Source organism: Klebsiella sp. C349492, from assembly GCF_042055345.1.
Lineage (GTDB): Bacteria > Pseudomonadota > Gammaproteobacteria > Enterobacterales > Enterobacteriaceae > Klebsiella > Klebsiella scottii.
Genome location: NZ_JANQCE010000003.1, coordinates 402,125 through 458,057, shown reverse-complemented (window position 1 = coordinate 458,057; position 55,933 = coordinate 402,125). Strand labels below are relative to the sequence as shown.

General features: G+C 55.4%; 52 protein-coding genes, 6 tRNA genes, 1 other RNA gene and 3 pseudogenes (2 of these 62 cut by a window edge). 33 read left to right on the top strand and 29 right to left on the bottom strand.

The genetic code is table 11. From position 1 onward, the window contains the following. On the top strand, positions 1–361 hold the end of the coding sequence (maeB, locus tag NWP14_RS14775) for an NADP-dependent oxaloacetate-decarboxylating malate dehydrogenase (protein ID WP_375215569.1). The gene continues 1,919 nt to the left of window position 1, outside the view; the window shows 361 of its 2,280 coding nt (coding positions 1,920–2,280); its start codon lies beyond the left edge, outside the window; it ends in the stop codon at positions 359–361. 31 nt (positions 362–392) lie between these two features. Here the strand turns inward: maeB and hemF are convergent, their stop codons facing one another. Beyond that, positions 393–1,292, bottom strand: coding sequence for an oxygen-dependent coproporphyrinogen oxidase (gene hemF / locus NWP14_RS14770; protein ID WP_375215568.1), 900 nt, complete (start codon positions 1,290–1,292; stop codon positions 393–395). Beyond that, positions 1,289–2,164 (bottom strand): N-acetylmuramoyl-L-alanine amidase AmiA, encoded by an 876-nt coding sequence (gene amiA, locus NWP14_RS14765; RefSeq protein ID WP_095100396.1) that lies wholly within the window; start codon positions 2,162–2,164, stop codon positions 1,289–1,291. Before amiA ends, hemF begins: the two co-directional genes overlap by 4 nt. Before the next feature lie 211 nt (positions 2,165–2,375). Between amiA and NWP14_RS14760 the strand changes: the two genes are divergently transcribed. From NWP14_RS14760 to cysM, 9 genes are all read left to right on the top strand, one after another. Next, entirely contained in the window at positions 2,376–2,801 is a 426-nt protein-coding gene (locus tag NWP14_RS14760) for a GNAT family acetyltransferase (protein ID WP_041146662.1), read from the top strand. Next, a complete protein-coding gene (locus NWP14_RS14755) occupies positions 2,788–3,237 on the top strand; it encodes a DUF2919 domain-containing protein (RefSeq protein WP_375215567.1) in 450 nt (149 codons plus the stop codon). The genes NWP14_RS14760 and NWP14_RS14755 overlap by 14 nt, the downstream gene beginning before the upstream one ends. A gap of 61 nt (positions 3,238–3,298) precedes the next feature. Then, positions 3,299–3,874: an RpoE-regulated lipoprotein gene (locus tag NWP14_RS14750; RefSeq protein WP_095100400.1), complete on the top strand. Its 576-nt coding sequence runs from the start codon at positions 3,299–3,301 to the stop codon at positions 3,872–3,874. A 95-nt stretch (positions 3,875–3,969) separates the two neighbouring features. Then, positions 3,970–4,869 carry a Dyp-type peroxidase gene (locus NWP14_RS14745; RefSeq protein WP_375215566.1) on the top strand — a complete coding sequence of 300 codons (900 nt, stop codon included), beginning with the start codon at positions 3,970–3,972 and terminating at the stop codon, positions 4,867–4,869. Positions 4,870–5,078: 209 nt separating this feature from the next. Then, the gene (locus NWP14_RS14740) at positions 5,079–6,095 is read left to right on the top strand and encodes a sulfate ABC transporter substrate-binding protein (protein ID WP_095100404.1); all 1,017 of its coding nucleotides are present in this window, start codon (positions 5,079–5,081) and stop codon (positions 6,093–6,095) included. Continuing rightward, positions 6,095–6,928: a sulfate/thiosulfate ABC transporter permease CysT gene (cysT, locus tag NWP14_RS14735; protein ID WP_095100406.1), complete on the top strand. Its 834-nt coding sequence runs from the start codon at positions 6,095–6,097 to the stop codon at positions 6,926–6,928. The genes NWP14_RS14740 and cysT overlap by 1 nt, the downstream gene beginning before the upstream one ends. Beyond that, a complete protein-coding gene (cysW, locus tag NWP14_RS14730) occupies positions 6,928–7,803 on the top strand; it encodes a sulfate/thiosulfate ABC transporter permease CysW (RefSeq protein WP_095100408.1) in 876 nt (291 codons plus the stop codon). The genes cysT and cysW overlap by 1 nt, the downstream gene beginning before the upstream one ends. After that, on the top strand, positions 7,793–8,887 hold the full coding sequence (gene cysA, locus NWP14_RS14725; RefSeq protein WP_095100410.1) for a sulfate/thiosulfate ABC transporter ATP-binding protein CysA: 1,095 nt from the start codon (positions 7,793–7,795) through the stop codon (positions 8,885–8,887). The genes cysW and cysA overlap by 11 nt, the downstream gene beginning before the upstream one ends. Positions 8,888–9,014: 127 nt before the next feature. Beyond that, positions 9,015–9,926 (top strand): cysteine synthase CysM, encoded by a 912-nt coding sequence (gene cysM / locus NWP14_RS14720; RefSeq protein ID WP_076947704.1) that lies wholly within the window; start codon positions 9,015–9,017, stop codon positions 9,924–9,926. On the opposite strand, the gene NWP14_RS14715 is transcribed toward cysM, so the two are convergent. Both NWP14_RS14715 and ptsJ read right to left on the bottom strand, forming a co-directional pair. Next, the gene (locus NWP14_RS14715) at positions 9,923–10,324 is read right to left on the bottom strand and encodes an SgcJ/EcaC family oxidoreductase (protein WP_346430938.1); all 402 of its coding nucleotides are present in this window, start codon (positions 10,322–10,324) and stop codon (positions 9,923–9,925) included. The genes cysM and NWP14_RS14715 overlap by 4 nt on opposite strands. Before the next feature lie 5 nt (positions 10,325–10,329). Then, positions 10,330–11,637, bottom strand: coding sequence for a transcriptional regulator PtsJ (gene ptsJ / locus NWP14_RS14710; RefSeq protein ID WP_375215565.1), 1,308 nt, complete (start codon positions 11,635–11,637; stop codon positions 10,330–10,332). A gap of 82 nt (positions 11,638–11,719) precedes the next feature. On the opposite strand from ptsJ, the gene pdxK reads away from it, so the two are divergent. Next, the gene (gene pdxK / locus NWP14_RS14705; protein ID WP_095100416.1) at positions 11,720–12,583 is read left to right on the top strand and encodes a pyridoxine/pyridoxal/pyridoxamine kinase; all 864 of its coding nucleotides are present in this window, start codon (positions 11,720–11,722) and stop codon (positions 12,581–12,583) included. A gap of 66 nt (positions 12,584–12,649) precedes the next feature. Here the strand turns inward: pdxK and crr are convergent, their stop codons facing one another. The 5 genes from crr to cysZ form a co-directional block, all read right to left on the bottom strand. After that, entirely contained in the window at positions 12,650–13,159 is a 510-nt protein-coding gene (crr, locus tag NWP14_RS14700; RefSeq protein WP_041146650.1) for a PTS glucose transporter subunit IIA, read from the bottom strand. 42 nt (positions 13,160–13,201) lie between these two features. Beyond that, the gene (ptsI, locus tag NWP14_RS14695; RefSeq protein ID WP_095100418.1) at positions 13,202–14,929 is read right to left on the bottom strand and encodes a phosphoenolpyruvate-protein phosphotransferase PtsI; all 1,728 of its coding nucleotides are present in this window, start codon (positions 14,927–14,929) and stop codon (positions 13,202–13,204) included. Between the two features lie 44 nt (positions 14,930–14,973). Continuing rightward, the gene (ptsH, locus tag NWP14_RS14690) at positions 14,974–15,231 is read right to left on the bottom strand and encodes a phosphocarrier protein Hpr (protein ID WP_000487600.1); all 258 of its coding nucleotides are present in this window, start codon (positions 15,229–15,231) and stop codon (positions 14,974–14,976) included. A 381-nt stretch (positions 15,232–15,612) separates the two neighbouring features. Beyond that, a complete protein-coding gene (gene cysK / locus NWP14_RS14685; protein WP_095100420.1) occupies positions 15,613–16,584 on the bottom strand; it encodes a cysteine synthase A in 972 nt (323 codons plus the stop codon). 223 nt (positions 16,585–16,807) lie between these two features. Beyond that, positions 16,808–17,569, bottom strand: coding sequence for a sulfate transporter CysZ (cysZ, locus tag NWP14_RS14680; RefSeq protein WP_095100422.1), 762 nt, complete (start codon positions 17,567–17,569; stop codon positions 16,808–16,810). A gap of 230 nt (positions 17,570–17,799) precedes the next feature. On the opposite strand from cysZ, the gene zipA reads away from it, so the two are divergent. The 3 genes from zipA (at position 17,800) to NWP14_RS14665 (ending at position 21,129) form a co-directional block, all read left to right on the top strand. Then, positions 17,800–18,819 carry a cell division protein ZipA gene (zipA, locus tag NWP14_RS14675; RefSeq protein ID WP_375215564.1) on the top strand — a complete coding sequence of 340 codons (1,020 nt, stop codon included), beginning with the start codon at positions 17,800–17,802 and terminating at the stop codon, positions 18,817–18,819. 74 nt (positions 18,820–18,893) lie between these two features. Next, positions 18,894–20,909: an NAD-dependent DNA ligase LigA gene (ligA, locus tag NWP14_RS14670; protein ID WP_375215563.1), complete on the top strand. Its 2,016-nt coding sequence runs from the start codon at positions 18,894–18,896 to the stop codon at positions 20,907–20,909. Position 20,910: 1 nt separating this feature from the next. Then, the gene (locus NWP14_RS14665) at positions 20,911–21,129 is read left to right on the top strand and encodes a putative quorum-sensing-regulated virulence factor (RefSeq protein WP_346430944.1); all 219 of its coding nucleotides are present in this window, start codon (positions 20,911–20,913) and stop codon (positions 21,127–21,129) included. Here NWP14_RS14665 and NWP14_RS14660 read toward each other — a convergent pair. Continuing rightward, positions 21,126–22,124: a bile acid:sodium symporter family protein gene (locus NWP14_RS14660; protein ID WP_095100426.1), complete on the bottom strand. Its 999-nt coding sequence runs from the start codon at positions 22,122–22,124 to the stop codon at positions 21,126–21,128. The genes NWP14_RS14665 and NWP14_RS14660 overlap by 4 nt on opposite strands. 89 nt (positions 22,125–22,213) lie before the next feature. On the opposite strand from NWP14_RS14660, the gene NWP14_RS14655 reads away from it, so the two are divergent. Further along, complete coding sequence (locus NWP14_RS14655) at positions 22,214–23,140, top strand: LysR family transcriptional regulator (protein ID WP_095100428.1); 927 nt, start codon at positions 22,214–22,216, stop codon at positions 23,138–23,140. A gap of 64 nt (positions 23,141–23,204) precedes the next feature. Here NWP14_RS14655 and NWP14_RS14650 read toward each other — a convergent pair. From NWP14_RS14650 to NWP14_RS14630, 5 genes are all read right to left on the bottom strand, one after another. Beyond that, positions 23,205–23,341: non-coding RNA, RtT sRNA (locus NWP14_RS14650), on the bottom strand. A gap of 43 nt (positions 23,342–23,384) precedes the next feature. Continuing rightward, a tRNA-Lys gene (locus tag NWP14_RS14645) sits at positions 23,385–23,460 on the bottom strand. A gap of 4 nt (positions 23,461–23,464) precedes the next feature. After that, positions 23,465–23,540, bottom strand: a tRNA-Val gene (locus NWP14_RS14640). Between the two features lie 47 nt (positions 23,541–23,587). Beyond that, a tRNA-Val gene (locus tag NWP14_RS14635) sits at positions 23,588–23,663 on the bottom strand. A gap of 44 nt (positions 23,664–23,707) precedes the next feature. Further along, a tRNA-Val gene (locus tag NWP14_RS14630) sits at positions 23,708–23,783 on the bottom strand. Positions 23,784–24,042: 259 nt separating this feature from the next. Between NWP14_RS14630 and gltX the strand changes: the two genes are divergently transcribed. After that, entirely contained in the window at positions 24,043–25,461 is a 1,419-nt protein-coding gene (gene gltX / locus NWP14_RS14625) for a glutamate--tRNA ligase (RefSeq protein ID WP_375215562.1), read from the top strand. Between the two features lie 45 nt (positions 25,462–25,506). Here the strand turns inward: gltX and NWP14_RS14620 are convergent, their stop codons facing one another. Next, positions 25,507–25,908 (bottom strand): YfeC-like transcriptional regulator, encoded by a 402-nt coding sequence (locus NWP14_RS14620; protein ID WP_095101331.1) that lies wholly within the window; start codon positions 25,906–25,908, stop codon positions 25,507–25,509. A gap of 4 nt (positions 25,909–25,912) precedes the next feature. Continuing rightward, a complete protein-coding gene (locus NWP14_RS14615) occupies positions 25,913–26,266 on the bottom strand; it encodes a YfeC-like transcriptional regulator (protein WP_346430946.1) in 354 nt (117 codons plus the stop codon). 219 nt (positions 26,267–26,485) lie between these two features. Between NWP14_RS14615 and NWP14_RS14610 the strand changes: the two genes are divergently transcribed. The 3 genes from NWP14_RS14610 (at position 26,486) to NWP14_RS14600 (ending at position 29,066) form a co-directional block, all read left to right on the top strand. After that, positions 26,486–26,561, top strand: a tRNA-Ala gene (locus NWP14_RS14610). Positions 26,562–26,601: 40 nt separating this feature from the next. Then, positions 26,602–26,677: transfer RNA gene (locus NWP14_RS14605), tRNA-Ala, on the top strand. A gap of 208 nt (positions 26,678–26,885) precedes the next feature. Beyond that, positions 26,886–29,066 carry an EAL domain-containing protein gene (locus NWP14_RS14600; protein ID WP_375215561.1) on the top strand — a complete coding sequence of 727 codons (2,181 nt, stop codon included), beginning with the start codon at positions 26,886–26,888 and terminating at the stop codon, positions 29,064–29,066. A 41-nt stretch (positions 29,067–29,107) separates the two neighbouring features. On the opposite strand, the gene nupC is transcribed toward NWP14_RS14600, so the two are convergent. Further along, entirely contained in the window at positions 29,108–30,310 is a 1,203-nt protein-coding gene (nupC, locus tag NWP14_RS14595; protein WP_095100436.1) for a nucleoside permease NupC, read from the bottom strand. A gap of 345 nt (positions 30,311–30,655) precedes the next feature. Here nupC and NWP14_RS14590 point away from each other — a divergent pair, with 345 nt between their 5' ends. Then, positions 30,656–31,894 carry an Nramp family divalent metal transporter gene (locus NWP14_RS14590; RefSeq protein WP_331834781.1) on the top strand — a complete coding sequence of 413 codons (1,239 nt, stop codon included), beginning with the start codon at positions 30,656–30,658 and terminating at the stop codon, positions 31,892–31,894. 61 nt (positions 31,895–31,955) lie between these two features. On the opposite strand, the gene NWP14_RS14585 is transcribed toward NWP14_RS14590, so the two are convergent. Next, complete coding sequence (locus NWP14_RS14585) at positions 31,956–32,303, bottom strand: DUF2502 domain-containing protein (RefSeq protein ID WP_095100440.1); 348 nt, start codon at positions 32,301–32,303, stop codon at positions 31,956–31,958. Between the two features lie 127 nt (positions 32,304–32,430). Beyond that, on the bottom strand, positions 32,431–33,423 hold the full coding sequence (gene mgrA / locus NWP14_RS14580; protein ID WP_375215560.1) for an L-glyceraldehyde 3-phosphate reductase: 993 nt from the start codon (positions 33,421–33,423) through the stop codon (positions 32,431–32,433). A 176-nt stretch (positions 33,424–33,599) separates the two neighbouring features. Here mgrA and NWP14_RS14575 point away from each other — a divergent pair, with 176 nt between their 5' ends. Next, on the top strand, positions 33,600–35,261 hold the full coding sequence (locus tag NWP14_RS14575; protein ID WP_375215559.1) for an alpha-keto acid decarboxylase family protein: 1,662 nt from the start codon (positions 33,600–33,602) through the stop codon (positions 35,259–35,261). On the opposite strand, the gene NWP14_RS14570 is transcribed toward NWP14_RS14575, so the two are convergent. Then, complete coding sequence (locus NWP14_RS14570; RefSeq protein ID WP_331834778.1) at positions 35,258–36,493, bottom strand: ion channel protein; 1,236 nt, start codon at positions 36,491–36,493, stop codon at positions 35,258–35,260. The genes NWP14_RS14575 and NWP14_RS14570 overlap by 4 nt on opposite strands. Before the next feature lie 263 nt (positions 36,494–36,756). Between NWP14_RS14570 and glk the strand changes: the two genes are divergently transcribed. Further along, a complete protein-coding gene (glk, locus tag NWP14_RS14565; protein WP_095100448.1) occupies positions 36,757–37,722 on the top strand; it encodes a glucokinase in 966 nt (321 codons plus the stop codon). Positions 37,723–37,762: 40 nt separating this feature from the next. Here glk and NWP14_RS14560 read toward each other — a convergent pair whose 3' ends face one another. Both NWP14_RS14560 and NWP14_RS14555 read right to left on the bottom strand, forming a co-directional pair. After that, positions 37,763–38,503 carry a LytR/AlgR family response regulator transcription factor gene (locus NWP14_RS14560; protein WP_375215558.1) on the bottom strand — a complete coding sequence of 247 codons (741 nt, stop codon included), beginning with the start codon at positions 38,501–38,503 and terminating at the stop codon, positions 37,763–37,765. An 11-nt stretch (positions 38,504–38,514) separates the two neighbouring features. Then, entirely contained in the window at positions 38,515–40,194 is a 1,680-nt protein-coding gene (locus NWP14_RS14555) for a sensor histidine kinase (RefSeq protein ID WP_331834796.1), read from the bottom strand. A 399-nt stretch (positions 40,195–40,593) separates the two neighbouring features. On the opposite strand from NWP14_RS14555, the gene alaC reads away from it, so the two are divergent. Beyond that, a complete protein-coding gene (alaC, locus tag NWP14_RS14550) occupies positions 40,594–41,832 on the top strand; it encodes an alanine transaminase (protein ID WP_095100452.1) in 1,239 nt (412 codons plus the stop codon). A gap of 44 nt (positions 41,833–41,876) precedes the next feature. Here the strand turns inward: alaC and ypdK are convergent, their stop codons facing one another. Further along, entirely contained in the window at positions 41,877–41,948 is a 72-nt protein-coding gene (ypdK, locus tag NWP14_RS14545) for a membrane protein YpdK (RefSeq protein ID WP_115193904.1), read from the bottom strand. Positions 41,949–42,332: 384 nt separating this feature from the next. Continuing rightward, the gene (locus NWP14_RS14540) at positions 42,333–43,514 is read right to left on the bottom strand and encodes a cyanate transporter (RefSeq protein WP_375215557.1); all 1,182 of its coding nucleotides are present in this window, start codon (positions 43,512–43,514) and stop codon (positions 42,333–42,335) included. Between the two features lie 230 nt (positions 43,515–43,744). Between NWP14_RS14540 and cynR the strand changes: the two genes are divergently transcribed. Further along, positions 43,745–44,647, top strand: coding sequence for a transcriptional regulator CynR (gene cynR / locus NWP14_RS14535; RefSeq protein ID WP_375215556.1), 903 nt, complete (start codon positions 43,745–43,747; stop codon positions 44,645–44,647). An 83-nt stretch (positions 44,648–44,730) separates the two neighbouring features. Here the strand turns inward: cynR and NWP14_RS14530 are convergent, their stop codons facing one another. Both NWP14_RS14530 and NWP14_RS14525 read right to left on the bottom strand, forming a co-directional pair. Beyond that, positions 44,731–45,207 (bottom strand): WbuC family cupin fold metalloprotein, encoded by a 477-nt coding sequence (locus NWP14_RS14530; protein ID WP_375215555.1) that lies wholly within the window; start codon positions 45,205–45,207, stop codon positions 44,731–44,733. Between the two features lie 164 nt (positions 45,208–45,371). Beyond that, the gene (locus NWP14_RS14525; RefSeq protein WP_375215554.1) at positions 45,372–46,019 is read right to left on the bottom strand and encodes a TetR family transcriptional regulator; all 648 of its coding nucleotides are present in this window, start codon (positions 46,017–46,019) and stop codon (positions 45,372–45,374) included. Between the two features lie 127 nt (positions 46,020–46,146). Here NWP14_RS14525 and NWP14_RS14520 point away from each other — a divergent pair, with 127 nt between their 5' ends. Further along, a complete protein-coding gene (locus tag NWP14_RS14520; RefSeq protein ID WP_375215553.1) occupies positions 46,147–46,806 on the top strand; it encodes an O-methyltransferase in 660 nt (219 codons plus the stop codon). Positions 46,807–46,884: 78 nt separating this feature from the next. After that, the gene (locus NWP14_RS14515; protein WP_375215552.1) at positions 46,885–48,108 is read left to right on the top strand and encodes an arabinose transporter; all 1,224 of its coding nucleotides are present in this window, start codon (positions 46,885–46,887) and stop codon (positions 48,106–48,108) included. Positions 48,109–48,118: 10 nt separating this feature from the next. On the opposite strand, the gene NWP14_RS14510 is transcribed toward NWP14_RS14515, so the two are convergent. Then, positions 48,119–48,244, bottom strand: coding sequence for a hypothetical protein (locus NWP14_RS14510; RefSeq protein WP_375215609.1), 126 nt, complete (start codon positions 48,242–48,244; stop codon positions 48,119–48,121). Further along, a pseudogene (locus NWP14_RS14505) lies at positions 48,227–48,507 on the bottom strand (xylose isomerase); the annotation flags it as partial. The gene NWP14_RS14510 and the pseudogene NWP14_RS14505, both read right to left, overlap by 18 nt. Positions 48,508–48,932: 425 nt before the next feature. Between NWP14_RS14505 and NWP14_RS14500 the strand changes: the two are divergent. From NWP14_RS14500 to NWP14_RS14470, 7 genes and pseudogenes are all read left to right on the top strand, one after another. Further along, a complete protein-coding gene (locus NWP14_RS14500) occupies positions 48,933–50,372 on the top strand; it encodes an MFS transporter (RefSeq protein WP_189339875.1) in 1,440 nt (479 codons plus the stop codon). 60 nt (positions 50,373–50,432) lie between these two features. Then, entirely contained in the window at positions 50,433–52,112 is a 1,680-nt protein-coding gene (locus NWP14_RS14495) for a glycoside hydrolase family 43 protein (protein ID WP_375215551.1), read from the top strand. A 428-nt stretch (positions 52,113–52,540) separates the two neighbouring features. Further along, complete coding sequence (locus NWP14_RS14490; protein WP_331834771.1) at positions 52,541–53,929, top strand: carbohydrate porin; 1,389 nt, start codon at positions 52,541–52,543, stop codon at positions 53,927–53,929. A 638-nt stretch (positions 53,930–54,567) separates the two neighbouring features. Continuing rightward, the gene (locus tag NWP14_RS14485) at positions 54,568–54,945 is read left to right on the top strand and encodes a type VI secretion system contractile sheath small subunit (RefSeq protein WP_375215550.1); all 378 of its coding nucleotides are present in this window, start codon (positions 54,568–54,570) and stop codon (positions 54,943–54,945) included. Next, positions 54,942–55,280: pseudogene (gene tssK / locus NWP14_RS14480) on the top strand (type VI secretion system baseplate subunit TssK); the annotation flags it as partial. The gene NWP14_RS14485 and the pseudogene tssK, both read left to right, overlap by 4 nt. Further along, a pseudogene (locus NWP14_RS14475) lies at positions 55,271–55,357 on the top strand (type VI secretion system baseplate subunit TssE); the annotation flags it as partial. The pseudogenes tssK and NWP14_RS14475, both read left to right, overlap by 10 nt. 219 nt (positions 55,358–55,576) lie before the next feature. Further along, positions 55,577–55,933, top strand: partial view of a hypothetical protein gene (locus NWP14_RS14470; RefSeq protein WP_375215549.1) — the start only. Its footprint extends 891 nt past the window's final position; only the first 357 of its 1,248 coding nucleotides appear in the window; the start codon lies at positions 55,577–55,579; its stop codon lies off the right edge, out of view.

Here is a 55,933-nt window from a genome sequence, read left to right as displayed (position 1 = left end):
CAACTGCCCGTCAGCGAGCAAAATGCGTAAAACGCTGGAGCTGGTGAAGGCGAGCGCGCCGGATCTGATGGTCGATGGCGAAATGCACGGCGATGCCGCGCTGGTCGAAAGTATTCGTCACGATCGGATGCCGGACAGCCCGCTGAAAGGGGCGGCCAACATTCTGGTGATGCCGAATATGGAAGCCGCGCGTATTAGCTACAACCTGCTGCGGGTTTCGAGCTCCGAAGGGGTAACCGTTGGGCCGGTGCTGATGGGGGTGGCAAAACCGGTGCATATTCTGACGCCGATTGCCTCCGTTCGCCGCATTGTCAATATGGTGGCGCTGGCGGTAGTGGAAGCACAAACTCAGCCGCTGTAATGAGCGCAGCCCCGGATGGCCGGGGCTGCGTTTAAATCCACTCTTTGACTTTGATGAAGTCACTCAGGGCAGCCTCCGGGCTGCCTTCTTGCGGCTGGTAGTCATACTCCCAGCGCACCAGCGGCGGCATCGACATCAGAATCGACTCCGTGCGCCCGCCGGTCTGCAGGCCAAACAGCGTCCCGCGATCCCACACCAGGTTGAACTCCACGTAGCGCCCGCGGCGATAGAGCTGAAACTGACGCTCCCGCTCGCCGTACGGCATCGCTTTACGCCGCTCAACGATCGGCAGATACGCATCGGTGTAGCCATTGCCAACGGCCTGCATAAAGCTGAAGCAGTGGTCAAAGTCCGGGGTATTTAAATCGTCAAAGAACAGGCCGCCAATGCCGCGCTGCTCGTTGCGGTGCCTGAGGAAGAAGTAGTCATCGCACCACTTTTTATAGCGCGGGTAGACCGCTTCGCCAAACGGCTGGCACAGGTCGCGCGCGGTGCGGTGCCAGTGGCGAGCGTCCTCTTCGAAACCGTAGTAGGGCGTCAGATCGAAACCGCCGCCAAACCACCATACCGGGTCCGCGCCGGGCTTTTCGGCGATGAAAAAGCGCACGTTGGCATGGCTGGTCGGCACGTACGGACTGCGCGGATGAACCACCAGCGAAACGCCCAGCGCTTCAAAGCTGCGGCCGGCCAGCTCCGGGCGATGAGCCGTGGCTGATGCCGGCATGGCGTCGCCGTGAACGTGAGAAAAGTTGACTCCGGCCTGCTCAAAGATAGCGCCTTCCCGCAGCACCCGGCTACGCCCGCCGCCGCCGCCTTCGCGCTGCCAGCTATCTTCGATAAACGGCTGGCCGTCGAGGGCGCTGAGCTGCCGGCAGATAGCGTCCTGCAGCTGGAGGAGATAGCGTTTAACCTGTTGCACGTCGGGCTTCATTTACGTCTCTTTGAGTGGGCTTTTTGGTTATCGAACCAGTGGAAGTAGCTGATGATGCCTGAGGCAATGGCGCTGGCGATTTTCTGCCGAAACGCGGTGGTACCTAACAGCTTTTCCTCGCCCGGATTGGTAATAAATGAGGTCTCGACCAGCACCGACGGAATCGACGGCGACTTCAGCACGACGAAGGCCGCCTGTTCGGTGTTGCGGCTGTGCAGCTTATGCACCGGCTTAATATTTTTCAGGATATGTGAGCCCAGCGTCAGGCTATTTTTGATGGTATCCGTCTGGACCAGATCGAACAGCACCTGCTGTAACAGATGGTCTTTCGCCGTTGCCTTTTTCCCCGCGACCTCATCGGCGCGGTTTTCGCGATCGGAGAGGTATTTCGCCATCGCGCTACTGGCGCCGCGGTTGGAGAGGGCAAAAACGGACGCCCCGGCGGCGCTTGGGTTAGTGAAGCCGTCGGCGTGAATAGACATAAACAGATCGGCGCCGTGCTGGTGGGCAATTTCCACGCGGTCGTACAGCGGAATAAAGGTATCGCCAGTGCGCGTCAGGCGCGCGTCGATACCGTTGCTGCGCAGAATGCTGCGTACGGTTTTGGCAATCGCCAGCACGACGTGTTTCTCTTTGGAGCCGTTATGGCCGATAGCGCCGGTATCAATACCGCCGTGTCCCGGATCGAGCATGACGACGCGCTTCGCGCCCGCTTTTTTCTTCGCCGGTTTACTGTGCCCGTTGGACGTCGTCAACGGCTGTTCTTTTGCGCTGGCCTGCGATGAAATCCCGCTAAGGGTGACGGCAGCCAGTCCTGCTTTCAGCACCTGGCGGCGCGAAGCAAGTATTTTTAATGGTTTAAAAGTGCTCATTCGGCCTGAATTACAAACAAGTGGTACCCAATGTTATATCGTATCGTGTTTTTCGTTACGACCTTTCGTAATAAGAATTGTTTTACTTTTCATTTCAATACGTGACAAGGTCATATTATGTCATTTTTTGAGGTTAATTTCGCCTGATATTGGCTATCGGGCGTAATCACGCCATAATCACTTTTTTTATGCCTAAAAGATGGGGAATACCATGGAGATACGCGTTTTTCGCCAGCAGGATTTTGAAGAGGTGATAACTCTCTGGGAGCGCTGCGAGCTTCTGCGCCCGTGGAATGACCCGGAAATGGACATCGAACGTAAAGTTAATCACGATGTCAGCTTATTTCTGGTTGCCGAGGTCAACGGTGAAGTCGTCGGCACGGTGATGGGCGGCTACGATGGCCATCGCGGTTCGGCTTACTATCTCGGCGTTCATCCGGAGTATCGCGGTCGCGGAATTGCCAATGCGCTGCTTAACCGGCTGGAAAAAAAGCTCACCGCCCGCGGCTGCCCGAAAATTAATATCATGATCCGCGAAGACAACGAGGTCGTACAGGGCATGTATGAACGGCTTGGTTACGAATATGCGGACGTGCTCAGCCTGGGTAAGCGTTTGATTGAAGATGAAGAATACTGAGCTAATCCCCGCCGATTTTGATGCGCACGGCCGGCTAAGGCTGCCGTTCCTCTTCTGGTGCGTCCTGCTGCTACAGGCGCGGACCTGGGTGCTGTTTATTATGGCCGGGGCTTCGCGGCAGCAGGGCGACGTCCTGCTGAATCTGTTCTACCCCGATCACGACAATTTTTGGCTTGGGCTGCTGCCCGGAATACCGGCGGTTCTGGCGTTTATCGTCAGCGGCCAGCGGCAGCGCTTTCCCCGCTTCTGGCCGCTTATACGCTGGCTGCTGGCGCTCTCTCAGGCGCTGCTGCTTATCTGGCAGCCGCTGCTGTGGCTGGGCGGCGAGTCGCCTTCGACGCTGACCATCGGCCTGCTGGTGGCGGATATTTATGCGCTGTGGTGGCTGCTGAGCAGCCGTCGGCTGAGGGCCTGTTTCCAGGAAGAGCAGGTTTAACGGCACTTTTTGCCGATCCCGCACTCAAACAGGCGTCAAATTAACAGGAAAGGACGATCTCATGAAATCGCTACGTTTACTTCTTTGCGCGCTACCGCTGGCGTTAACCGGCTGCTCCACGATGAGCGCGGTCAACTGGTCCGGGGCCTTGCCGTGGAACTGGTTCGGCTCCTCGACGGAGGTGACCGAGCAGGGAGTCGGTAAGCTGACGGCCGCCACGCCGCTGAATGAACAGGCCATCAGCGACGCGCTCGGCGGCGGCTACCGCCTGCGCAGCGGTATGAAAAGCGCCAACGGCAATATCGTGCGCTACTTTGAGGCGCTGAAGGACGACAAGGTGGTGATGACGATTAACGGCGAGAATGGCACCATCAGCCGCATCGACGTGCGCGACAGCGAGATTAAAACCGAGAGCGGCGTGCAGGTAGGCACTCCGTTCAGCGAGCTGTACAGCAAAGCGTTCGGCAACTGTCAGAAGGCCAGCAGCGACAACGGCGCCGTGGTCGAATGTCAGGCGCAGGGGAGCCAGCATATTAGCTATGCCTTCACCGGCCACTGGAGCGGCCCGGAAGAGCTGATGCCTTCAGACGACACGCTGAAAAACTGGAAAATAGCGAAAATCACCTGGCGCCGCTAATTTGATCTGGAGAGACACGACGGTGGTAAAAAACGCGTACAATAGGCGCGTTTAAAGCGCCACAGCGTTGTGGTTGTCTCATTTCAGGAGGAGCGATGTCTCAGGTTCAGAGCGGCATTTTGCCGGAACATTGCCGTGCGGCGATTTGGATTGAAGCCAATGTTAAAGGGGACGTTAACGCCCTGCGTGAAGCCAGCAAAAACTTTATCGATAAATTAGCCACCTTTCAGGCGAAATTCCCGGACGCGCATCTGGGGGCGGCAATTGCCTTTGGCAATAACGTCTGGCGCGAGCTGAGCGGCGGCGTGGGTGCCGAAGAGTTAAAAGACTTCCCCGTTTACGGTAAGGGCCTGGCGCCATCGACTCAGTACGATCTGCTGATTCATATCCTGTCTGCTCGTCATGAAGTGAATTTCTCCGTCGCCCAGGCGGCGATGGCGGCGTTTGGCGGCGTCGTTGACGTCAAAGAGGAAGTGCACGGCTTCCGCTGGATCGAAGAGCGCGACCTGAGCGGCTTTGTCGACGGTACCGAAAACCCGGCCGGCGAAGAGACGCGTCGCGAGGTCGCGATTATTAAAGAGGGCGTCGATGCGGGCGGGAGCTACGTCTTCGTTCAGCGCTGGGAGCACAACCTCAAGCAGCTAAACCGCATGAGCGTTCCGGATCAGGAGATGATGATTGGCCGGACCAAAGAGGCCAATGAGGAGATTGACGGCGACGATCGCCCGGAGACCTCGCATCTAAGCCGCGTTGACCTGAAAGAGGACGGCAAAGGGCTGAAGATTGTGCGCCAGAGCCTGCCGTACGGTACCGCCAGCGGCACGCACGGCCTCTATTTCTGCGCCTACTGCGCCCGTATCCATAACATTGAACAGCAGCTGCTGAGCATGTTTGGCGATACCGACGGCAAGCGCGACGCCATGCTGCGCTTTACCAAACCGGTGACCGGCGGCTATTACTTCGCCCCGTCCGTCGAGCGCATTCTGGCGCTGTAGGTCTTCCTGCGCCATCGCCCTCTCCCCCGCGGGGAGGGCGGCTATCGGCTCCTGCATCTCTTTAACTTTGCCGCCGGCTGCGGTTTTCAAACCCCTTATTCTCTTTTCTACTTCCAAATCGCCAAACGGTATATAAAACCGTTACTCCTTTGGTACTCGTTATAAATATTATGACCATATGAAAGTCATCAATCTTATAAGGGTGCGCAATGGCCGTTAAATCACTGAACAAAGGATACCTGGCGCTGGCTGCTTCTGTGCTGCTGGTTGCGCAGGCTCAGGCGACTGAATTGCTGAACAGTTCCTACGATGTTTCCCGCGAGCTGTTTGCCGCCCTTAACCCGCCGTTTGAACAGCAGTGGGCCAAAGATAATGCCGGCGATAAGCTAACGATTAAGCAGTCCCATGCCGGCTCGTCAAAGCAGGCGCTGGCGATCCTGCAGGGCCTGAAAGCCGACGTGGTGACCTATAACCAGGTGACGGACGTGCAGATCCTGCATGACAAAGGCAACCTCATCCCGGCCGACTGGCAAAGCCGCCTGCCGAATAACAGCTCGCCGTTCTACTCGACGATGGGCTTTTTGGTGCGCAAAGGTAACCCGAAAAATATCCATGACTGGAACGATCTCGTCCGTTCCGACGTGAAGCTTATCTTCCCGAACCCGAAAACGTCGGGCAACGCGCGCTACACCTATCTAGCCGCATGGGGCGCAGCGGATAAAGCCGACGGCGGCGACAAAGCCAAAACCGAGCAGTTCATGACCCAGTTCCTGAAGAATGTCGAAGTGTTTGATACCGGCGGCCGCGGCGCGACCACCACCTTTGCGGAACGCGGGCTGGGCGATGTGCTGATTAGCTTCGAATCGGAAGTGAACAATATCCGCAAGCAGTATGAAGCGCAGGGATTTGAGGTCGTGGTGCCGAAAACCAATATTCTTGCCGAATTCCCGGTGGCGTGGGTGGATAAAAACGTCAAAGCCAACGGTACGGAGAAGGCGGCAAAAGCCTACCTGAACTGGCTCTACGGCCCGCAGGCGCAGACGATCATCACCGACTACTACTATCGTGTGAACAACCCGCAGGTGATGGAAACGCTGAAGGATAAATTCCCGCAGACCGAACTGTTCCGCGTCGAGGATAAGTTTGGCTCCTGGCCGCAGGTGATGAAAACGCATTTTGCCAGCGGCGGTGAGCTGGACAAACTGTTGGCGGCGGGGCGTAAGTAATGTTTGCTGTTGCCTCTAAGCGCGTGCTGCCGGGCTTTACCCTGAGCCTCGGCACCAGCCTGCTGTTTGTCTGTTTAATTCTGCTGCTTCCTCTGAGCGCGCTGGTGATGCAGCTGGCGCAGATGAGCTGGGGACAGTACTGGGATGTTGTTACCAACCCGCAGGTGGTTGCCGCGTATAAGGTGACGCTGCTGTCGGCCTTTGTGGCCTCGATTTTTAACGGCGTGTTTGGCCTGCTGATGGCGTGGATCCTGACGCGCTACCGTTTTCCCGGCCGTACGCTGCTCGATGCGCTGATCGATCTGCCCTTTGCGCTGCCGACGGCGGTAGCGGGCCTGACCCTGGCGTCGCTGTTTTCGGTCAACGGCTTTTACGGCGAGTGGCTGGCGCAGTTTGATATCAAGGTTACCTATACCTGGCTGGGTATCGCGGTGGCGATGGCTTTTACCAGCATTCCGTTCGTGGTGCGTACCGTCCAGCCGGTGCTGGAAGAGCTGGGTCCTGAATACGAAGAGGCCGCGGAAACGCTGGGCGCCACGCGTCTGCAGAGCTTTCGAAAAGTGGTGCTTCCGGAGCTTTCTCCGGCGCTGCTGGCCGGCGTTGCTCTGTCATTTACCCGCAGCCTGGGCGAGTTCGGGGCGGTTATCTTTATCGCCGGAAATATCGCGTGGAAAACGGAAGTTACCTCGCTGATGATTTTTGTACGTCTGCAGGAGTTTGACTACCCGGCGGCGAGCGCGATTGCCTCGGTGATCCTGGCCGCCTCGCTGCTGCTGCTGTTTTCCATCAACACCCTGCAAAGTCGCTTTGGTCGACGTGTGGTAGGTCACTAATGGCGGAAGTTACTCAATTGAAGCGTTATGACACGCCCCGCGTCAACTGGGGTAAATGGTTTTTGATTGGCGCCGGGATGCTGGTTTCCGCCTTCATTCTTATCGTGCCGATGGTTTACATCTTCGTTCAGGCCTTTAGTAAAGGCCTGATGCCGGTCCTGCAAAACCTCGCCGACCCGGATATGCTGCACGCTATCTGGCTGACGGTGATGATTGCGCTGATTACGGTCCCGGTGAACCTGGTATTCGGTACGCTGCTGGCCTGGCTGGTGACGCGCTTTACTTTCCCTGGCCGCCAGCTTCTGCTGACGCTGCTGGATATTCCTTTTGCCGTCTCGCCGGTGGTGGCGGGGCTGGTCTATCTGCTGTTTTACGGCTCCAACGGCCCGCTTGGCGGCTGGCTGGATGAGCATAATCTGCAAATTATGTTTGCCTGGCCGGGTATGGTGCTGGCGACTATCTTCGTGACCTGTCCGTTTGTGGTGCGTGAGCTGGTGCCCGTAATGATGAGCCAGGGCAGCAACGAAGATGAGGCGGCGATTCTGCTCGGCGCGTCGGGCTGGCAGATGTTCCGTCGGGTGACGCTGCCCAATATTCGCTGGGCGCTGCTGTACGGCGTGGTGCTGACCAACGCGCGCGCCATCGGCGAGTTCGGCGCGGTGTCGGTGGTCTCCGGGTCAATTCGCGGCGAGACGTTATCGCTGCCGCTGCAAATTGAGTTGCTGGAGCAGGATTACAATACCGTGGGTTCATTTACCGCCGCAGCCCTGCTGACGTTAATGGCTATTTTGACCCTGTTTTTGAAGAGTTTGGTGCAATGGCGTTTGGCCAATCAGGAAAAACGCGCGCAGCTGGAGGGAAATCATGAGCATTGAGATTGCCAATATTAAGAAATCTTTTGGTCGCACCCTGGTGCTGAATGATATCTCGCTGGATATCCCTTCCGGACAGATGGTTGCGCTGCTGGGGCCGTCAGGCTCCGGGAAAACGACGCTGCTGCGCATTATTGCCGGCCTGGAGAATCAGTCCAGCGGTCATATCCGTTTTCACGGCACCGACGTGAGCCGCGTGCACGCGCGCGATCGCAAAGTGGGCTTTGTGTTCCAGCACTATGCGCTGTTCCGTCATATGACGGTATTCGACAATATCGCCTTTGGTCTGACGGTGCTGCCGCGCCGCGAACGGCCGAACGCCGCCGGGATCAAGGCCAAGGTGACGAAGCTGCTGGAAATGGTGCAGCTGGCGCATCTTGCCGATCGCTATCCGGCGCAGCTTTCCGGCGGTCAGAAACAGCGCGTGGCCCTTGCGCGTGCGCTGGCCGTTGAGCCGCAGATTCTGCTGCTTGATGAGCCCTTCGGCGCGCTGGATGCCCAGGTGCGTAAAGAGCTCCGCCGCTGGCTGCGTCAGCTGCATGAAGAGCTGAAGTTTACCAGCGTGTTTGTGACTCACGATCAGGAAGAGGCGATGGAAGTCGCCGATCGCGTGGTGGTCATGAGCCAGGGCAGTATCGAGCAGGCCGACGCCCCGGAACGGGTCTGGCGCGAACCCTCTACCCGCTTCGTGCTGGAGTTTATGGGCGAAGTTAACCGCCTGAAGGGCACCGTTCGCGGCGGACAGTTCCACGTTGGCGCCCACCGCTGGCCGTTGGGCTATACCCCAGCGTATCAGGGGCCGGTCGATCTGTTCCTGCGCCCGTGGGAGGTCGATATCAGCCGTCGAACCAGCCTTGATTCACCGCTGCCGGTACAGGTGCTGGAAGCCAGCCCGAAAGGGCACTACACCCAATTAGTCGTGCAGCCATTAGGGTGGTATGACGAGCCGCTGACCGTGGTCCTGGCGGGCGATGAGGCGCCGTATCGCGGCGAGCGCCTGTTCGTTGGCTTACAAAACGCGCGGCTGTATAACGGCAACGAGCGCATCGAGCCGCGTGAGGAGCTTGCTCTGGCAGAATCTGCCTGATAGCTTAAGCCTCAGTTTATCGTCGTACAGGCGACGGCAGGGATTGGGTAACCCGGATGCACTATCATCCGGAGACGTTTGCAGGCCGGGTAAACTAACGTCCCGGCCTTTTTATTGGGTAAAAACCGTGAATACATTAGAACAAACCATCGGCAATACTCCTCTGGTTAAACTGCAGCGCCTGGGGCCGGACAACGGCAGTGAAATCTGGGTCAAACTGGAAGGCAATAATCCGGCGGGTTCCGTTAAGGACCGCGCCGCGCTTTCGATGATCGTTGAGGCGGAAAAACGCGGCGAAATCGCGCCTGGCGACGTGCTGATTGAAGCGACCAGCGGCAATACCGGCATCGCGCTGGCGATGATTGCGGCGCTGAAAGGCTATCAGATGAAGCTGCTGATGCCCGACAATATGAGCCAGGAACGCCGCGCCGCCATGCGGGCATACGGCGCTGAGCTGATTTTGGTCACCAAAGAGCAGGGGATGGAGGGCGCGCGCGACCTCGCCGCTGAGATGGCGCAGCGTGGCGAAGGCAAGCTGCTGGATCAGTTCAATAATCCCGATAACCCCTACGCGCACTACACCACGACCGGGCCGGAAATTTGGCAGCAGACCGAGGGGCGCATCAGTCACTTCGTCTCCAGCATGGGAACGACCGGTACGATTACCGGCGTCTCACGCTTCCTGCGCGAACAGCATAAGCCGGTGAGTATCGTGGGCCTGCAGCCGGAGGAGGGGAGCAGCATCCCGGGTATCCGCCGCTGGCCGGCGGAGTATATGCCGGGCATTTTTAACGCCTCGCTGGTGGATGCGGTGCTGGATATTCATCAGCAGGATGCGGAAAACACCATGCGCATGCTGGCGATCCGCGAAGGCATTTTTTGCGGCGTAAGCTCCGGCGGGGCGGTAGCCGGAGCGCTGCGCATTGCCCGGGAAAACCCCGGTGCGGTGGTGGTGGCGATCGTTTGCGATCGCGGCGATCGCTATCTCTCCACCGGCGTGTTTGGCGAAGAGCACTTTGCCCAGGGCGCGGGTATCTAAGCCGGCGGCTGGTCCAGCAGGTCGGTGCCGTAAGAGTTGTCAACGGTACACAGCCAGCGTTCGTTCTGCAGCTGGAAAACATAGGTCGCGCGGCGCGTGACCCGTGTTGAGCCGCCTTCCGCGGCGGGGATATCCAGACGGGTTTCCATAATCACCAGCGCATTCCCCGCGCCTTCAATAATCTCCATTTTTCCCTGGGTGACGACCAGCCGATGTTGAAAATAGTCGGCAATCGCCACAAAAGCCTTGCGGATGTTCTCTTTGCCCCTGACCACCATTCCCGGCTTAACGACCAGCACGGCGTCTTCAGCGTAGAAAGCCATTAAGGTGGCGTAGTCTTCCTGCGAGATAGCCCGGTCGCAGGCTTCGATGACGGCTTTTAGCTGCGGGTTTGACATGATACTTACTCCGGTTTTTGTGGGGACAGCGCGTGATGGAGATCGTTTGCCAGCCGGTCAATCTCATCAGGAGTGAGGGTGGCGAGCGAGAGCCGTAATCCATACGACGGCGCGCGAACGCCAAAGGGCTCTCCTTCGCGCACCAGCCAACCCGCGCGGGCTAAACGCAGCGCCAGCGGCTGGCTCGGCGCCGCTAGCGGAAGCCAAAAGTTCAGGCCATCGCCTGGGCCTGGGTTTTCGATACCGCGGCGGGTAAGGGCGCTGGCCAGCCTTTCGTTACGCTGGCGGTAAGCGCGACGGGTTGCCGTCAGGGAGGCGATAAACGCACTATCATTCAGGCAGGCCAGTACCAAATCCTGCAGCAGGTGGCTGACCCACTGGCTACCCGAGTTGAGCCGCAGCCTCAGCGCCGCTGAGGTTGTGGGATCGCTGGCGACAACCGCCAGGCGTAAATCGGGTCCCAGCGCTTTTGACATCGAGCGGATCAGCGCCCAGCGCTGGGTTTGCGCAGGCAGAGGAGATCGCCACGGCGTGGATGACAGCAGCGCGAAATGATCGTCGAGGATCACCAGCACCTGCGGGTAGCGGGCCAGTATTTCGCGGATCGCTGCGGCCCGCGCTTCGCTAAGGCTGCAGCCGGTGGGATTATGCGCGCGTGGCGTAATAATCACCGCCCGGGCGCCTTGACGTAACGCCTCCTCCAGCGCGGCGGGCTGCATGCCTTCGCCATCAACCGGCGCCGGGCAGGCGTTAAAACCGGCATAGCGCAGCATATTGATGCTGCTGAGAAAGCAGGGGTCTTCCACCACCACCCGATCGCCGGGCAGCAGCAGCGCGCACAGTAGCCGCTCCAGCGCGTCAATCGCGCCGCTGGTGAGATTGATTTCACTCTCAACCCCGGCGTCTTTCTGCACCCGGTCCTGGGCCCAGCGGGCCAGCCTCGGGTCGACGGCCGCGCTGCCATACAGGCGCGGAGCCGGGCTGAGGGTGCTGAGGTAGCGGTTGAGATCGGGGAGACGCTGAGGGTCGGGGTTGCCGCTGGAAATATCGTGCAGCGCGGAGCCCTGGGCGCTGCCTTCCAGCACCACTGGCGCGCTGGCGGCTTTGATTGCCGTACCGTTGCGTCCCTGGCTGACGGCCAGGCCGGAGGTCACCAGGCGCTTATAGGCGGCGGCAACGGTATTGCGGTTAACGGCGAGTCTGGCAGCCAGCTCGCGAACCGGAGGCAGCATGTCATCGGGCTGTAACGTCCCGCTCTGCACCAGATGACGGATGTTATCAAAGATATCATTGGCGGTTTTTCCGGCGAACATTATTGACCTATGACAAAATGAATTTTAGCATAAGACGAATGATAATCAGGGTATAACCCGCTGTCCAGCGGGAGGAGACAGGATGGGCCAGCAAGACGAAATACAATCGGTGCTCTTCAATGATAAAAGCCGGGCGCTGCAGGTCGATATCGTTGCTGTGCAGTCGCAGGTCGTTTATGGCAGCGTGGGCAACAGCATCGCGGTGCCGGCGATCGAGCAGCACGGCCTGCGGGTAATGGCGGTGCCGACGGTGCTGTTCAGCAATACGCCGCACTACGATACGTTCTACGGCGGGGTGATCCCTGAAGAGTGGTTTGTTGGCTATCTGCGCGCGCTGGAAGAGCGCGATGCGTTACGCGAGCTGCGGGCGGTTACCGCAGGCTATATGGGTAGCGCGGTGCAGATTGAGCGGCTGGCGCAGTGGCTGCTGCGGATCCGCGAAAGCCATCCGCAGCTGTGTATTCTGGTCGATCCGGTGATTGGCGACGTTGATAGCGGCATTTACGTTAAGGCCGAAATCCCTCAGGCCTACCGTCGCCACCTGCTGCCGCTGGCCCAGGGGATCACGCCTAACCTTTTTGAGCTGGAAACGCTAAGCGGTATGTCCTGCCGCAGCCAGCAGGAGGCGGTTAACGCCGCGCGTAGCCTGCTGTCCGGGACGCTAAAATGGGTGGTGATCACCAGCGCGCCGGGCCTCGATAACGCCACGATCAATGTGCTGGTGGTGACGGCAGATTCGGTGGAGGTGGTCGTCCATCCGCGGGTAGAAACGGATCTGAAGGGAACGGGCGACCTTTTCTGCGCCGAGCTTATCAGCGGTTTAGTCTGCGGACTGGCGTTAGGTGAAGCGACGCGGGCAGCGGCGCAGCGGGTGCTGGCGGTGATGACCTGGACTGCGGAGCGCGGCAGCGATGAGCTGATTTTGCCGCCGGCGGGAAGAGGGTAGCTGCAGGCGCGGCGATGCTGAGATAAAAAAATGGCGCCAGGAGGCGCCATTTTTCTGCGGCAAGAATTACTTCTTGATGCGAATCACCGGGGTTTCACCCACGGTTACGCTACCGGACAGTTTGATCAGCTCTTTGATCTCGTCCATGTTGGAGATAACAACCGGAGTCAGGGTAGACTTGGCCTTCTCTTCCAGCAGCGGCAGGTCGAATTCGATAACCGGGTCACCGATTTTCACGCGCTGGCCTTCTTCGGCAATACGCTTGAAGCCTTCGCCTTTCAGCTCAACGGTATCAATACCGAAGTGAACGAACAGCTCAATGCCGCTATCGGATTCGATAGAGAACGCATGGTTGGTTTCAAAGATTTTACCGATGGTACCGTCTACCGGCGCAACCATTTTGTTGCCGGTAGGTTTGATGGCGATGCCATCACCCACAATTTTTTCTGCAAAAACCACATCCGGCACGTCTTCGATGTTAACGATCTCGCCAGAGAGCGGAGCAATAATCTCAATAGTTCCGGTGTCTTTTTTGTCATCAGAAACCAGAGATTTCAATTTATCGAACAAACCCATGATCTTCTCCTAAGCAGTAATTTGGGCCGCGCATCTTATGGATTAGCAGATTGTTTTTTCTTCAATGAACTTGTTAACCAGCGTCATTAACTCGTCCGTTGTCGGTTGAGCAAGAGCCTGCTCTGCTAATACTTTCGCATCTTCGAAGTTCGTGTTACGAATAATCTTCTTGATACGCGGGATGGAAATGGCGCTCATAGAGAATTCGTCCAGCCCCATACCCAGCAACAGAAGTGTAGCACGTTCATCGCCCGCAAGCTCACCACACATGCCAGTCCATTTACCTTCAGCGTGAGAAGCATCAATAACTTGCTTAATCAGCGTCAGGACGGATGGTGACATTGGCTGGTAAAGATGTGAAATCATATCATTACCACGGTCAACTGCCAGAGTATACTGCGTTAAATCATTGGTTCCGATGCTAAAGAAATCAACTTCTTTCGCTAAGTGACGGGCAATCGTGGCAGCGGCCGGTGTTTCAACCATCACGCCAACTTCGATTGTTTCGTCAAATGCTTTACCTTCGTCGCGCAGTTCCTGCTTGTAGATTTCAATCTCTTTCTTCAGTGCACGGACTTCTTCAACAGAGATGATCATCGGGAACATGATGCGCAGTTTGCCGAAAGCAGAGGCACGCAGGATGGCGCGAACCTGGTCACGCAGGATCTCTTTACGATCCATCGCGATACGCACGGCACGCCAGCCGAGGAACGGGTTCTCTTCTTTCGGGAAGTTCATGTACGGCAGCTCTTTGTCGCCACCGATATCCATGGTGCGAACGATAACAGCCTGAGAGCCGCACGCTTCAGCTACCGCTTTGTAGGCCGCGAACTGTTCTTCTTCAGTCGGCAGCGCGTCGCGGTCCATGAACAGGAATTCGGTACGGTACAGGCCTACGCCTTCCGCGCCGTTACGTTCAGCGCCGTCGATGTCGCGAACGGTACCGATGTTGGCACAGACTTCAACCTGATGGCCGTCGAGCGTAATGGCCGGCAGATCTTTCAGCTTCGCCAGCTCGGCTTTTTCTTCAGCAACCTGGGCCTGCAGATCGCGCAGCTCTTCAATTTGTTCGTTGCTCGGGTTAACCAGAACCTGGTTGTTGACCGCGTCAAGAACCAGATAATCGCCGTTTTTCACCTGCGAGGTTACGCTACCGGTGCCCACAATTGCCGGCAGCTCAAGGGAGCGCGCCATGATGGAGGTGTGGGAAGTACGGCCGCCCGCGTCGGTGATAAAGCCCAGCACCTTGTTCAGGTTCAGCTGTGCAGTTTCCGACGGGGTGAGATCGGCGGCAACCAGAATGACTTCATCCTGAATCGCGCTCAGATCGATGATAGCCAGGCCGAGGATGTTACGCAGCAGGCGCTTACCAATATCGCGTACGTCAGCCGCACGCTCTTTCAGGTATTCATCATCCAGCTCTTCCAGAGCGATAGCCTGGCCTTCGATAATTTCATTGGCCGCCGCGTCGGCAGTCATGTGCTTATCTTTAATCAGGGCTATGATTTCCTGCTCAAGCTCCTCATCTTCCAGCAGCATGATGTGCCCTTCGAAGATGGCTTCTTTTTCTTCACCGAAAGTTTCACCAGCTTTGGTTTTTATGACCTCCAGCTGGGCGGAGGCCTTGGTGCGGCCACTCAGGAAACGTTCAATTTCCTGCTCAACCTTATCGGCAGAAATTTTCTTCCGGTCGATGACAATTTCGTCTTCTTTCAGCAGGAGAGCCTTACCGAAAGCGATACCCGGGGATGCTAAAATGCCTGAAATCATAACCCTACCTTACTTGTGACTGATATTAAAAAGAACCCGTGAACTTATTCGAGTTCAGCCATCAGTTTTACCAGATGCTCAACTGCTTTCTGCTCATCTTCGCCTTCAGCGGAGATGGTGACTACGGTACCCTGAGTCAGACCCAGAGTTTGCAGTTTGAACAGGCTTTTGGCGCTGGCGCTTTTGCCGTTGGAGGTAACAGTGATCTCAGAAGTAAAGCCTTTAGCTTCTTTAACAAACTGAGCAGCAGGGCGGGTGTGCAGACCGTTCGGAGCGGTAATGGTAACTTCTTGCTGGAACATTATATTTCCCCAACTTATAGGTTTAGTGTTGTGGACCTAAAGTCTAGCCTAACGGCAAGGCTTTAGCCTGTATTGTTAGCGCCGGCGTTACGTGTCTGGCTAAGGTGTCAGCAGCGGGTAATCGCTGCGCAGACCATCTGGCCGTTGACGTCTGGCACGTCATTAAACATTATGCCGCGAAAGGAAGACTTGAACCAAATCATAAAATCGATTCAGCTTATGGAAATCCAATTCTGAATAATTTCGCGCATCAAAATAAATGTGCTGGTTAAATACCAGACCCTACGCGGTGAATCAATGCCAGGAGGGGTAAAACTTTGACGTATGCCACAAAAAAGCACCTAAAAAGGTGCTTTTTTACACGATACCTACAAGCTGGCATCACTGTTGCAGTTCTTTCTCGGTGAAGAGATCGGCAAACAGCGCTGTGCTTAAATAACGCTCACCAGAAGACGGTAGGATAACCACTATATTCTTATTGGTAAAGGCCTCATCTTCCTGCAGCTTGAGGGCTGCGGCAACGGCGGCTCCGGAAGAGATACCGGCGAGGATACCTTCTTCGTCCATCAGGCGACGGGCGGTCGAGATAGCCTCTTCGTTGGTGATGGCCACAACTTTATCGACCAGCTTCAGATCGAGGTTGCCCGGAATAAAGCCGGCGCCGATACCCTGAATTTTGTGCGGGCCAGGCTTAAGCTCAACGCCAGCCAGCGCCTGAGCGATCACCGGCGAATCGGTCGGTTCCACCGCAACGGTAATCAGATCTTTTTTGCCCTTGGTGCCTTTAATGTAGCGACTCACGCCGGTCAGCGTACCGCCGGTGCCGACGCCGGAGATAAAGACGTCAACCTGACCATCGGTATCTTCCCAGATTTCCGGGCCGGTGGTCTTTTCATGAATTTCCGGGTTAGCCGGGTTGCTGAACTGCTGCAGCAGCAGATATTTTTCCGGGTCGCTGGCAACGATTTCTTCGGCTTTTTGAATCGCCCCTTTCATGCCTTTCGCGCCTTCGGTCAGTACCAGATTGGCACCCAGCGCTTTCAGCAGCTTACGTCGTTCGATGCTCATGGTTTCCGGCATGGTCAGCGTCAGCTTGTAGCCACGCGCTGCGGCGACGTAGGCGAGGGCGATACCGGTGTTGCCGCTGGTCGGTTCTACCAGCTCAACGCCAGCTTTCAATACTCCGCGTTTCTCAGCATCCCAAATCATATTGGCACCGATACGGCATTTGACGCTAAAGCTCGGGTTGCGAGATTCAACCTTTGCCAGGATGCGTCCGTTACCGATTCGGTTCAGTCGGACTAGCGGCGTATGACCGATAGTCAGGGAGTTATCTTCAAAAATCTTACTCATGGCCCGTCCTTAACTGTATGAAATTTGGGAGTACGGCTCCAGCATACCCGCTTAAAGAATATGCGGAAGTAAGGATTTAGCATATCTATATTCGTAAGGGAAATAATGGCAAGCCAGAAGGAATAAGGTGAGGCATAAGCCACCGCCCGATGGTGCTGAAAATGTGGGGTTTCGCAGTCCCGATTTTTGGCCCATCCATAGGCCTGCGCGCATCCGTCTGGGCTTATTTCCACATCGCATGTTTATCGCGATAGCAGTCGACCCACATCGCCGTTGCGCCGCAAATGGCCACCGGCAGGATAACCAGATTGAGGACCGGGATCATGGTGAACAGGCTGGTCAGCGCGCCAAACTGCATATTGGTGACTTTGCGCGTACGCAGCGCCTCGCGCATGGTTTTAAACGGAACCTTGTGGTTATCAAACGGGTAGTCGCAGTACTGAATGGCCAGCATCCACGCGCTGAACAGGAACCACAGCACCGGGGCAACGGTCTGGCCGATACCAGGAATGAAGTAAAGGATCAGCAGGATGATGGCGCGCGGCAGATACCAGGAAAACTTTTGCCATTCGCGTTTCATAATGCGCGGGACATCTTTCATGATGCCAAATACGCCGACGTCCGGAGGCGTTGCGCCGGTTAAGCGCGCTTCCAGCTGTTCCGCCAGCAGGCCGCTAAACGGGGCGGCAATCCAGTTGGCGATGGTTGAGAAAAAGTAGCCGAAGACCAGCAGAATCGAGATGACCATCACCGGCCAAAGCAGATAGTTTAGCCAGTTCAGCCATTCCGGCACGTGGCTCATCAGCGAGGGGATCCAGCTATCAAGGCGCGTGAACAGCCACCAGAAGGCGCCGCCCATCAGGATAATATTGACCAGTAAAGGCAAAAATACGTAACGACGAATTCCCGGCAGCCCGATCAGTTTCCAGCCCTGCGAAAAATAGTAAACGCCGCTACGCGGGGAAGTTGCGGATGATGAAACCATGGTCAGGCAATGCTCCTTTTTTGACATTCAGGCTGAATGCCCGCTTATTTTATCGGGTTGCCGGACAATAACCAGTTAGGAAATGTTCGAAAAAGCAGCAAAAAGCACGATTTAGTTCATCTTTATGTAGTGAAAGCGGTAGACCCACTTGCACTCGGCGTAATCGACAAATACTCTTAGTAAGTAAATGTTTGCCGTGGTGGCAAGGTGTTAGAACAACAGAGAATATAATGATGCAGGATTTGCGTCTGATATTAATCATTGTTGGCGCGATCGCCATAATCGCTTTACTGGTACACGGTTTCTGGACCAGCCGTAAAGAACGTTCCTCGATGTTTCGCGATCGCCCACTAAAACGTATGAAGTCTCGCGATGACGAAGAGTCTGAAAGCGATGGCTTTGATGACGATGTTGAAGGCGTAGGTGAGGTTCGCGTTCACCGGGTTAATCACGCCCCAAATGGCCACAATGGGGAGCAAGAGGCACCTCGTCAGACGCCACAACACCAGTATCAGCCACCTTACGAACGTCAGGTGCAGCCGCCCGTGCGTGCGGAAGAGCCCGTTCGTCAGCCGCAGCCTGCTCATCACCACCAGCAGGCCCCGCAGCCGCAAACCAGCGCGCCTCAGCGCCAGCCCGCGCCGCAGCAGCCTGTGCCGCATCAACCCCAGCCCGTAGCGCAGCCGCAGCAGGCGCCTCAGCAGCCGATAGTTCAGAGCGCACCGCAGCAGCCTGCTCCGGTCCAGCCAGCCGCCGCCGCACCGTCTCAGCCAGCGCCTGAACCGGTTGTCGCCGAACCACCGCAGCCGGCCCCGCAGCCAAAAGAGCGCAAAGAGACGGTCATCGTGATGAACGTGTCAGCGCATCAGGGCTCGCAGATCAACGGTGAAGTGTTGATTAACAGCATCCAGCAGGCGGGCTTCAAATTTGGCGATATGAATATATTCCATCGTCATCTTAGCCCGGACGGCAGCGGCCAGGTCCTGTTCAGCCTGGCTAATATGGTGAAACCCGGTACCTTTAATCCGGACAGTATGGCGAATATGACGACGCCTGGGGTCACTATCTTTATGCAGGTGCCGTCCTTCGGCGATGAGCTGCAAAACTTTAAGCTGATGCTGCAATCTGCGCAGTACATCGCCGACGAAGTCGGTGGCGTGGTGCTGGACGATCAGCGTCGGATGATGACTCCGCAGAAAATGCGTGAATATCAAGACCGTATTCGTGAAGTGAAAGAGGCTAACGCCTGATTCACCGACCTGCGTTTCGTCTCCCAATCCTGAACCCCCGCCCGTCGGGGGTTTTTTATCATTGATGGTGCGATATGGAACCGATCGAACAAAAACTGACTGAACTGCGAACCACGCTTCGCCATCATGAATATCTGTACCACGTTATGGATACCCCTGAAGTGCCCGATGCGGAATACGACCGGCTGATGCGCGAACTGCGCGAGCTGGAAGCCCTGCATCCCGAGCTCATCGTCTCCGACTCGCCGACTCAACGCGTGGGGGCGGCTCCGCTGGCCTCCTTTAGCCAGGTTCGTCATGAAGTCCCGATGCTCTCGCTGGATAACGTTTTTGACGAAGAGAGCTTCCTCGCTTTTAACAAGCGCGTTCAGGACCGACTGAAAAGCAGCGACGATCTGGTCTACTGCTGTGAGCTGAAGCTGGACGGGCTGGCCGTGAGTATTCTGTACGAAAACGGCGTGCTGGTGCAGGCCGCAACGCGCGGCGACGGCACCACCGGAGAGGATATTACCTCTAATGTGCGGACGATTCGCGCGATCCCGCTGAAGCTGCGCGGTGACAATATCCCTGCGCGTCTGGAAGTACGCGGTGAGGTGTTCCTGCCGCAGGCCGGGTTCGAAAAAATTAACGAAGAGGCGCGTCGCAGCGGCGGGAAAGTCTTCGCGAACCCGCGCAATGCGGCCGCCGGCTCCCTGCGTCAGCTCGATCCGCGGATTACGGCGAAGCGACCGCTTACTTTCTTCTGCTACGGCGTGGGTACGCTGGAAGGCGGCGAGCTGCCGGCGAGCCATTCCGGGCGTCTGCAGCAGTTTAAGGCCTGGGGATTGCCGGTCAGCGAGCGCGTAAAGCTCTGCCGCACTCCAGAGGAAGTGCTTACTTACTATCGTAAGGTTGAGGAGGACCGCCCGACGTTAGGTTTCGATATCGATGGCGTGGTCATCAAAGTGGACTCCCTTGAGCTTCAGGAGCAGCTCGGCTTTGTCGCCCGCGCTCCGCGCTGGGCCGTCGCCTTTAAGTTCCCCGCTCAGGAGCAGATGACCTTCGTACGCGACGTTGAGTTCCAGGTCGGCCGTACCGGAGCAATCACTCCGGTGGCGCGCCTCGAGCCGGTCCATGTGGCCGGCGTGCTGGTGAGTAACGCCACGTTGCATAACGCCGATGAAATTGAACGACTGGGTCTACGAATTGGCGATAAGGTGGTGATCCGCCGCGCCGGAGACGTTATTCCTCAGGTGGTTAACGTTGTGCTGTCCGAACGCCCGGAGGATACGCGTGAAATCCTCTTCCCGACCCATTGTCCGGTGTGCCATTCGGACGTTGAGCGCGTTGAAGGCGAAGTGGTGACGCGCTGTACCGGCGGATTAATTTGCGGCGCGCAGCGTAAAGAGGCCTTAAAGCATTTTGTTTCCCGTCGCGCGTTAGATGTTGAGGGCATGGGCGAGAAGATCATCGACCAGCTGGTTGAGAAAGAGTATGTGCACACGCCGGCCGACCTGTTCCGCTTAAGCCCAGGTAAGCTCACCGGCCTTGAGCGTATGGGGCCAAAGTCGGCGCAAAACGTGGTCAATTCGTTGGAAAAATCGAAAGAGACGACCTTTGCCCGCTTCCTGTACGCGCTTGGCATTCGTGAGGTCGGCGAGGCAACGGCCGCAGGGCTGGCGGCGCATTTTGCAACGATTGAGGCACTCGAGCAGGCATCAGTTGACGATCTGCAGAAGGTGCCTGATGTCGGCATTGTGGTGGCTACCCACGTGCGCAATTTCTTTGCTGAGGAGAGCAACCGCGAGGTTATCGCTCAGCTGCTCGCGGAGGGCGTCCGCTGGCCCGCGCCGGTGGTGGTCAATGCCGAAGAGATCGATAGCCCGTTTGCCGGCAAAACCGTAGTCCTGACCGGTAGCCTGAGCCTGCTGTCCCGTGATGATGCAAAAGCGCGGCTGGCGGCGCTGGGGGCGAAAGTGGCGGGCAGCGTGTCAAAGAAAACCGATCTGGTGATTGCCGGGGAAGCGGCGGGGTCGAAGCTGGCTAAAGCGCAGGAGCTGGGGATTGCGGTGATCGATGAAGCCGAAATGCTGCGGCTGTTGGGAGATTAACGTGGATAAGGAACGGCTTATCGAGATTGCCAATACGGAAATGCCGTTTGGCAAATATAAAGGTCGTCGTTTGATTGACCTGCCTGAAGAGTATTTGCTGTGGTTTGCCCGTAAGGAGCAGTTTCCCGCCGGGCATCTTGGCGAGCTGATGGCGTTAACCTTATTGATTAAAACCGAAGGGCTGACCCAGCTGGTTCAGCCCCTCAAGCAGCCGCGTTAAGCCTCTGGCGCGCTGGCGTTTTCACGCGCCAGCCGCTCTTCCGCCTGTCGTTTATAGCGTCGTGCCAGCACGGCGCACACCATCAGCTGGATCTGATGGAAAATCATCAGCGGCAGCACCATGATCCCCAGAATCGAGGTTGGAAAGAGAATATTGGCCATCGGGATCCCGTTTGCCAGGCTCTTTTTCGATCCGCAGAAGACAATGGTAATTTCATCCGCTTTATTGAAGCCGCATTTGCGCGCCACAAAGATGTTAATGGCGATAACGATGGCCAGCAGCACGATGCTGACGGCGACGATGAAAAGCAGCGAGCCTGGACCGACTTTATGCCAGATACCGTTCACCACCGCCTCACTAAACGCCGAGTAGACGACCAGCAGGATAGAGGTCTGATCGGTTTTTGAAATCCATTTTTTATGCCGCGCCACCCATGCGCCGATCCACGGACGGGACAGATGACCGAGGACGAACGGCAGCAGAAGCTGCAGCATAATCTTGCCGACCTGCTCCAGGCTGCCGCCGGCGCCGTGCAGATTCATCAGTAGCCCGACCAGCAGCGGTGAAATGAAAATTCCCAGCAGGCTCGATGCCGAGGCTGAACATACGGCCGCCGCTACGTTTCCGCCAGCCAGCGAAGTGAAAGCGATCGCTGACTGCACGGTAGCGGGCAGAATGCAGAGATAAATAAAGCCGGTATAGAGCGCAGGATCGACGTTTATCGGCGCCCACCACGCAAACAGCACCCCCAAAACGGGGAAGACGATAAAGGTGCTGCACATCACCCACAGATGCAAACGCCAGTGGCCGCCGCCGGAGATAATCGCCTCGCGGGAGAGCTTTGCGCCGTGCATAAAGAACAGCAGGGCAATGGCCGCGGTGGTGAGGTGCTCAAAGAAGGGGACAAATTCGCCGCGCGCCGGGAAAAAGGAGGCCAGCAGGACGACGGTAACCAGGGTAAGGGTAAATGGGTCAAGAATGCGGAAAAATTTCATAATCGCTCCTGAAAATCGATTTCGCTATTGTGCTTTTTTTAGTTTGAGAAATAAAATTGATTTATTGCATCTATTCATGAATAAAAAAGATGAATTATTCGCTGCGTCAGTTAAAGGTATTTGTCACCGTCGCCAGGGCGAGAAGCTTCAGCCGGGCAGGGGAGATGATTGGGCTCAGCCAGTCGGCGGTGAGCCATAGCGTCAAGGAGCTGGAGCATCAGACCGGCGTGCGGCTGCTGGACAGAACCACCCGGGAGGTGGTGCTGACGGAGGCGGGGCATCAGCTGGCGGGTCGGCTTGAGCGGCTGCTGGACGAGCTGAACAGTACGCTGCGCGACGCCGGACGCGTGGGTCAGCAGCTGACGGGAACCGTGCGGGTTGCCGCCAGCCAGACGATTTCCGCCCATCTGATCCCCCAGTGTATTGCGCACAGCAATCAGCGCTACCCGGAGATTGATTTTGTGCTGCACGATCGCCCTCAGCAGTGGGTTCTGGAGAGTATTCGCCAGGGTGAGGTAGATTTTGGCATTGTTATCGATCCCGGCGCCGCGACGGATTTGCAGTGTGAGACGGTCCTGTCGGAGCCGTTTTTGCTTTTATGTCGGGAGGATCATCCTTTTGCCGAAAGGGCATCGGTGAGCTGGCAGGATCTTCACCGGCAACGGCTGGTATTGCAGGATTACGCCTCCGGCAGCCGGCCGCTGATTGATGCCGCGCTGGCGCGCTTTGGCATTGATGCCAATATTGTGCAGGAGATTGGGCATCCGGCTACGCTGTTTCCGATGGTGGAGTCAGGCATTGGCATCAGTATTCTACCGGCGCTGGCGCTACCGCTGCCTCAAGGCAGCCATTTGCGGGTCAAGCGGCTAACCCCGGTTGTTGAGCGTCAGCTGATGCTGGCGCAGCGTAAGAAACGCTCGCTCTCAACCGCCGCGCAGGCGCTGTGGGAAGTGGTGCGTGAAGAGGGGAATACGCTGACCGCGGGCAGAGCTGACGATCCGCTGTATCAGCGGTGAGGCGTGAGTCCGTGGAGACGGGCGTGGTATTCAGAAACGAAAAAGCGGGTGTGAAGGATATGAGTGGTGGGTCGTGCAGGATATCACTCGTCTCATCCTGAGACTCGCCCTGCGGGTCGCCGCAGGCGGCAATGCAAAATCGTTCCCGACGATTTTGTCGGACCTGCGGCAGGTTCTCATCCTGCACGGTTGAGCAGGGTGCTCAGAAACGAAAAAAGCGCCTAAAGGCGCTTTTTTCTGAATATGGTGGGTCGTGCAGGATTCGAACCTGCGACCAATTGATTAAAAGTCAACTGCTCTACCAACTGAGCTAACGACCCGAAGTGGTGGGTGATGACGGGATCGAACCGCCGACCCCCTCCTTGTAAGGGAGGTGCTCTCCCAGCTGAGCTAATCACCCACTTCGGTACTTCACATTTTTAACAAGAAATCCAGCTGGCGAGAAAGTGGTGGGTGATGACGGGATCGAACCGCCGACCCCCTCCTTGTAAGGGAGGTGCTCTCCCAGCTGAGCTAATCACCCACTTCTCAATTTCTTGCTACACGGCGGAGACTACTTAAAGTAGTTGGTGGGTGATGACGGGTTCGAACCGCCGACCCCCTCCTTGTAAGGGAGGTGCTCTCCCAGCTGAGCTAATCACCCCCGCTGTGTGGAGTCGCATTATAGGGAGAGTTGAAAATGAGTCAACGCCTTTTCTAAATAATTTGTTTGTTCGTCGTAAAATTAAACAAAACGATCGCGAAAGCATCCGCAGCGCATGATTTATAAACAAAAATGGCAAAGCGTTACGTTCAGACGGGAACTCCATTGAGGAATCAGCCTACGGTGTTAGAATATTGAGCCATAAATACCAACAGACTCTGCCGGTTGTCGGCATCTTTATTAAACGTAAGGCCATTTCATGAAAATCAAAACTCGCTTCGCGCCCAGCCCGACAGGCTATCTGCACGTTGGCGGCGCGCGTACTGCTCTCTACTCCTGGCTTTTTGCCCGCAATAACAACGGTGAGTTTGTACTGCGTATTGAAGACACCGATCTTGAGCGCTCCACGCCGGAAGCAATTGAAGCCATTATGGATGGGATGAACTGGCTGAATCTGGAATGGGACGAAGGTCCGTATTTCCAGACTAAACGTTTTGACCGTTACAACGCCGTTATTGATGAAATGCTGGTAGCAGGCACGGCCTATAAATGCTACTGCTCTAAAGAGCGTCTGGACGCTCTGCGCGAAGAGCAGATGGCAAATGGCGAAAAACCTCGCTATGACGGGCGCTGTCGCCATGGTCACGAACACCATGCGGATAACGAACCGTGCGTGGTGCGTTTTGCCAACCCGCAGGACGGTTCCGTCATCTTTGACGATCAGATCCGCGGACCGATTGAATTCAGTAATCAGGAGCTGGACGATCTGATCATCCGCCGCACCGACGGCTCCCCGACCTATAACTTCTGCGTTGTCGTGGATGACTGGGATATGAAGATCACGCACGTGATCCGTGGTGAAGACCATATCAACAATACCCCGCGCCAGATCAATATCCTTAAGGCATTGAACGCGCCGGTACCGGTATATGCGCACGTTTCGATGATCAATGGCGATGACGGCAAAAAGCTCTCCAAGCGTCATGGCGCGGTGAGCGTGATGCAGTACCGCGACGATGGCTACCTGCCTGAAGCGCTGTTGAACTATCTGGTACGTCTGGGCTGGTCCAGCGGCGATCAGGAGATCTTCTCTCGTGAAGAGATGATTAAGCTCTTCTCCCTCGGCGCGGTCAGCAAATCCGCCAGCGCGTTTAACACCGAGAAGCTGCAGTGGCTGAATCATCACTACATTAACTCTCTGGCGCCGGAGTATGTGGCAACGCATCTGCAATGGCATATCGAGCAGGAAAATATCGATACCCGTAACGGCCCGCAGCTGGCTGAACTGGTGAAGCTGCTCGGCGAGCGTTGCAAAACGCTGAAGGAGATGGCGGCAAGCTGCCGTTACTTCTATGAAGAGTTCGACGAGTTTGACGCCGACGCGGCGAAAAAACATCTGCGCCCGGTTGCGCGTCAGCCGCTGGAAGTCGTACGCGATAAGCTGGCTGCGGTGACCGACTGGACGGCAGAGAACGTTCATCACGCTATTCAGGCAACGGCGGACGAGCTGGAAGTCGGGATGGGTAAAGTCGGGATGCCGCTGCGCGTTGCGGTTACCGGCGCTGGACAATCCCCGGCTCTCGACGTGACCGTTCATGCGATTGGTAAATCCCGCAGCGTAGAACGCATCAACAAAGCGCTGGCATTTATTGCTGAACGCGAAAGCCAGCAGTCCTGAGCATCATAAGCTACGCATAACGGCAGGTATATTCCTGCCGTTTTTTTACTCTTTCGACCGCTCGCCGCTAATTCCCAGACGCGATAAAAATCCGCTGATGCCTTCTCTTGCAAGAAAGTCCCGCAAATGCTGCTGTTCTTCTGGCGTCATCAGATGGAGCGTCTCGGCAATTTGTCGCCAGATAGCCCCTGCATCATTAATAAAATAGTGGCCAGGCGGTTCAGCCAGCTGATAATCGGCAATCAGATGCCGCAGCGCGGGAATATTTGCCAGAAAATCGAGAACCGTCCTGTCGATAACGATGAGACGGGCACGCCCACCTTTGACGCCGGGAATAGCCTCCGTACGCCATTTTTGCTCTCTGACCCAGCGGTTAATCGTTTGTCTGGCGAGGCCAAGACATTCCGCAAGCTCTGCCGGGGTCATCTTATCTTTTAATTTCATCATCATGTTACTGGTCGCGAATATCCAGGCGATGGAGTAAGCCGGTAATACCTTCACGCAGCAGAAGTGACATCAGCTTTTTCTGTTCGCCGGGGGTCATCTCTTTGCTGAGCGTAAGCAGCAGCGGCTCAAGGTCGTTTTCTACGGTGGCATAAGGGGAAGGCGTTTCCGCCACGCGCTGGGCACTGCGAATAAAATCGCGCACCTGCTCGTTTACGTGCACGAGGCGAGCTTTGCCTCCCTGCACGCCGGGTCGGGGGGATGTTTGCCATCCTTCTTTGCGTACCCACTTATTGATCGTCTGCCGGCTGAAGCCAGTGAGATGGGCGATTTCTTCAGGTGTCATTCGTTCCTTGAGCATACTATTTCCTGAGTAAAAATGTGGGAATTAGTTGTTCATGTTATAGCATCCTTTTACATGAAAGAGTGACATGTTTAACTTCTCCCTGCGATAAGCTTCGCAATGTCAGCTATTTGCCTGCTTTTTCAGCGATCAAATTAAGAGGGGTGATTTTGCCGTTGACACCTGACGAAGGAATTCATATTATGCGGCCCGTCAACACGACACGTTTTATGTTACGGGGCTATAGCTCAGCTGGGAGAGCGCTTGCATGGCATGCAAGAGGTCAGCGGTTCGATCCCGCTTAGCTCCACCAAATCCTGTTCCCATCAGGTTTGGTTTTAAAACGTTCTGTTGGGGCTATAGCTCAGCTGGGAGAGCGCTTGCATGGCATGCAAGAGGTCAGCGGTTCGATCCCGCTTAGCTCCACCAAATATCGAAACCCTCGCTACGGCGGGGGTTTTTTGTTTTCCTCCTGCCAACGTAAAGCACTCTGTGCTTACGTCAGAAAATCTCCTGCTATTAGAGTGAAATGTAATTTAAGATTTTTCCCTGGCTTATTACCTTGCCTGCCATAATTAACCAACATAGTATTTGTATATTAAATATAATTCCGGCGCGGGAGCTTTAATTAACAATAATGACAGGCAAATTTAACATTAATATCAGAAGATCTTTACTCGCGTTGATCGTTTGTTTAATTACAATTCCATTAGCCAGATTTATTTCACCTCAGGCAATGATTGACGGTAACCAAATATTTCTCGCCTGGTTACCGCTAAGTATGATGTACGCGGTTATCTTTATTTTTGGCCGCTATGCGATAGGCCCGCTGATTATCGCCTTTGCTATCACCAACGCCTGGATAATCCCGCTGACGGTACCGCAGGCGGCAATCTTATTATTCTGCCAGCTGTTCTCGGTGCTGGCCTCATGCGCCGTTGTCCGCATGCTGCTTGGTAAAGCGTGGCGCAGCGGGTTAACGGCGAAGCGGATGGGCATCAGAATCTTTTGGGGCGGATTTTTTGCTCCCGTGCTCATGAAAGTTACCATGTATCTGGCGGGGGGGTTTTTTTCTTTCCCTCTGGTTATATCGAGCTATTTCAAAGATATGCCGGCAATTTATACCATTATAGATATTCAGAGTTTGATTTGCGCTGCATTAATTTTTACCACCTTCTTTTATTATCCTTTGCGGATGATTATCAATCCGCGTTTTGCCCGCACATTCTGGCTCCATCATTGTCAACCGTGGCTTACGCGCGAGCGTCGGATATTTACGCTGTACTGGTTCATAGCGCTCGTGGCAATATTACTGGTGCTCTGTGCACCTTATAATTCTGTTTTTATTGCCGGTTATTTGGTACCACTTATTTTCATCCTTTATTTTATTGGTATTAGCCGGCTGGGCCATGCGCTGATTCGTATTTCATGGTCCGTTTCAGCATTTTTACTGGTCGCGTATAATCAAAATTTCCTGCAGGGCGTAAAGACAGAATACGCATTATCATTTGTTCTCTCGGTACTCATCTCATTCACCATCTGCTTGTTTTATATGCTGGATATCTACGCTCAGAACGAGCGAATCAAGCTCAGATGGCGAGATCAGGCGCAGGAGGACCCGCTGACCGGGCTGCCTAATCTTCGCGCGCTGGAGTGTCATTTACGCCGCAACCCCGAAGTAGCCATCAGCAGCCTGCGAATTGATAACCTGGATTTCCTCAGCCGCCATTACGGCATGATGATGCGCGTGCACTGCAAGCGGCAAATTGCCGCTAAGGTACAGCCGCTGCTGGGGCCGGGAGATAAAATATTTCAGCTACCCGGTAGCGAGCTGCTGCTGGTGCTGTGCGGGCCGGAACCCGAGGCGCGGCTAGGCCACATCGTGGCGATTCTTAACCACAAGAAATTTATCTGGAATAACCAGGCGCTGGATCTGGAGTTTGGCGCATCGTGGGGCAGGCATCACGGCGTCGAGGCCGAGCTTCATCCGATGCTGGGCCAGCTGAGCTGGCTTTCGGAGCAGGCCGGCGCCACGCAGCGGGTGCTGGCGCTGGATGCGGCGCAGGAGCAGGTTTCCGATCAAACCAGCGAGCAGGTGCGTATGCTGACCCGGATCAAGCAGGCGCTCAATAAACGCGATCTCGTGCTGTATGCCCAGCCGATCCGGAACGCGGCGGGGGAGGGCTATTATGAAGTGCTTACGCGGATGCAGTGCGGAGAAACCGTCATTACGCCGGAGCGGTTTATTCCGCTCATCGTGCAGTTCAACCTGAGCCAGCGTTTCGACATGCTGGTGCTGGAAACGTTGTTCAGCACGCTACACCGGCATCCGGGCCAGCACTTCTCCGTTAATCTGCTGCCCTACACCCTGATGCAGCGCGATAGCGCGGCGCAGATTATTGCTTTGTTCAGGCGCTACCAGCTCCAGGGCGAAGCGATTACCATCGAAATTACCGAAGAGCAGGCATTCTGCGATGAGCAAACCAGCCTGCACAACATCCAGCAGCTGCGGGGTTTTGGCTGCGCCATTGCTATCGATGACTTCGGTACCGGCTATGCGAACTATGAGCGACTGAAAAGGCTCCAGGCGGATATCGTGAAGATTGACGGCTGCTTCGTGCGCGACGTGGAGACCGATCCTCTGGATGCGATCATTATTAAATCCATTATCGAGATGGCGAGGGTGAAAAATCTGACGGTTGTGGCGGAGTACGTGGAAACGGAAGAGCAGAAGGCGCGGCTGCTGGCGCTCGGCGTCGACTATTTGCAGGGCTACCTGATCGGCAAGCCTCGGCCGCTTCAGGAATTACAGGCGTAAAAAAGCCGGGACCAGCCCGGCTTTTGCACAACCTTAAGAAATTACAGTACCAGCGCGGCGATAGACGCTGAGAGCACGCTCACCAGGGTCGAGCCGTAAACCAGCTTCAGGCCAAAGCGGGAAACAACGTTACCCTGCTCTTCGTTCAGGCCTTTAATCGCCCCGGCAATAATCCCGATTGAGGAGAAGTTGGCGAAGGAGACCAGGAAGATGGAGATAATGCCTTCCGCGCGCGGAGAGAGCGTGCTGGCAATTTTCTGCAGATCCATCATTGCGACAAATTCGTTTGAAACCAGCTTGGTGGCCATAATACTGCCGACCTGCAGCGCTTCACCAGCCGGCACGCCCATCACCCATGCAATCGGGTAGAAGATGTAGCCGAGGATGCCCTGGAAGGAGATGCTGTAACCGAACCAACCGGTAACGGTCGCGAACAGGGCGTTCAGCGCAGAGATCAGCGCGATGAAGCCAATCAGCATCGCGGCAACGATAATCGCTACTTTAAAGCCTGCCAGGATGTACTCACCCAGCATTTCAAAGAAGCTCTGGCCTTCATGCAGATTCGACATCTGCAGATTTTCTTCGCTTTCATCAACGCGGTACGGGTTAATCAGCGACAGTACGATAAAGGTGCTGAACATATTAAGCACCAGCGCCGCAACGACATATTTCGGCTGCAGCATCGTCATGTACGCGCCGACGATAGACATGGAAACGGTGGACATCGCAGTAGCCGCCATGGTGTACATGCGGTTACGCGACATTTTGCCGAGGATATCTTTATACGCGATAAAGTTTTCCGACTGGCCTAGAATCAGCGAGCTGACTGCGTTGAATGATTCCAGTTTACCCATGCCGTTAATTTTGGACAGCACGGTACCGATCGCGCGAATGACGATAGGCAGGATGCGGATATGCTGCAAAATACCGATTAGCGCGGAAATGAAGACGATTGGGCACAAAACCTTGAGGAAGAAGAAGGCGAGGCCTTTATCGTTCATATTGCCGAAGACGAAGTTGGTCCCTTCGTTAGCAAAGCCGAGAAGTTTTTCGAACATCTCGGAGAATCCTTTCACGAAGCCCAGACCGATATCGGAGTTCAGGAAGAACCAGGCCAGCAAGACTTCAATGACTAGCAATTGAATAACATAACGAATACGAATCTGCTTACGGTTGTGGCTGACCAAAAGGGCCAAAATAGCCACCACGACGATCGCGAGGATAAAGTGCAGGACGCGGTCCATATTTGCTCCAAATATGAGGCAGGTTAAATTTCTGTGCACATTCTATGTAACAAGCCCAAAGAAAACGAGATCAAATCCACACTATTGCAAGGAACTGTGACTAATCACCAAAATAGTGATCAAACATACATTTTTGTTATGTTGCGTAAAGGTTTTAAAAGTTGCTTAGTTGTACTAATCTGATGACCAGGCGAGATGTACTTCCATCACTGCCACCTTTTCGTTGTTAGCCGCTATCGTTCCCCCCTATCAAAGCAATAATTATCGCCGTTATAAATGAACTTGATAATCATTCGCATTTTGGTAGCATCAAACATAGCAAAGGCTATATTTCTGAGGCAGAAAATGACAAGCAGTCGCGTTGAGAATAGCAGCGGTCGCGCAGCGCGCAAGATGAAGCTCGCTTTGATGGGGCCTGCCTTTATTGCTGCCATCGGGTATATCGATCCCGGTAACTTTGCGACCAATATCCAGGCGGGCGCCAGTTTTGGCTACCAGCTGCTGTGGGTGGTGGTGTGGGCAAACCTGATGGCGATGCTGATTCAGGTTCTGTCGGCAAAGCTGGGAATTGCGACGGGTAAAAATCTCGCGGAGCAGATTCGCGATCACTATCCGCGCCCGGTGGTGTGGTTCTATTGGGTGCAGGCGGAAATTATCGCCATGGCGACGGACCTGGCCGAGTTTATTGGCGCGGCGATCGGCTTTAAGCTGCTTCTTGGCGTCTCTTTACTACAGGGCGCGGTGTTGACCGGTATCGCCACGTTTCTGATTTTGATGCTGCAGCGTCGCGGGCAAAAGCCGCTGGAGAAAGTGATTGGTGGGCTGCTGCTGTTTGTTGCCGGGGCCTACATCGCGGAGCTGATTTTCTCTCAGCCGGCGCTGGCGCCGCTGGCAAAAGGGATGATTATCCCGAGCCTGCCGAACGGGGAAGCGGTGTTCCTGGCGGCCGGGGTTCTGGGGGCAACCATTATGCCTCACGTTATCTATTTGCACTCGTCGCTGACCCAGAATCTGCATGACGGCTCGCGCAAAGAGCGCTATAACGCAACCCGCTGGGATGTGGCGATTGCGATGACGATTGCCGGCTTTGTCAATCTGGCGATGATGGCCACCGCCGCCGCCGCGTTTCACTTTAACGGCCATACCGGCGTCGCCGATCTTGATGCCGCCTACCTGACGCTGGAGCCGCTGCTGAGCCACGCCGCAGCAACTATATTCGGCCTCAGCCTGGTGGCTGCCGGGCTGTCGTCGACGGTTGTCGGCACGCTGGCGGGTCAGGTGGTGATGCAGGGGTTTATTCGTTTTCATATCCCGCTGTGGTTTCGCCGGGCGATCACCATGCTGCCGTCGTTCATCGTCATTATGATGGGGCTCGATCCGACCCGCATCCTGGTGATGAGTCAGGTACTGCTGAGCTTTGGTATTGCGCTGGCGCTGGTGCCGCTGCTGATCTTTACCAGCAACCCGAAGCTGATGGGCGATCTGGTGAATAGCGCATGGATTAAGCGAACCGGCTGGGTCATCGTGGCGATTGTGGTTCTGCTGAACGGCTGGCTGCTGGTGGGGACGGCGTTCGGCTTATAAGTCGATAATAAATTGGGGAGCCTTGCGGCTCCCCAATTTGATTAAACTGATTGAAGGACATTTAGTGATGGCCGTGGCCGGGTCCACGACCTCCCGGTCCGCGGCCCCAGCCGCCGCGACGGTCGTCGCGATCGTTCCAGCCCTCGCGATAGCCGCGTTCGTAGGCTTTGCGCTTATCCCAGCCGCGGTGACGGCCGTTGTCATGATGCCGCCAGCGGTTATCACGCCATTCGTAGTTACGACGCCAGTAATCACGGTCGCGCCAGCCGCCACCGTCCCAGTAATTACCGTAGTTGTCGCGATCGCCTATTTGTAATTTTACAGATGGCAGCAGGGTGATTTCACCAGCGTTAGCAACTAACGGCGCTGAGGCCAGTAGCACTGCAGCCAGTATCAGTGACCTGAACATACTCTTCTCCTTCACGATCGAGCCTTGCGGCTTGTTAACGTGATAGTACGGAGCCGTTAAGCCCCGCAGCATTGGATGAACTCCTAAATCGCGGATAAGAGCACTTTTTGCTAAAGTAAGTTTTTGTTTACGCCGCAAGAATCGCGTCAATTTTCGCGCACTCTTCCGGGCTGAAGTGACGGTTGGCGAGCATCCCGACGGCATCATCAAGCTGGGCCGTTTTGCTGGCGCCGATCAGCACCGAAGTCACTTTTTCCCCGCGCAGCACCCAGGCCAGCGCCATCTGCGATAGCTTCTGTCCGCGAGCCTGCGCCAGGGCGTCCAGCCGGCGGACTTTCTCCAGTTTTTCCGCCGTCAGCTGATCCGCCTGCAGGAAGCGGCTGCCGCTGGCTGCCCGGGAATCAGCCGGGATGCCGTGTAAATAGCGGTCGGTCAGCTGGCCGCCGGCCAGCGGTGAAAACGCAATGCTTCCGACTCCCTGCGTCTGCAGGAAATCCAGCAGCCCATCTTCAACCCAGCGTTCGAACATGGAGTATTTGGGCTGATGAATAATGCACGGCGTGCCGAGGTCGTTGAGGATGCCCACCGCCTCCGTCGCCTGGGCGAGAGGGTAGTTCGATAGCCCGACGTAAAGCGCTTTACCCTGACGCACGATATGGTCCAGCGCGCGCATGGTTTCCAGCAGCGGAGTCTCGGGATCGGGGCGGTGATGATAGAAGATATCGACGTATTCCAGCCCCATCCGTTTCAGGCTCTGATCGAGGCTGGCAATCAGATATTTGCGCGAACCCCAGTCGCCGTAAGGCCCGTCCCACATGGTGTAGCCGGCTTTGCTGGAGATAATCAGCTCATCGCGATAGGGTAAAAAATCCTCCCGCAGGATGCGGCCGAAGTTGCTCTCGGCGGAACCCGGCGGCGGCCCGTAGTTGTTGGCCAGATCGAAGTGCGTAATGCCGAGGTCGAAGGCGTGGCGCAGCAGCTGGCGGCTGGTTTCTACCCGCGTTTCGTCACCAAAGTTATGCCAAAGGCCGAGAGAAACTGCCGGCAGCTTTAGTCCGCTATGACCGCATCGGCGGTACTCCATTGTCTGATATCGCGTCGCATTTGCCTGGTAAACCATACTTCCTCCGCAGATAAAACAGCTTGTGTATACGTTTACACTAAAGAATGTTCAACGCGGAGTACACACCCCAGAGTCGTAAATTTTGCTTTCCACCTCATATATTCAACACAATCTGGACAGTTCGATCGCTTATTCAATACTCAAATTACCTGCACGGGATGAGGAGTATGGCTATGCAACCGACTTACACTATTGGCGATTATCTGCTGGATCGCCTTGTAGATTGCGGCATAGACCGCTTGTTTGGCGTACCGGGAGATTACAACCTACAGTTCCTCGATCGTGTTATCGCGCATGAAGCGCTGGGATGGGTCGGCTGTGCCAACGAGCTGAATGCCGCCTATGCGGCCGACGGCTATGCGCGTATTAAAGGCGCCGGCGCGCTGCTGACGACCTACGGCGTTGGCGAGCTGAGCGCGCTTAACGGCGTGGCGGGCAGCTATGCCGAACACGTCCCGGTTCTGCATATCGTTGGCGCCCCCTGCAGCGGCGCCCAGCAGCGGGGCGAGCTGCTGCACCACACGCTGGGGGATGGCGATTTTACGCATTTTGCGCGGATGAGCGAGCAGATAACCTGCACTCAGGCCGCCCTGACGGCGGGCAACGCCTGCCATGAAATCGATCGCGTCCTCAGCGACATGCTGGCCCACCATCGCCCCGGCTATTTGATGCTGCCTGCCGACGTCGCAAGGGCCAGCGCCATGCCGCCGGCGCGTCGCCTGGTTATTGAGGGGCCGCCTGCGGATGAGAATCAGCTGGCCGGATTCCGGGAGCATGCGGGGCAACTGCTGCGGAGCAGCCGGCGGGTATCGCTGCTGGCGGATTTTCTCGCCCAGCGCTACGGCCTGCAGGAAACGCTAAGAACGTGGGTCGAAAAAATGCCGATTGCTCACGCCACCATGCTGATGGGGAAAGGGCTCTTTGACGAGCAGCATCCCGGTTTTGTCGGGACCTACAGCGGTATCGCCAGCGCGTCCGGGACCCGCGAGATGATTGAAAACGCCGATACCATCATCTGCGTCGGAACCCGCTTTACCGATACCATTACCGCCGGATTTACCCAGCATTTACCGCCTGAACACACCATAGAGATTCAGCCGTTCGCCGTCAGGGTGGGCGAGCGCTGGTTCAGCCGGATCCCGATGGATCAGGCGCTGGCGGTCTTGATCAAGCTGTCGGCCAGCCTGGCGGCGGAATGGACGCTCCCGCCGGTCTCAGTGCCGGAGGTTGGCGGAGCTGAAGGCGGCATGCTGACGCAGAAAAAGTTCTGGAGCACCGTGCAGGAGCAGCTGCGGCCGGGGGATATTATTCTCGCCGATCAGGGAACTGCGGCATTCGGCGTTGCGGCGCTGAGGCTGCCCTCGGATGCGACGCTGCTGGTTCAGCCGCTGTGGGGATCGATCGGTTTTACGCTGCCGGCGGCCTACGGCGCGCAGACCGCCGCGCCGGACCGAAGGGTGGTATTGATCATCGGCGATGGCGCGGCGCAGCTCACGATACAGGAAATGGGGTCGATGCTACGCGACAAACAGAGTCCGCTTATTCTGCTGCTTAACAACGAAGGCTACACGGTCGAGCGCGCGATCCATGGAGCGGAGCAGCGCTATAACGATATCGCCCTGTGGGACTGGAACCGTCTGCCGGAGGCGTTTGCCCCCGACGTCCCTTCGCGCTGCTGGCGGGTGACGCGCACGGCGGAGCTGAAGGAGGCGATGAACGACAGCATGGGCTCCGACCGGCTGACGCTGGTCGAGGTGATGCTGCCCAAAATGGATATCCCCGACTTTCTACGGGCGGTAACGCAGGCCCTGGAAGAGCGCAACAGCCGCGTCTAGTCGGGACGTCGTCTGGTTATCATCAGCGGCTTCCCGGCCAGCAGTAGCCAGGCCGGGAGCATCACAATACACAGCAGCGGCAGCAGCGTGGTGTCCGGCACCACGACGGCGGCCATAAACAGGCTCAGCCAGCCGTCGCGGGTGACCACCAGCATCATTCCGAGGATCGCGCAGGAGACCGTAATCGCCGCCGGGACGGCGTCAACGTGCGCGTGCAGCATCAGGCCCAGCGCCACGCCGACGAATACCGCCGGGAAAATCCGCCCACCGCGAAAGCCGCTGGCGGCCGCGAGCACCAGCGCCGCCAGCTTTACCAGCGCAATCAGCATAAAGTCGCCGCCGGTCAGGGTCTGGCTGAAAGCCATTTGCTGCATCTCATCCAGCCCTTTAAACAGCGTGATATGCCCGCCGATGGTCCCGAGGATGCCTAACAGCAAACCGCCGACCCCGAGCGTTAAAATGGGGCTTTTCAGGCGGTGCATCAGCGCATGCAGGCGCGGCAAACACCAGACGGCGACCATTCCTACGGCAATCGCGATAAGCGCGACCACGGCGCCGCTAAAGATATCCACCAACCGCATCTGCGGATAGTGCGGGATCGGGAGCGAGAAATGGGGATTGAAGAACAGGCTCGTTGTCAGGGCGCCGGCAGCCGCCGCCAGCAGGGGGGCAAAAAGGCGGTCCCACAGCGGGACGTCGTTACCGCCGTTAAGGGTTTGCGAAAAGATCAGCGCTGCGGCAACCGGCGTGCCAAACAGCGCGCCGATGGTGCCGGAGGCGGCAAGGATCGTCCAGTCGAGGGAGCTGACGCGCGGAAACAGGCGCGAACCGATGGCCACCGCGAGGGCGATATTGACCACCATAATGGGGTGCTCCGGCCCCAGGCTGACGCCGCCCGCCAGGCCTAGAATTAACGCGGCAATCAGGCCCGGCAGGGCGCTGGTGCTGACGGGCGCGCCCACTAATGATTCAGACGCCGGATCGGGCCCGGCGTGGCCTGGGCTAAAGCGGATGACCAGACCGACGGCAATACCGGTGAGCGTCAGAGTGGCAATGGTCCAGAGAGGCCCGCCGGCGTTCAGGCCCAGGCTTAGCGGCAAAACGCTCCAGAGGATATTTTGCAGGACGCTCGCAACCTTCATCGTCACAATCAATACCAGGCTGGACGCAATCCCGATGATAACCGCCGGGATCGATAGCAACAGCATTGTTCTGGCGCGCGGATGCAGCATGAAAATTTCCTTTTGAAGGTTTGAAGCACTACTTTGCCTTCGCCGCAGGAGGGCATCGAGGCAGATGGTGCTGAAACGATAAAGTTAAGGCTATGCCTGACGATCCCGGCGGCGCGGGGTAAACCATTTTTCACAGATTACAGCCTAAATGTGATATAGGTCGCTAAACTGTGGGCACTTATACGTTGGTCGTTGTTGTTAAGGCATCATGAATTTACAGTGTGCCAAAAGAATCATTTTGACTTTAGTGGAGCCGTAACGGAATGACAAAATTTGCTTTAGTAGGAGATGTCGGCGGAACCAATGCCCGACTGGCATTATGTGATATCGCGAGCGGGGATATCTCCCGTGCAAAAACCTATTCCGGGCTCGATTATCCCAGTCTTGAAGCCGTTGTTCGCGTCTATCTCGACGAGCACAACGTTGAAGTCGAGGATGGCTGCATTGCGATAGCCTGCCCGATCACCGGCGACTGGGTGGCGATGACCAACCACACCTGGGCGTTTTCCATCGCCGAAATGAAAAGCAACCTCGGGTTTGCGCATCTGGAGATCATTAACGACTTCACGGCGGTATCGATGGCGATTCCGATGCTAAAAGCTGAGCATCTGATTCAGTTTGGCGGCACGGCGCCGGTGGAAGGGAAACCTATCGCCGTCTATGGCGCGGGAACCGGCCTCGGCGTGGCGCATCTGGTCCACGTTGATAAACGCTGGGTGAGCCTGCCGGGAGAGGGCGGCCACGTCGATTTTGCGCCGAACAGCGAAGAAGAGGGGATTATTCTGGAAGAGCTGCGCGCCGAGCTGGGACACGTTTCCGCCGAACGCGTGCTGTCAGGCCCAGGTCTGGTCAACCTTTATCGCGCGATAGTGAAATCCGACGGCCGTTTACCGGAAAATCTGCAGCCGAGAGACGTTACCGAACGCGCGCTTGCCGACTCCTGCACCGATTGCCGCCGCGCGCTGTCGCTGTTCTGCGTGATTATGGGCCGTTTTGGCGGCAACCTGGCGCTGACGCTGGCGACCTTTGGCGGCGTGTATATCGCGGGCGGTATCGTGCCGCGCTTCCTCGAATTCTTTAAGGCGTCCGGTTTCCGCGGCGGTTTTGAAGATAAAGGGCGGTTTAAAGCCTTCGTGCAGGATATCCCGGTGTACCTGATTGTCCACGACAATCCGGGGCTGCTGGGCTCCGGCGCGCATATGCGCCAGACGCTGGGCCAAATCCTCTAAAATAGCGCCTCCGGGCCTGAGGGTCCGGATAAGCCGCCGGCTACAGGTGCATCAGCTGGCGGAACTCTTTGACCTTGCTACGGCTCACCGGCACCTGAAACTCAAGATCCCGCAGCCGCAGGACATAGGTGTTATTGAACCACGGCTCAATCTCGCGAATTTTGTTCAGATTGACGCAGTAGGAGCGGTGGCAGCGGAAAAAGTGCGCCGGCGGTAGCCTGGCGCAAAACTCCGTAATGTTCATTGGCATCACGAACGATTCCCGCCGGGTATAGACAAACGTCATTTTTTCATGCGCTTCCGCGTAGTAAATATCGTGAATGCTGGTGACGATAATCCGCTCATCTTTGATCAGATTGATGGTGTCGTTTTCCCGCTGCGGATTTGGCGCCGCGCCGGCGCCGGCTGCTGGAAGCTGCTGCTGCCAGGCGCTGCTCAGCTTTTGCAGCATGTTGATAATACGTGATTCCTGATAGGGCTTGAGGATGTAATCGAACGCCTCCAGCTCAAATGCCTCTACGGCGTGCTCTTTCCAGGCGGTGATAAACACAATAAACGGCTTATGGGCAAACTGGCTGATGTTCTGCGCCAGCAGAACGCCGTCCAGCGAGGGGATATTGATGTCGAGAAAAATGGCATCGACCCTGTTGTGCTGTAGAAACTTCAGCACGTCCAGCCCGTCGTCAAAGGTACCGACAATCTCCATCTGGCTGTGGGTGTTAATCAGCCAGCTGAGCTCCTGTTGCGCCGGGAACTCGTCCTCAACAATGATGACTTTCATTTTTTCTCCGCTCATGGCAGCAGCGACGCCGGCGTGGACTGGGGGGCGTTGCGGTTTGGTACGTAGAAGGTAATCTCCGTCCCTGGGGTCATACGCCTGATATGCAGCCCTTCGCCGTACAGCAGTTTGACCCGGTGATGGACGTTAAGCAGGCCGATTTTATTACCCGGCATCTCATCGGCCTCCACCCGGGCGACGACGGCCGGATCGATACCGTTGCCGGTATCACGGACGCTAATCCGCACCCGCTTCCCGCACTCATTGATGCCAATAGTGACCACGCCTTTTCCCTTGCAGGGCTGGATGCCGTGAACAATGGCATTTTCTACCAGCGGCTGGATCAGCAGGCTGGGTATGACGCAGCTGACTTCATCGTCGATATCATAGATAACGGTGAGCTTGTCGCCAAAACGCGCCTGTTCAATGGCAATGTAGTCCTTGATCTGGTACAGCTCTCTTTTAATATCAATCTGCTCGTCGTCTTTTAATTCAATGTTATAGCGTAAATAACGCGATAAATTAAAAATAAGCTGACGCGCGGTATCCGGATTCATGCGAATCGATGATGAAATGGCATTGAGCGCGTTAAAGAGGAAGTGCGGATTGATTTTGCTCTGCAGCGCGCGCAGTTCGGCCTTGTTGGCCATTTCCCGCAGCTGTTCCGCGCGGGAAACCTCCAGCTGGGTCGAGATGATTTGCGACAGGCCTATCGCCATCTCCTGCAGCGACGACGTAATACGGTGCGCGTGGCAGTAGTAGATTTTCAGCGTCCCGGTGACGATGCCTTTTTCCCGCAATGGAATCACCAGCATCGAGTGAATTTCAGGGGTTCTGTACGCCTCATCGTTGTTCTTGATGATAATTTTTCCACTCTCAATCGCCTGGCGGGTGGTGGGGCTAATGGCGTTGTCGCGATCGTGATAGTTGCCTTCGCCGAAGCCAACGTAGGCCAGTACCCGATCGGTGGTGGTAATCGCCACCGCGTCGGCGTTGATATCGCGGCGGATAATGTCGCAGACCTGGCGGAGCGACTCGCTGTTGACGTGGCGAAACAGCGGCAGCGTTTTGTTGGCGATATCCAGCGCCAGCTTGGCCTGGCGCGCGGCGCTGGCCTCTTTTTCTCCCTCAACGCTCTGCACCAGCAGAACGATAAAACCGATACTGACGCTGCCGAGGATCATCGGAATACCGATTTTCGAGACGATATCCAGGCCCAGTGACAAAGAGGGCGCCCACAGCACCACGAGGATCATGGTCAGCGTTTCGCAGAGCATCCCGGCGAGGATCCCGGCCTTCCAGCGCTGGGCCTTGGGAACCCTACGGCCGATCAACCCGGACAATAGCCCGGCGATGATGCTGGTGATAAAGCAGGGGATCGCGGTAACGCCATCGATATCGATCAGATAGCGATGCACCCCGGCAATGACGCCAACGATAGCGCCGACCCACGGGCCAAACAGGATGCCGCCGGACATCACCGCGATGATACGAACGTTGACCAGCGATCCCTCCACCGGTACGCCTGACCAGGTACTGAACAGGGCAAACAGGGAGAAGATGGCGGTGACGGCCAGCAGCTCCTTCGGCGTATGGGCAGATTTATGCAGCAGCTCACGAAACAGCCGCAGGCGGATGAGGAAAAAAAGACAAATCAGCATCAGTGCCGCGCGGTCAAAAACTGCGAGCAGCATGGTGAATATTTCGTGCATGGAGGCGCCGTGTCATTCGCGGGAAAACGATATGATAAAAAACCTGGCCCCAGAAGGCCAGCCGCAGACAATAATAGGGAAAAGGCACACTTTAAAAAGGGGATTGACGGTAAGTGCCGCGCGGCAGCGAACGCGGGGGCGCTGAGGCTAAAATAAGGTAATGTAAAAGATATTAAGATGTTACTTTCAACGATCCTGTTGGCTAAATCCGGATCGACCGCTGCCGTATTTGCTGGAACGAGTACCCGTTTTTCCTGCCAGATTTTATTTTTTCTCTGCCCTCTCGACAGCGTTATTTTTTTCGGGTTATTTTCTAAATGTGCCGCAACAGCGGCAGCGTCGCTCGGACGGTCCGGGCGCTCACGTTAATCCGAGGAATCTATGGCTGAATTCAGTCCTGAACGCCGCTTTACGCGTATCGATCGTCTCCCCCCGTACGTATTTAACATTACCGCTGAACTGAAAATGGCTGCGCGTCGGCGCGGCGAAGATATTATCGATTTCAGCATGGGCAACCCTGACGGCGCGACGCCGCCGCACATCGTTGAAAAACTGTGCACCGTTGCCCAACGACCGGATACCCACGGCTACTCTACCTCTCGCGGCATTCCACGCCTGCGCCGGGCGATATCGCGCTGGTATCAGGATCGCTATAACGTCGACATTGACCCGGAATCGGAAGCCATCGTGACCATCGGCTCGAAAGAGGGGCTGGCGCACCTGATGCTGGCGACGCTGGATCACGGTGATACGGTACTGGTGCCTAATCCCAGCTACCCTATTCATATTTATGGCGCGGTGATTGCCGGCGCGCAGGTGCGTTCGGTGCCGCTGGTGGAAGGCGTTGATTTCTTCAACGAACTGGAACGCGCGATCCGCGAAAGCTATCCGAAGCCGAAAATGATGATCCTTGGCTTCCCCTCTAACCCGACCGCGCAGTGCGTCGAGCTGGAATTCTTTGAAAAAGTGGTGGCGCTGGCGAAGCGCTACGACGTGCTGGTGGTGCATGACCTGGCCTATGCCGATATTGTCTATGACGGCTGGAAGGCGCCTTCCATTATGGAAGTCCCCGGCGCGCGCGATGTGGCGGTTGAGTTCTTCACGCTGTCGAAAAGCTACAATATGGCCGGCTGGCGCATCGGTTTTATGGTTGGGAATAAAACGCTGGTAAATGCGCTGGCGCGAATTAAGAGCTACCACGATTACGGTACCTTCACCCCGCTGCAGGTGGCGGCAATCGCCGCGCTGGAAGGCGATCAGCAGTGCGTGCGCGATATTGCGGAACAGTACAAGCGCCGTCGCGATGTGCTGGTTAAGGGGCTGCACGAAGCGGGCTGGATGGTGGAGTGCCCGAAAGCATCCATGTACGTGTGGGCAAAGATCCCTGAGCAGTATGCGGCGATGGGATCGCTGGAGTTCGCCAAAAAGCTGCTTCAGGATGCCAAAGTGTGCGTATCGCCGGGCATCGGCTTTGGCGACTACGGCGACACCCATGTGCGCTTCGCCTTAATTGAAAACCGCGATCGTATCCGTCAGGCTATTCGCGGCATTAAATCGATGTTCCGCGCGGACGGACTCCTTCCTGCCGCAGGTAAATCGACGGGCGAAAGCCTGGAATAAAAAAAGGGAGCCGCTGGCTCCCTTTTTTTAGCTATTCACCTTGCTTAGATCATCAGGGCAAAGGTGCCGGCCCAAACGATGACCATAAAAGACACGCCCATAAAAAAGTATTTCACGTCTCATTACTCCGCATTCTCGGCGAAACGCCAAACGAATTTTGTTTTCATCGTTTTCCATGAACTGTCGCAGGAAAAACCAGAGGCTTCTGGCGGCTGCGGCGGTTCGGAATTCTATGCTGTAACTGCTCCAGCTGGCGCTAATGTACGCCTAAAAAATGGGGGAAACAAGAGGCATTTTTTTATTAATTTTTAGTTACTTACGAGTGTCGTGATTCGGCGACACATTAATTTCATTCGGTAATAAATACGATTCTGGCGAAGGCTACTGGCGGCGATGGTTTTGCCGCGGGTAGCGGTTTGATTTTTGGCTTTATTCTCTTCGGGAATGATGCGCAAGTGGGCCTTCCGCACCTGAAATTATCGCGCACGCTCGCCAGCCGGCTACGTTTTTCGCCACTCCTGCGGGTAGCGTGCCGGTACAAAACGCAGCGTTATGACCATCAGCAGCGCCACGCAGGCGGCGTGAAAGGCCCAGTCCAGCACGTAATTCCCGCTCAGGCTACGCAGCAGGCCCGATAGCCACGGCGAGAGGCCGGCGACGATAAAGCCAATTCCCTGCATAAAGGCCACCAGCCGTCCGGCAATCGCCGGATGTCGGGAGTGGTCGAGCGCCAGCACCAGGCACAGAGGAAACGCGCCGCCTAAGCCAATACCGCAGCTTATCGCCCACAGCTGCGGCAGGTACAGCGGCAGCCAGATAAACCCGCAGAAGCCAATCAGCTGCAGCAGCAGCGTCAGCATCAGCAGTTTGCGCCGGTCTTCATGCCGGGCCAGCATCGGCAGCAGCAGGGCGCCGGCGGTTTGGCCAAGCGTCATGACGGCCAGCAGGGTGCCGCTAAGCTGAGCGCTGTAGCCGGACTGCATATAGTAGGGCGGCAGCCAGGCGATCAGGCTGGCGTAGCCGCCGTTAATGAGGCCGAAGTACAGTCCGAGGGTCCAGGCGCGGCGGCGGCGGAAAATAGCGGCTTCTGGCCTGGCTGAAGCTGTAGACGTTCCGCACGCAAGCGGGCGATTGACGGACCACCAGCCGAAGAGCGCCAGCACCGCGGGCAGCGTCCACCAGGCCAGGGCGTGATACCAGACGGCGCTGCGCTGCGCCAGCCACGGCGTCAAGGCCGCAGCCAGACCGCCGCCGCCCATCAGCGCCGCTGACCATAGCCCCATCACCTGGGGCGTGTGCTGCGGAAACCGGCGTTTTATCACTCGCGGGATCGTCGCCTGAATAATGCCAATGCCGATCCCGCCGAGCAGGGCGCTGCTCAGCAGCAGCCCGCTGCGCGGGGCGAGTTCGCGCAGCAGCGCGCCGGCGGCGATCGCCAGCAGGCTCAGCGCGATCCCGCGGTTTTCGCTGAGATGGCGGTCAATCCACGGGCTGGCCAGCGCCAGCGCGCCCATCGCGATGACCGGGATGGCGGTGAGTAGCGAAATGAGGGTAAAACTCATACCGCTGGCCTGCTGTAGCTGGGGAAGCAGGGGGCCGATTGAGGTCAGCAGGGGACGCATATTGATGCCGACAAGAACCAGTACCAGCAGCATCAGGCGGCTGCGCGCTGCGTGGCTCATCGCGACTCGCCCGTCCGGCGCGGATACGCTCCCCTGGGCTGCGGACGAAGGTGGCCGACGGGCGCATGCGGAAGGAAGTTAACGTAGGTGGACATAAAGGCTCCTGCAAATATTGACGCGGCGCGGGGGAAGCGTTGCGATGAAAAGTGCAGACAGGTTACGTATCTTATTTCATAACTTAAAAGACTTATTTATGATGAGTTCCATTTGAATTACTTATGGATTACGGCATGCTGCTGCGCCATCTCACCTGCTTTCTGGCGGTTGCCGAACATCGCGGCTTTACGCGCGCCGCAACGGCGCTCCATATCTCACAGCCGGCGCTATCCCAGCAGGTCCGCCAGCTCGAAGAGGCTTTGGGGACCCAGCTTTTTGACCGCAGCGCCCGCAGCATACGCTTAACGGATGCCGGAGAGGTGTGGCTGATCTATGCGCGTCGGGCGCTGCAGGATTTAGAAGAGGGAAAACGCGCCATCCACGATGTGGAGGATCTCCGGCGAGGGACGCTGCGGGTGGCGATGATGCCGACCTTTACGACCTATTTTATGGGGCCGCTGGTGGGCTCTTTTTATCAGCGTTACCCCAATATTTCGCTGACCATGCGCGAAATGGATCAGGACCGGATGGAAGCCCTGCTGCGCAATGATGAGCTGGATGTCGGTATTGCCTTTGACGATGGCGGCGCGCGCGATATTGTGTCCCGACCTCTGCTGACTGAAACGCTGGCGCTGGTGGTGGGCCGGCACCATCCGCTGGCGGCGCTGCGGCGCGTAAAGCGGGAAATGCTGAATCAGGAGTCGCTGATACTGCTCAGCGGGGAGTTTGCTACCCGGGATCGGATCGATCGCTATTGCCGCCAGTACGCGATTGAGCCAAAGGTTCGGATGGAGGCGAACTCTATCAGCGCGGTACTGACCGTGATTCAGCGTACCCCGCTATCGACCCTGCTGCCGGCCGCCGTTGTGCGGGAGCGCGACGATCTGGTGGCCATTGAGCTAACGCCGGCGCTGCTGGAAAGAACGGCCTGTCTGCTACAGCATAAGGACGCCTGGCAGAGCGCGGCCGTACGGGCGTTTAGCGCCATGGCGCTGGAGGTGGCAGCAGGGCTGGACGCTGAAGGAGCCCTGCGATAGCGCGGTTCACCTGGTGTAGCCGACGGCAAGAATGCCGTCGCTGTGCTGGACGATAGAACGTTTTGCCGGCGAATCCGGCGGATCTACAGGGTAAAACCGCCGTCACCGACCTGCGCCTGGCGGTACCATTCCATCAGCTCTGCGCTGCCCGCGTCGCCCTCAGCCGGCGCCCAGGAGACATAATCCTCGGCCGCCACCGGCCGATAGCTGCCGTGCTTCACTTCGAAAATAATGCCGCCGCGATCTAACGAGAGTACCGCATGCCAGGTCCCGGCATCCATCTCCAGCGCCGTACACTCTTCCCCTAAAATAACCCGGCGGGTGACGTAGCCCTGGTCATCAAAGTTCAACACCACAAAGCGTCCGCTAAGCGGCAGCAGCAGCTCAAACGTGTGCGGGTGGCGGTGGGGGCGAACGTAGGTTCCGGGCTCCATCGCAATGGCTAAACGCTGTACCGGATCGCTCAATTGTGGATGAAAGTTACGATGAGCGCGCAGGCGCGGAGAATTCGCCGCCGCTTCGCGCTGTTGTTGCATATCGCTGAGGGTGATTTGTTTCATTTATCCGCCGGGTATCAGGTCTGAAAACGGGAGCATTGTGCGGTAACGAGAGAAGCGGGCCTTTTTGTCAGCAAGACCGGGTGCCGCATTGTACGCATTAAACCCTAAAATGTCGGGCTAAATTTGCGGCCTCCGCGGGCACCCTGCGGGCAGAGAGTTTGGCATTACGGCTGCGCGGCGTCCTCCTGCGCGGTCTCTCTTAGCCAGGCGCTGAACATATCCGCCATCGCATCAGAGAAGCGGCTAATTTCTTCAGCCGTGCGCGGGCTGGATGAGAAACCGCTGCCCACCGAGCTTAGCGTTGTCGTCAACAGCTCGCAGGCCAGCTGCCGCCTGGCCGCCGACGCGTCGGGAAGGACTTCCTCAATAAATTGACCATAGACGCTATCGGCCGTGGTTCGATTTTCTTTGGCCTCAGGCGCGTCGCGATAGAGCGGCGCCGAGTCGTTGAGCGCCTGACGCAGTCCCGCCTCTTCGCACTCCGACTGGATAAATACGTGCACCAGCGTGCGCAATCTGTCGAGCGGAGGACGATCGGCGTTACCGAGGATCTCGCTGAGCATGGCCGTTGTCTGCTGCCATTCATCACTTTGCAAACGAAACAGAATTGCCGCTTTATTGGGAAAATATTGATATACCGACCCGACGCTAACTCCCGCCTTTTCCGCCACCCTTGCGGTGGTAAAGCGTACCGCTCCTTCTTTTTCTAAAACCTGAAGTGCCGCCTGAATAATCGCCGATACCAGCTCGGTTGAGCGGGCCTGTTTTGGCTTTTTTCTCAATGAAATCAAATTACTTTTAGCAGGCGACATGGCGCTTCTCTCCCGAGCCGGAATGCGAATAGTTAATGCGAATAATTGATCGTATTCTTTAAAAGATGACGAATCATTCGCATTTTATGCCGCTGGCGTAAACCACACAACTTTTGAAGGATTTATTATGTCAACCACGCTGACATCCGCGCCGCTGGCCGCATTATTAGAAAGACTATTTAAGCAGGCAAACGGGGCCGCAAGCGCGGCGTTCTCCAGCATTCCTCGCGCCGAACGCGAACGGATGATGACCAGCAAAACCGAATATCGTGAGCTTTATGGTCATCTGAAAGATCTCTGGCTCCCCGTCGCGGCGGAGACCGGGACATTGCTTTATATGCTGGCCCGCAGCATTCGGGCGCAGCACGTTGTTGAGTTCGGGACCTCGTTTGGTATTTCAGCCCTGCATCTGGCAGCCGCGCTGAAAGATAACGGCGGTGGCCTGCTGATAACCAGCGAGTTTGAGCCGAATAAAGTGGCCCGGGCCCGCGAGCACCTGAAAGAGGCCGGGCTGGATGCTCTGGTCGATGTTCGTGAAGGCGATGCGCTGCAAACCCTGGCGGTGAGTCTGCCGGAGACCATCGATATGGTGCTGCTGGATGGCGCAAAAGCGCTGTATCCGGAGATTTTGGCTCTCCTCGAAAGCCGCCTGCGTCCCGGCGCGTTTATCATCGCCGACAATGCCGACTACAGCGCCGAATATCTGGAGTATGTGCGTAATCCGCAAAACGGTTATTTGTCCGTGCCTTTCGCTGATGACGTCGAGCTCTCATTGCGGACGAGATGAAAAAATAGCCCGCAGTACAGGCAAAGAGGCGGCTCCCCTTCAGCCCGGTATTTATCCCCGTATTGAATGAATTCACTTATGACTGAACAACAAAATCAAACTTCCGCGGCGTTTAATCACGCCGTACCGCAGGTCAGGTCCGTATTTCTGACCTTACTGCCGATTGTGATCTCGGTTTACATTGGCTTCCTGATTATTGGCATGCAGCTGCCGGTATTACCGCTGCATCTGCACGGCACCCTGGGGCAGAGCACGCTGGTGGTGGGGCTGGTCATCGGATCGCAGTTCGTAGCCGCTCTGCTTTCGCGCTCCTGGGCCGGTAACTTTGCCGATATACACGGCGCGAAACGCGCGATGGTTATAGGCCTGCTGGTGACGGCCGGGTCAGGGATTCTGTATCTGCTCTCGCTGCTGTTTATTGCCAGTGCTGGCGTTAGCGTGTGGATTTTGCTGGCCGGGCGCATTGTGCTGGCGTTGGGCGAAAGCCTGCTGGTTACCGGCGCAATGGGCTGGGGGATAGGGCTGGTGGGCCCGCGTAATGCCGGGAAAGTTATGTCCTGGAACGGTATTGCGATGTACGGCGCCTACGCGTCAGGCGCTCCGCTTGGGGTCGCTTTTAACGCCTGGGGCGGCTTCTTCGGCCTGTCGCTTGCCGTGCTGCTGGTACCCTTTATTGCTTTGCTGGCTATTGCCAGAGTTCGGGGCGTTGCTCCGCTCGCTACGGAAAAAACCTCGTTCTATACCGTACTTAATGCCGTCTGGAAACCGGGGCTTGGCCTCGCGCTGTGCAGCGTTGGCTTCGGCGTTATCGAAGCGTTTATCGCGCTGCTGTTTACCGCCCATAGCTGGGGTAACGCCTCGCTGGCCTTTACTGCTTTCGGCCTGGCCTTTATTGCCGCGCGGATTGCCTTCGGTCATCTACCCGATAAGCTGGGCGGCGCGCGGGTTGCGCTGATCTGCGTGGTGATTGAGGCCCTGGGTCAGCTGCTTATCTGGCGGGCCGATACGCCCTCCCTGGCCTATCTTGGCGCGGCGCTCACCGGCTTTGGCTACTCGCTGGCTTTTCCCGGATTTGGCGTGGAAGCCGTGCGTCGCGCTCCTCCCCAAACCCGCAGCCTGGCAATGGGGGCGTACGTTGCTTTTCTCGATATCTCTTTAGGGATCACCGCTCCGCTGGCCGGCGCCCTGGCGGGTCACTGGGGAATTAACGCCGTCTACCTGGCGAGCGCGGCGGCCGTTGCGCTCTCCGCCGCCGTCGCGCTGGCGCTGCTTAGCGGAGGAGTAAACCGTTCGCGGGTATAACGAGCTGATTCTAAACCGATGACCATGATCTATTTTGCAGGACGACCCGATAGCCATCGTCATCGGCAAAGGTGCGCCCGTTAACATCCCAGTATGGATTAAATGAGCTCACGGGGGTAAAACCGGCCAGCTCCATTTTCGCGCACTCTCTCTGCCACTCTTGCCGATCGTCAGCCTGCAGCCAAGGGCGTTCAAAAGAACCATTACCAAACCTATCTGCGCCATTCCAGCAGAAGTTGTGCCAATAACAGGCGGCAAAGCGTCGATGCTCTGCCAGCCGTTTGCCGGCACGATTTCATTCGGGTTACAATGGCGAAAAGCCAGCGGGTTTGTTGCCTTAGGGGCTGCAAAACGTACGCCGTCGAGCTGATCGAAATAAGTTTGCACAATGAACTCCATCATTCAGGGCGCGGAAAGTCAATGACTGCGGCTATCCTCTATTTTCCATCATCGATTGATCAATTACGTTATTTCATTCGCAGATTAAGAGATTGCTTAAATGTGAGCAATCTCGCAAAAAGTTGAGTTATGTATTCCCTTTGCTGACGGTCATGTAGAATTCAGTTTTCGGGGGGCGCTGACCCGCGCTGAAATAAAATGCCGGTTTTGTAGAGTGCATACGTCCTGCCCGGACATTGAGGGGATATAAAGTCCATGCTTTTGTTACGTGGACTAAGAAAACCTGCGTTTTAATGATCACAAAAGTAAAAAAACGTAACTAATTAATATAAAAACGCAATAGATTCTCCGCGGTTATCTGTGTCAAAAAGTGCTTCACATTTACAAAAACGATCGGAGACCTGATTAGAATGCGTAAAAACATAATTCAAAATCGGCATGACGAATACCACAAATTAACGCGGGGCGAGCGCATTGGTTATGGAATGGGGGATTTTGCGCAAAACCTCGTCTTTGGTACAATTGGCGGTTTTCTTGCTCTACACATGTTGACGGTAAATACCATTAGTACCGCAACGGCCGGGTTTATATTTCTTTTTGTCCGAATAGTTAACGTTTTTTGGGATCCAATGGTCGGAACATACGTTGACAGAAGAAGTTCAAGTGCTGGCAAATATCGCCCCTGGCTTTTAAGAGCGGGTATTCCGCTCGTTATTCTTGCCGCATTGCTGTTTGCTCCTATCCCTGGCGTCCGGGGTTCCGTTCCTTTTGCCTTTATTATTTATTTGGCACTGGATTTAGTCTATTCAGTGGTGAATATTCCTTATGGTTCTCTTAACGCGTCATTGACACGCGATCCTGAGTCCATTGATAAACTGACCAGTACGCGAATGATGCTGGCAAACAGTGCGAACCTGCTTGTCTATACCCTGTTCCCGATGTTTGTACAAATTGCTTCACCCAAAGATCGAAGCCTCAAGGATACCGGTTTTTTTGGCTTTGAACTCAATATGGGTAACTATACCGATCCGTCTGCGAATTACGCGTGGTTTGGCGTATACTCAATTTATATGGTACTAGGCGCAGCGGCACTTTTCTTCTGTTATAAATTCACCAAAGAACGTGTTGTCGCGACGGCAGAACAAACGGCCAACGTAAAAACGACCGATCTATTTCTTGAACTGAAAAATAACCGACCGCTTGTCATTTTGGGGCTGTTTTTCATGCTGGCCTTTACCTTCATGTTCTTCATGAACACGGTGAATGGCTTCTTCAATCAGTTTGTTGTTGGCCATTCAGAATGGATGGGGGCGGTTGGTCTTGTCGCCTCAATTCCGGGCATTGTCTTACCTGTTTTTTGGCCCAGACTCAAGAAAATTTTTGGCAAAAAAGGGTTCTTCCATCTTTTCCTTGCCATGTTTATTGTGGGTGAATTGTTGACTTACGTTTGGTCACGTGAAGGAATGCATGACGCCCTTTGGCTTGCTTACATCGCAACATTCATTAAACAATGGGGCTTAACCTCGGCTACGGGCTTTATGTGGGCGCTGGTTCCTGAAGTGATTGCCTATGGCGAATTGAAATCCGGCAAGCGAAATGCTGCGATTATTAATGCGATCATGGGCCTCTTCTTCAAGATTGGGTTTACTATTGGCGGCGCTATTCCACTGTGGCTACTGGCTGCGTATGGCTTTAGCGAAACGGGTGCTCAACAAAGTGCCAATGCGATCGATGGCATTATTATGACAGCGGTTTGGATCCCTATCTTTTTATCCGTTGTTTCGATGATCGTTATTCAATTCTATCCTATCTCAGATAAAAACGTCACAGAGATTAATCGTCAGCTTGACGAGGTACGGGTATAGTTAAAATTTGTATTAAATTTCGAAAATATAAATTAGAGAATTATATAAAGGAAGATTGATATGACTCTTATTCAAAACCCTGTATTACCTGGATTTAATGCGGACCCCAGTATTATCCGTGTAGATGACACCTACTATATCGCAAACTCTACATTTGAGTGGTTCCCTGGCGTGCGTTTACACGAGTCAAAGGACCTGCAGCACTGGGATCTTCTCCCCAGCCCGTTGTCCACAACCGCGCTTTTAGATATGAAAGGCAATCCTTCATCAGGTGGAATTTGGGCTCCGGCGCTTTCTCATGCTGATGGCAAATTCTGGCTAGTGTATACGGATGTGAAAATCACGGAAGGTGCCTTTAAAGATATGACCAACTATCTGACCACCGCGACGGATATTCGTGGTCCATGGTCAGATCCTATCAAACTCAATGGCGTTGGCTTCGATGCTTCACTGTTCCATGACGATGACGGGCGTAAATATATCGTTCAGCAAACCTGGGACCATCGAGAATATCATCACCCCTTCGATGGCATTACGTTGACTGAGCTTGATACCCGGACATTAAAGTTAAAACCGGAAACAGCGCGAACCCTCTATCGCGGCACGGCCGTTGCGCTTGTCGAGGGGCCACACCTCTACAAACTGAACGGATATTACTATCTTTTCGCCGCTCAGGGAGGGACCGTATTCACCCATCAGGAGGTTGTCGCGCGTTCTAAGACCTTAGATGCCCACAGTTTTACCACGGCACCGGGAGAAGTTTTCCTAACCAACGTCGATACGCCGGACAGCTACATCCAGAAGCAGGGCCACGGCTCTTTGGTTTCAACGCCTGCTGGCGAATGGTATTACGCTTCGCTCTGCGCGCGTCCGTGGAATCGTCCAGGCGAGTCTGTCTACGATCCTCGCGGCTGGTCAACTCTGGGCAGAGAAACCTCTATCCAAAAAGTGTACTGGGATGAGGAAGGTTGGCCGCGCGTTGAAGGCGGCCACGGCGGAAAAACGTTTGTTGAAGGCCCAGAGGATGCCATTTACACCGCAAGCGCCAAAGATCGTAGCCAGCATGATGCGTTTACAACGCCGGCACTCGAGTGCAACTGGAATACGCTCCGTGTTCCGTTCACAAAAAAAATGGGTACCACAGGCGATGGCAAACTGACGTTAATTGGTCAGGGTTCTTTAGCGAATACCCATGACCTGTCGCTTATTGCCCGACGTTGGCAAGCCTTCTATTTTGATGCGCAAGTTAAGGTCAAATTTAATCCATTTAGTTATCAACAAATGGCGGGGTTAACGAATTTCTACAACGATCGTCATTGGAGCTTTGTGTTCATCACCTGGAATGAAATTAATGGCTCAGTCATCGAAATAGGTGAAAATAATCGCGGAAAATACACTTCTTATTTAAAAGATGATGCCATCAAGATCCCGGAAGGAACCGAGTATGTCTGGTTCCGCACCAAAGTTCGCAAACAAACGTACAGTTATGAATACAGCTTTAACGGGGTCAACTTCACTGAAATTCCTGTCACATTAGATGCCGTAATCCTTTCAGACGATTATGTTCTGCAAAGCTATGGCGGATTTTTTACCGGAGCATTCGTTGGCCTGGCGGCAGTCGACTACTCTGGCTATGAGGTCAGCGCAGATTTTTATGATTTCACTTATCAGGAGCTCGGTGATTCGTTAACGTCGACTGGCGATTATGGCTGGGACGCAGGGGAATTACGCTCTAATTAAATAATAAACGAAATACCCGCTTACTGTCGTGAAGAAAGGGGGGCCGCTGATGAGCGCTGCCCGCCTTACGTTAGCGCGCGATAGAGAATGCCAGAGATTTGCTGTGGGATGCCGATGGCGCACTGCGGTAGACCCGGCAGAGCGGCAAGGTTGTAAGCGAAACGCTGCAGTTTATTACCTCGATTATGGTGCAGATGTCGGGCCACGATTATTTTTGCTCGTGCGTGGAGCATTAGAACAGATTATTAATCTATAGCCATGCTGATATTTAATTATGCCGAATATGGAGAAGCCTATTACCCGATTTATTTAACTGTACCTCTGCGCAAATAAAAATAAAATCAGCTTGTTTTGGCGGTATCTTTTCCATTTACCCCAGAACGGGATGGTTATTGTCTGAAAATATAATTTATTAATTTGAGATAACCATGATAACTGTAAAAAAACTTCCCTTAGCGATGGCGGTTATTGCCGCCCTGTGCCCGCTTTCCTCTGTAATGGCACAAGAGTTTACTCAGGAACAAATCGACGCCATTGTCGCCAAAGCCGTCGATAAAGCCCTGACGGACCGTCAGGCCAAAATCGATGCCGCCGCCGATAAAAAGGTGGACGTCATTACCAACCCTCAGACCACCGCGGCCTCGCCGGATATGGCTATCCCGTTCGGCCTCAAGTTTAGCGGCTACGCCCGCTACGGCGCCCAGTTCCAGACCGGCGATCAGAAGTTCGTCGGCGTCGACGGCTCCTATAACGGCGCGTCGGCTATCGGTCGTCTGGGCAACGAAGGCAACGGCGGCGAATTCCAGATAACCAAGGCCTTTAAGAGCAGCCAGGGCGCTATCTGGGATATTAACGTCATGTTCGACCACTGGAGCGATGAAGTTAACCTGAAAAAAGCCTACGTCGGCGTCACTAACGTCCTGGAATCAAACCCTAACGCCTATATTTGGGCCGGTCGCGACTTCCACCAGCGTCCGCAGCAGGGGATCAACGATTACTTCTGGATGAACCACGACGGCCAGGGCGCCGGGGTGAAAAACTTTGATATCGGCGGCGTGCAGTTTGACGTGGCGGGGGTCTCACAGGTTGAGTCCTGCAGCCCGGAGGTGATGGCCGATGAGTCCAACCCGTCGCGCATCACCTGTACCGGCGGCTCCGGCACCGGCGATAATGGCCACTATGCGCTGACGTCAAAAATCCACAATATGAAGGCTGGGCCAATCGACGTTGAGGTGTACGCCAACTACGGCTTTGATTCAAAAGCGGTGGATAACGACGCGCAGCTCGATGCCTGGCAGGGCGGCCTGCTGTTGAGTCACACCAACGGCGACGACAGCGGTGTGAACAAGGTTATCCTGCGCTATTCCGATAACTCGGATAACAGCGTCTATAACAAAACCGACGGGCTGACGGCAATCTATGCCAGCTTCGAAGGCAACTATAAGTTCACCCGGCAGGCACAGGTTGAATACCTGCTGGCCTTCCATGATTACGACAACGGTAAGGACAATACCGATAACCGTAAAAACTACGGCGCGATTATCCGTCCGATGTATTTCTGGAACGACGTGCATTCAACCTGGCTGGAAGCCGGCTATCAGCGCGTTGACTACGATCGGGGTGGCGACAACAAGGGCTGGAAGCTGACGCTGTCGCAGAACATCGCGATTGGTATGGGGCCTGAGTTCCGGCCGATGCTGCGCTTCTACGTCACCGGCGGCCAGGTGGATAATCAGCATACCGCTAAGGTCAACGGTACCAGCAGCGACCAGCTGGACTCGCTGAACGTCGGCGGCATGTTCGAGGCCTGGTTCTAAGTTAGTTTGAGTATCTTGTGTCAGGACCTGAATGGAGTAGTTGCATACGGCTGAGTGACCTGCAGGGATGAGAATTCCTGTCGGTCACTGCCGCCTGCCGGAAGAGGGATGAGACTTCCTGAGTCATTTGCGAGTTTGCATAAAACCTCAGGAAGTTCTGCCTCTGTAAGGGCTGTAAGGAAGGGGACATCGCCTGAGCGAACGATTTTAAATACGATGGTAGTTACACAAACTTACTGACAGGTTCTGCGATCATAGTTTTAAGGTGTCAAATTCATTTATTGCAAGTTTTATTTCCCCCTTTAATATTTCACTCCGCATATATTTACCCTTGTTATCAATTGATGATTTTGTTTTTCAAGTGTTGATTTACATCAACCCAGGAGTCTATTTTTAACAATATTCTGACGGTATTGTCTTCTTAGATATAAATGATTATTTATTTTTGATGGTGATAGTTTGTTTTCCTGCTGATCCAGCGTAACTCATTATTAATAATTAGACGAAAAATCCTGGTGATTTTATTGTTTTGGTTTGAGTGTATTTAGCTTTGATCTTTTAATCATCATTATTCTATTATCGCTTCTAAGGAATCGAAACGTGAAAGCGTGCATCGTGATAAGCAGAGGGATGATTAGATGGCTGAAAGTTTCCAGAATTGGGTGTCAAATTCTCGCGTTAATATAAAGTTTTATTTTTCAATGTGCAGGGCGAGCAAGAATATAGAGTTACCACTGAACTTAATGGTTGCGGTTGATTTAAGTAACGGTCAGTTGACTGCGCCATTATCAGCGTGTGAAAAAGACAATGTTAATAAAAATAACTTCAACGCTATTCTTTCCGAATATTCCCCAAAAGGGAATTTTACCGTTAAGAATAGCCTTGCTGATGACGGTAGCGAAAACAACATCAGTCTGACATTTTGCACTTCCCGGTGGAAGTCATGGATGACCGCCCATTACGGGGTCGCCGGATGCCGAAATCCAGGTCATAAGGGCAGGGGAAATCAGCGATGAAAATTTACCGTCCCCTTTGGGAGGACGGGGCCGCTCTGGCCCCCCAGCAGTTTCAGCAGCAGGCCCGCTGGAGTGAACACGTTGCCGACATGGTCGCCCGGATGGGAATCTCTCATCCCTGGGGGGTGATTGCAGCAGAATTTGATGATGCCGCGCTGGCACTCTCACGCCTGAACGCCACCTGCCTGGTGGTGCGCTTCCAGGACGGTACCCTGGTTGATACAGGCATGGCTGACAATCTTCCCCCGGTCTGTGATTTGTCTGTTGCCGCCGGCAGTGAGGCCGTTGACGTGGTTGTCGCGCTGCCGCTGCTGAGCGCCAGCGGCGGTACGGTACCGAGTTTATGCCCGAAGGGCGGGTCCTGTTACGCCACCTGAAGCAGCAGTATCTCGATATAACAACCCGCATGTAAGACCCGATAGCGCTACGGTCTTTGCAATATCCTGCTTATGCCCTCAGGTACAGGCTTGCCCGTATATAGCTGGCTTGTCTGTCAGGTTTGAATGAATGGCTAACAAATTTAAGGTGGCGTAACGGATGTTGTACACCGGAAGGAACGCTGGGCGGAATACTGAAATTAATACGATATATTGAGCGTGAAAAATAATTTACCATCAACGGATTCAACAGAATGAATATGAGAATAAGGGAAGTCAAGTTCATAAACGAACGATCGAAGTGCCAAATCTACTGGTTGTTAATGTGTCTAAGCTTCGCTGCTGGATTGTTTTTTGTCTTTATCAGTTACGCCGTTGCCTTTTCGTCCCTTAAAAACCTGGGAGATTATAAAAATGATTTTTATAAGCGACAGTATAATGCTCTCACTATATTGCCTGATGTTAATCTTGACATGAATTTACTCACCCACAAATTGATTGTAAGCGATCGTCTGCGGGGAATTGCTGATGACACTATCGCCAGAATCGCGACAGCTAAAGTTAATCAATATCTTAATAATGTGGGCCGGCAATGTAAATCTGATGGCTCC

Excerpts from the sequence above, each read along its gene's own strand:
- NWP14_RS14760 (WP_041146662.1), top strand. The coding sequence starts at position 2,376 with ATGGAGATACGCGTTTTTCGCCAGCAGGATTTTGAAGAGGTGATAACT.
- NWP14_RS14745 (WP_375215566.1), top strand. The coding sequence starts at position 3,970 with ATGTCTCAGGTTCAGAGCGGCATTTTGCCGGAACATTGCCGTGCGGCG.
- NWP14_RS14585 (WP_095100440.1), bottom strand. The coding sequence starts at position 32,303 with ATGTTCAGGTCACTGATACTGGCTGCAGTGCTACTGGCCTCAGCGCCG.
- NWP14_RS14555 (WP_331834796.1), bottom strand. The coding sequence starts at position 40,194 with ATGCTGCTCGCAGTTTTTGACCGCGCGGCACTGATGCTGATTTGTCTT.
- NWP14_RS14540 (WP_375215557.1), bottom strand. The coding sequence starts at position 43,514 with ATGAGCCACGCAGCGCGCAGCCGCCTGATGCTGCTGGTACTGGTTCTT.
- NWP14_RS14660 (WP_095100426.1), bottom strand. The coding sequence starts at position 22,124 with ATGAAATTTTTCCGCATTCTTGACCCATTTACCCTTACCCTGGTTACC.
- NWP14_RS14495 (WP_375215551.1), top strand. The coding sequence starts at position 50,433 with ATGACTCTTATTCAAAACCCTGTATTACCTGGATTTAATGCGGACCCC.
- mgrA (WP_375215560.1), bottom strand. The coding sequence starts at position 33,423 with ATGGTTTACCAGGCAAATGCGACGCGATATCAGACAATGGAGTACCGC.
- ligA (WP_375215563.1), top strand. The coding sequence starts at position 18,894 with ATGGAACCGATCGAACAAAAACTGACTGAACTGCGAACCACGCTTCGC.
- cysW (WP_095100408.1), top strand. The coding sequence starts at position 6,928 with ATGGCGGAAGTTACTCAATTGAAGCGTTATGACACGCCCCGCGTCAAC.
- NWP14_RS14615 (WP_346430946.1), bottom strand. The coding sequence starts at position 26,266 with ATGCTCAAGGAACGAATGACACCTGAAGAAATCGCCCATCTCACTGGC.
- NWP14_RS14530 (WP_375215555.1), bottom strand. The coding sequence starts at position 45,207 with ATGAAACAAATCACCCTCAGCGATATGCAACAACAGCGCGAAGCGGCG.
- cynR (WP_375215556.1), top strand. The coding sequence starts at position 43,745 with ATGCTGCTGCGCCATCTCACCTGCTTTCTGGCGGTTGCCGAACATCGC.
- cysT (WP_095100406.1), top strand. The coding sequence starts at position 6,095 with ATGTTTGCTGTTGCCTCTAAGCGCGTGCTGCCGGGCTTTACCCTGAGC.
- NWP14_RS14525 (WP_375215554.1), bottom strand. The coding sequence starts at position 46,019 with ATGTCGCCTGCTAAAAGTAATTTGATTTCATTGAGAAAAAAGCCAAAA.
- hemF (WP_375215568.1), bottom strand. The coding sequence starts at position 1,292 with ATGAAGCCCGACGTGCAACAGGTTAAACGCTATCTCCTCCAGCTGCAG.
- NWP14_RS14755 (WP_375215567.1), top strand. The coding sequence starts at position 2,788 with ATGAAGAATACTGAGCTAATCCCCGCCGATTTTGATGCGCACGGCCGG.
- cysK (WP_095100420.1), bottom strand. The coding sequence starts at position 16,584 with ATGAGTAAGATTTTTGAAGATAACTCCCTGACTATCGGTCATACGCCG.
- NWP14_RS14620 (WP_095101331.1), bottom strand. The coding sequence starts at position 25,908 with ATGATGAAATTAAAAGATAAGATGACCCCGGCAGAGCTTGCGGAATGT.
- NWP14_RS14520 (WP_375215553.1), top strand. The coding sequence starts at position 46,147 with ATGTCAACCACGCTGACATCCGCGCCGCTGGCCGCATTATTAGAAAGA.
- nupC (WP_095100436.1), bottom strand. The coding sequence starts at position 30,310 with ATGGACCGCGTCCTGCACTTTATCCTCGCGATCGTCGTGGTGGCTATT.
- amiA (WP_095100396.1), bottom strand. The coding sequence starts at position 2,164 with ATGAGCACTTTTAAACCATTAAAAATACTTGCTTCGCGCCGCCAGGTG.
- cysZ (WP_095100422.1), bottom strand. The coding sequence starts at position 17,569 with ATGGTTTCATCATCCGCAACTTCCCCGCGTAGCGGCGTTTACTATTTT.
- NWP14_RS14560 (WP_375215558.1), bottom strand. The coding sequence starts at position 38,503 with ATGAAAGTCATCATTGTTGAGGACGAGTTCCCGGCGCAACAGGAGCTC.
- NWP14_RS14740 (WP_095100404.1), top strand. The coding sequence starts at position 5,079 with ATGGCCGTTAAATCACTGAACAAAGGATACCTGGCGCTGGCTGCTTCT.
- NWP14_RS14590 (WP_331834781.1), top strand. The coding sequence starts at position 30,656 with ATGACAAGCAGTCGCGTTGAGAATAGCAGCGGTCGCGCAGCGCGCAAG.
- NWP14_RS14575 (WP_375215559.1), top strand. The coding sequence starts at position 33,600 with ATGCAACCGACTTACACTATTGGCGATTATCTGCTGGATCGCCTTGTA.
- NWP14_RS14715 (WP_346430938.1), bottom strand. The coding sequence starts at position 10,324 with ATGTCAAACCCGCAGCTAAAAGCCGTCATCGAAGCCTGCGACCGGGCT.
- cysA (WP_095100410.1), top strand. The coding sequence starts at position 7,793 with ATGAGCATTGAGATTGCCAATATTAAGAAATCTTTTGGTCGCACCCTG.
- NWP14_RS14570 (WP_331834778.1), bottom strand. The coding sequence starts at position 36,493 with ATGCTGCATCCGCGCGCCAGAACAATGCTGTTGCTATCGATCCCGGCG.
- zipA (WP_375215564.1), top strand. The coding sequence starts at position 17,800 with ATGATGCAGGATTTGCGTCTGATATTAATCATTGTTGGCGCGATCGCC.
- ptsI (WP_095100418.1), bottom strand. The coding sequence starts at position 14,929 with ATGATTTCAGGCATTTTAGCATCCCCGGGTATCGCTTTCGGTAAGGCT.
- NWP14_RS14600 (WP_375215561.1), top strand. The coding sequence starts at position 26,886 with ATGACAGGCAAATTTAACATTAATATCAGAAGATCTTTACTCGCGTTG.
- NWP14_RS14515 (WP_375215552.1), top strand. The coding sequence starts at position 46,885 with ATGACTGAACAACAAAATCAAACTTCCGCGGCGTTTAATCACGCCGTA.
- NWP14_RS14750 (WP_095100400.1), top strand. The coding sequence starts at position 3,299 with ATGAAATCGCTACGTTTACTTCTTTGCGCGCTACCGCTGGCGTTAACC.
- crr (WP_041146650.1), bottom strand. The coding sequence starts at position 13,159 with ATGGGTTTGTTCGATAAATTGAAATCTCTGGTTTCTGATGACAAAAAA.
- glk (WP_095100448.1), top strand. The coding sequence starts at position 36,757 with ATGACAAAATTTGCTTTAGTAGGAGATGTCGGCGGAACCAATGCCCGA.
- ptsJ (WP_375215565.1), bottom strand. The coding sequence starts at position 11,637 with ATGTTCGCCGGAAAAACCGCCAATGATATCTTTGATAACATCCGTCAT.
- NWP14_RS14510 (WP_375215609.1), bottom strand. The coding sequence starts at position 48,244 with ATGGAGCTGGCCGGTTTTACCCCCGTGAGCTCATTTAATCCATACTGG.
- NWP14_RS14485 (WP_375215550.1), top strand. The coding sequence starts at position 54,568 with ATGGCTGAAAGTTTCCAGAATTGGGTGTCAAATTCTCGCGTTAATATA.
- pdxK (WP_095100416.1), top strand. The coding sequence starts at position 11,720 with ATGGGCCAGCAAGACGAAATACAATCGGTGCTCTTCAATGATAAAAGC.
- gltX (WP_375215562.1), top strand. The coding sequence starts at position 24,043 with ATGAAAATCAAAACTCGCTTCGCGCCCAGCCCGACAGGCTATCTGCAC.
- NWP14_RS14490 (WP_331834771.1), top strand. The coding sequence starts at position 52,541 with ATGATAACTGTAAAAAAACTTCCCTTAGCGATGGCGGTTATTGCCGCC.
- alaC (WP_095100452.1), top strand. The coding sequence starts at position 40,594 with ATGGCTGAATTCAGTCCTGAACGCCGCTTTACGCGTATCGATCGTCTC.
- NWP14_RS14655 (WP_095100428.1), top strand. The coding sequence starts at position 22,214 with ATGAATTATTCGCTGCGTCAGTTAAAGGTATTTGTCACCGTCGCCAGG.
- ptsH (WP_000487600.1), bottom strand. The coding sequence starts at position 15,231 with ATGTTCCAGCAAGAAGTTACCATTACCGCTCCGAACGGTCTGCACACC.